Origin of the sequence: Mesorhizobium sp. M0854 (assembly GCF_040319815.1) — a bacterium.
GTDB lineage: Bacteria > Pseudomonadota > Alphaproteobacteria > Rhizobiales > Rhizobiaceae > Mesorhizobium.
Genome location: NZ_JAMYOL010000021.1, coordinates 1 through 57,483 on the forward strand (window position 1 = coordinate 1; position 57,483 = coordinate 57,483).

A 57,483-nucleotide genomic window follows, 5' to 3' on the forward strand; every position below is an offset into this window, starting at 1 on the left:
ACCACCGTGCCATGGCCGCTCGCCCCTCAGAGCAAGCCCCGTTCTCTCTCCAAAACTTTTTGCAGAACCTTCAGCACACTATCCCTACCCTGCACCTTGGCATTGTATGACAGACCCTTCCGCACAATAGGTTGGCGGGCTGCGTCGGCGCATTCTCCTGAGCATTGGTCACCACAGGCCACACGGGAGAAAGCAAATGCGAAACATAACTCGAGTCCTGGCCCTCACCGCAGCGCTTGCCGCGTCGGGCGGCGGGATGGCGCAGGCCGCGAATTCTCAGCCCAAGCCGACGATCGTACTGGTGCACGGCGCCTTCGCGGAATCGTCGAGCTGGGATGCAGTCATCACCAAGCTCAGCAAAGACGGTTATGTGGCGATAGCCGCAGCTAATCCGCTCCGCGGCGTTGCCAGCGATGCGAAAGCAGTCTCAGCCATCGTCCGGTCGGTTTCGGGGCCGGTCGTGCTGGTGGGGCATTCCTATGGCGGGCCCGTCATCACCGAGGCCGCCAACGGCAATCCCAATGTGAAGGCGTTGGTCTACGTGGCGGGTTTCGCGCCGGATACCGGCGAATCGAGCCTTACGTTGTCCAGCATGTTTCCCGGCAGCACCTTGGGGAGCGCGCTTGCTCCAGTCGCGTTGCCGGACGGCGGACAAGACCTCTTCATCGAGCCGGCCAAGTTCCGCGCGCAGTTCGCCGCCGACGTTCCGCAAGAGCAGACTTTGCTGATGGCTGCCACTCAACGCCCTGTTGCGCAGGCGGCTCTGGCTGAAGCCTCGGGCGTCGCCTCATGGAAGACGCTGCCGTCCTACATGATCTACGGCTCGGATGACCGCAACATCCCGGCAGCCGTCATGAGCTTCATGGCCAAGCGTGCGCACGCGGCAAAGACCGTCGTCATCGAGGGTGCGTCCCATGCGCTCATGGTTTCGCATCCCGACGAGGTCACGTCACTCATCGAGGATGCTGCTGCATCGGTCAGTCAGTAGCAGGCCGGAAACGCCCAGCATCCGATCGAGCAACGAAAATAGACACGCAACACCAGGAGACCAGACATGAAGATCGTCGTCATCGGCGGAACCGGGCTGATCGGTTCAAAGACCGTGGAGAGACTGCGAAACAAAGGCCACGACGTACTTGCGGCGTCGCCGAATTCGGGCGTCAACACCGTTACGGGAGAGGGTCTGGCGGCCGCGCTTGCCGGTGCGCAGGTCGTCGTCGACCTCGCGAACTCGCCGTCGTTCGAGGAAAAGGCTGCCCTGGAGTTCTTCTCGGCATCCGGGCGTAATCTTTTTGCCGCCGAAACGGCCGCCGGCGTCCGTCATCACGTGGCGCTGTCGGTCGTCGGTACCGACCGGCTGCAGGGCATGGGCTATTTCCGCGGCAAGTTGCTTCAGGAAAAGCTGATCAGGGAGTCCGGAATTCCCTACACCATCGTTCACGCCACTCAATTCTTCGAATTCACCGCCGCCATCGCAAACACGGGCGCCGTCGGGGATACCATTCATATGTCGCCGGCCTACTTCCAACCCATGGCGGCTGATAATGTTGCCGATGCGATGGCGGACGTCGCGCTTGCCGCGCCGTTGAACGGCATGATCGAAATTGCCGGCCCGGAGCGTGTTCGCATGAGCGAACTTGTCGAGCGCTTCCTGAAGGCCACCAACGACCCGCGTAAAGTCGTCCCGGATTCCGGCGCGCTCTACTACGGCCAAGTGGCAATCGACGATCGAACGCTGGTGCCCGGCGAGAACGCGCGCATCGGCGCCGTGCGTTTCGATGATTGGCTCAGCCGATACACACCACCGAAGTAAGTAGTCATCGGATAGGCCCGCCATTCGCACAACAAGGAGACCAGACATGATCAAAACACTTCTCTGCGCCGCGCTCGCCGCCGCTTCCGTCACCGCAGCAATGGCCAATGACGCCGCCAGCGTGAAGCTTGTCTACGACCAGGCTCTGCCAAACGTGCCCGGCAAGAGCATGAAAGCCGTGCTCGTCGAGTACGCGCCTGGGGGTACGTCGCCGGCTCATACCCATCCCAAATCCGCGTTCATCTATGCCACGGTCCTGGAGGGGGCGATCCGAAGCCAGGTCAATGACGGGCCGGTGAAGACTTATCGCGCCGGCGAGAGTTTCTCGGAATTCCCTGGCGACCGTCATGCCGTCAGCGAAAACGCCAGCAAGACGGAAGGCGCTCGTCTGCTTGCTATTTTCGTCGTCGACACCAGCGAGACGGAACTGACGACGAACGCGAAATGAAATCGTAGCCCCCAGGACCATCGGGGCGTACGCGAAGGGACGGTCAGTGACATGAATTCGATCGCCATCCGCACACTTGCGGGGATTTTGGTCCCCGATACTCCGCTTGTTGGCCGAGCGATCGAACATGCCCGCGCTCGATGTGAACCCTACCTGTTCAACCACGTGGTCCGATCCTGGCTTTTCGCGGCCCGGATCGGACAGATTCAGAATATCCAGCACGACGCGGAGGTTGTTGCGGTTGCAACCCTGTTGCATGACGTCACGCTCAATGAGGACTTCGCCGGGCCGCGCCGTTTCGAAGTGGAAGGCGCCGATCTCGCCCGCGCCTTCGTTCGGGAGGGCGGCTTCGACGAGCGGCGCGCCCAATTGATCTGGGACAGCGTCGCCCTCAACTCGACGCCGTCGATCGGCCTCTACAAGGAGGCTGAGGTGGCGCTGTGCACAGCCGGCATCTGCCTCGATGTCGTCGGCTTGCAATACAGCCTCGTTTCGTCAGCCGAGATTGCAAAGATCGTTGGCGAATTTCCGCGCCTCGGGATGAAGCGGCGGATGACGCGATGCTTTTGCCATATCGCCGAGATCAGGCCCGGAACCACCTACGACAACTTTGCCCGGGACTTCGGCGAGCGCTTTGTTTCAGGCTACAAGGCGACTTCGGCAGTTGATCTTGTGATGAACGCTCCCTTTGAAGAGTGACCGCAGTTTCGATCCGGGTTCTATCGACACCGGTCGGTTCAGCCTTGCCCTTCAAGTGACCCAAACGCTGTGCGTCTGTCGGATGCATGCGGCAAAGCGAATTGCCGAGGGCAGCGGTCAGGTGCCAATTTCCACCTCCTATACTTCGGTTTAGGCGCCCCAACCCAATCGAGTGGCAATACATATCATCGGCACGATAGCAACAGTTCGTCTCACCGGTCATCCTTACGGTGCAATGGATTGCAAACACCTCAAGGAGATAAGTAATGAATATTGCAGCGCCACCGGTCGCTCCGAAAGGAAAAGCCGTCGCCCAACGCGCGAGTTATGCGGAGCAGTCGCCGGAACTTCTGAAGAAATTTATTGAATTTCTTGGTGCGACGCGAGAGGGGTCGATCGAAGAGCCAATCCGCGACCTTGTTGCAGTCCGAGCCGCGCAGCTGAACGGGTGCACCTTCTGCCTCGATATGCACGTCAAACAGGCGAAGATCCATGGCGAGCGCGAACTGCGCCTTTACCACCTGGCAGCCTGGCGGGATTCGACCTTGTTCGTTCCTCGCGAGCGCGCAGCCTTGGCATGGACGGAAGTCTTGACCAAGCTGCCCGAGCAGGGTGTCCCCGACGAGATCTACGATCGGGTCAGGTCGCAGCTTTCCGAGAAGGAAATCTCCGATCTGACCTTCGTTGTCATGGCGGTCAACTCTTGGAACCGTCTGAACATCGGCTTCAAACCCGTCCCGGGCTCGGGCGATGCGAAGTTTGGCCTGAGCAAAGCAGCACTGAGCTAATCTTTGGAATGGGTCAGAATGGCGCCTGTTTGCGCGCCATTCTGACCGGCCGGACGAAGGCGCCGAGCTCGGCGACCAACACTGGAACCGATCCCAGCCCCGCGGCCGCGGCCGCGAGGCGCTCTCAGGAGGGCGTCATGCGAATTGACAGTCTGCATCCAGTAATATCGGCCCGTCTCATGGTGGTCGATGTCGACGCTCCACTCCGCAGTGCGGCACTCTCACTTTCCAGGCCCGCAATAGGCCTGGTCGTGGTGTGCCACGGCAGTGGGGAGGCGGCAGGCGTGCTGAGCAAGTCCGACCTTGTCCGCCATCTGGCGAATTCAGGGCCAACAGAAGCGCCGATTGCGGCTTTGATGAGCAGGTCCATCGTGTCCTGTGGTCCCGATGATGATCTTCATTCAGTCTGGCAGACCATGGCCGCGCGAGGCCTTCAGAATGTGCCGGTGCTCGGGGCCGACTCGAAACCGCTAGGCGTCCTCGATATCCGTGATGCGATGAAGGCGCTCTTCAAACAAGAGGAACTGCAGGAACGGCTGCTTGCCAACTACATCAGCGGGATCGGCTATCAATAGAGCATCGTCTCGCGATTGAATATACGGAAGTATGTATCGGCGTCTTCTTAGATATAATGGAAAATAAAAGCCATAAATTATAGCGTGTTGAAGCCAATAGGTGCCGACTTAGCCAGCGGGGAACGAAATGTTTCGTCCGGACATAAAAGAAGATGTCTTCGACGGCCCGCCCGATGGCCCTGGAGGTGGTATGTCCGTGCAAATGTCGACGGCCGGCATCGTCCATGACCTGGGCAATCTCATTCAGGTCGCCTCGTCGGCGTTGAACCACCTGGCCCGCGATCCGAGCATCCAAGCGGCTCCGGCGCTCGGGCCTGTAATAGCCGGCGCCAAAACGGCTTTGGAGCGGGCTGGTGGCCTTGTCCGGCAAACCATCAGCCTGGCCCGAGAGAGCCACGCGGAAATCGAATACACAAACGTAGGTGCTTGCCTGGCTGAGATCGAAACCCTCGTACGGAGCGCCTTGGATGCCAATTTCGGTCTTGAGCTTCGGGTTGGGTCCGACCTGCCTTTGGTGAGATGCGATCGCTTTGGATTGCAAAATGCGGTTCTGAATCTTCTGTTCAACGCGCGCGATGCAATGCCTGACGGCGGTTTCATCTCGATCGATGCCGGCTTGGCCTCTGAGAACTCTGCCGCCGGTCAGGTAGACATCCGCGTCGCGGACAACGGTATCGGGATGACCAGCGAGACGATGGTCTGCGCCTTCGATCCGTTCTTCACCACCAAAAGCGAAGGCCTCGGCGGCGTCGGTTTGCCGATGGTGAAGCACTTTGCCGAGCAATCAGGCGGAAGCATCGATATTCAGAGCACACTTGGGGCAGGCACGACCGTCACTCTGCGGTTGCCTGCGATGCGATAGCGGCCCGCCAATCTGCCTCCGGTGACACGTGACATACAATCGAGAGATAAAGATGGATGCACAAGTCGTTGAAAACGTCCAACAGCACCGTTTCGAGCTGCCGATCGCCGGTGATATGTTTGCGGCGGCCTATTATCGGCTCGAGGGCGGGAAGGTTGCGCTGATACACACCGAAGTCCCGTCGGAATTTTCCGGACAAGGGATCGCGTCGCAATTGGCCCAAGGAACCTTCGAACTGCTCCGCAAGACCGGCCGTAAAGCGATCTTGAAATGTCCCTTCATGAGCCGCTTTTTCGCCAAGCACCCGGACTATGCAGATGTCGTCGGCGGCTAGTCATGGGCACGAATGTTGAGGGTTTCCCAAGGATCCATCCAAATGCCTGACGAGTATGATTTGCAGAGATTCGTCAGCGCACAGGATCCGGTCTACGACGACGCGCTGGCCATTCTACGTCGAGGGATGATGTGCACTCCCTACATGGAGTTCATCTTCCCAAGGTTGGCCACAAGGCGAAGTGGTACAGCGCCTGAGCCATATGCAATCACATCGCTCGACGAAGCCAGCGCCTATCTCTCGTTTCCGATCCTCGGAGGCCGTTATCGGGAATGCGTTGGCACCCTGCAACGGCTCTCCGGCCTAAGCGCTCGCGCTGTCTTCGGTGACGTTGATGCGAAGAAGTTGCACGCGTCCCTCACGCTGTTTTCCGAAGCAAGCAACGACGAGTTCCTGCTCGAGACAATCTTCGACGTCTGGTTCGACGGTTTGCTCGATGAGGAAACGATGAACGATCTCTACTTGATATCGTAGTGGTCTGCCTGCGCCACCCGGCGTAAAGCTGTCGCGGCGCTGAGGTCACCATCCGCTGCCTTATCCCTCACACGCTGCCATCTGGCAGAGGCATGAGCTCGTGCTCTCCCGGCACGCCGGGGAAGCGGCGTTCGCGCCAATCCGCCTTTGCCTGCTCGATCCGTTCGGCTGAAGAGGAGACGAAGTTCCAAAAGATATGACGTGGCTCGGCCAGGGGCTCACCTCCTATCAGCATCAGTCTCGCCGCATGGAAGGCAGGCGCCTGGAGCACAATCTCAGCGCCGGGCGCCAGAGCTACTAATTCGGCCTCATGAAACGTACCGAACTGGCCGACAATTCCAACCTCACCGGCGACGATGTAGATCGCACGCTCACGGTGTTCGGGTTTCACCTGGTAGCGCGCACCGCTCGTGAGCACAATTTCGGCATAGACCACGTCGGAGAACGTCCTTACCGGCGAGACCAACCCGTCGGACGCGCCGGCGATCAACGTAAACTCGACGCCGTCGGCACAGATCCTCGGTATTTCGGGAGCGCCAAAATGTGCGACGTCGGCGGCAATTTCTTCATAGCGGGAGGGGAGGGCGATCCAAGCCTGAGCGCCGAAGAGATTGCTTGCCGACGCCCGGACTTCCGGTGGCGTGCGCTCGGAATGGACGATGCCCGACCCGGCCGTCATCCAGTTGACCTCGCCAGGACGGATGGTCTGCACTTTTCCCAAATTGTCGCGATGGACGATCTCGCCATCGATCAGGTAGGTCACGGCCGCAACGCCGATATGCGGATGCGGTCCCATATCGAAACCGTGACCTGCGTCGAATATAGCGGGGCCGAAATGGTCGAACAGGATGAAGGGCCCGATCATCAGGCGATCCGAGGACGGCAATACGCGCCTTATCTTCAGTCCGTCCGCAAAATCACGGATAGCTGGCTGGATGAGTGTATCGATGCCTGTGATACCGCTTTGGCGGATGGTCATGGATCTCTGTCCTTCTGCATGCCTTGTCAGCCAGGTGCTCGAACGCGCTTGAACGAAGCGGCTCGAAAGAGTGTCTGAATGGCTTTGAGGAGCGCGAATTTGGAGCTCGCGTGGTGCTGTCCGGCGATGCCGCTTTCATTAAAAGCCGACACCCTCATCGACAGGATCGCGGCAAGATCTTCGGCCATTTCGGGCCTGTCGTGCAGCAGCGGCGCAAAGCTTTCCTGGTCTATGTCGTAAACCGTGACAGGGGTCATTGCCCGCAAACTCGACATCTCGCCAATACCGGCGAGCAAGCCGGTCTCGCCGAAGAAATCGCCAGGTGCAAGCCGGGAGATCTCCTGCAGTTGATCATCGTCCTCGCCAATTTGCCGGACGATGACGCCCGTCCGAACGATCATGAGCGACGGCAGCATCTCTCCCTGTCGTGCGATGATTTCGCCCTTATGGTAGGTGCGAACCGAGGCCGCTTTGGCGAGCGAACCCTGCTCGGTATCCGTTAGCGCCGAGAATACCGGTATGGAATTGATGAGTTCGATCGGGGTGAAGCCTTGGGAGGCCGCCGTCTCGTGGCCCGGCCGGTTGGTCATGGCAATCGAGCCTGAAAATGGCTCCGCCAGCAGCATGCCGGTCGACTTTGAATGGCGATAAACGAGATCGAAGATTTCGTTCCGAGCGGCACTTCGCTGGTCGATACTTGCGACGCGAAAAAACAACTCGATCTCGATAGCTGTGGCATCCAGGCTTCTGATGGTGACCGAAGGCGAAGGGTCCTGGAGGATCGAATTGCAGCTCAGCAAGACAGTGCGCATGAGGTCTACGATGATCGCCGGCGTCTTCGTTGGCGCCATCTTGACGGTTACGGCAAGTCCATGGCTCTCGTCCGGACCGCTTAGATTTGTTACCCCGATCTTGGCGAGAAGGCTGTTTGGCAGCGCCACGACATTGTGTGTCGGGGTCAGAAGTTGGGTCGACCGCCAATTGGTCTCGATAACGCGGCCTTCGGTTCCGTCGCCCAGAATGATCCAGTTTCCAAGCACGTAAGGGCGGCCGAGGTTAAGCGCGATCGCCGAAAATACGTCACCAAGCGTATTCTGGAGCGCCAGTCCCAGGATGACGGCAAACACGCCCGACGTGGCAATGAGCGTTCCGACCGGCACTGCAAAGACAAACGCCAGGATCGACAGGAACATTCCAGCGTAGACGACACCGACCACGACGTCCTGCAGGAGACGTGCCTCGCGCGGCTTTCGCTCGAAGACGAGATAGATACGGACAAATCCGATCAGCGCCCAGGCAAGGTGAACCCACCAGAGCAGCTTGACCGAGCCGATGAGGATCGCTCCTCCGGTTGTCTCGTTGTCCCCTGCGGCCTCGTACGGCACGACGCGCAGGTGGAGAACCATGGCCGACATCGCGACGAAAAAGGCGAGTTGGACGACCAGCTTCGCATTGGCGAAGCGTCTGGGGATGAGAGACCAAACGACGATCCCGGCGAGGCCGAGCAACACGATGTAGACCAGAGGAGAGTTCCACCAGTTCATGAACGATCACCGCTATGCCCGGTTCAACGTTTGGTCTCCGGCCCGGCGATCGGGCCTCTGGCGCTGGCCTTGTCTTTTTCGAGAACTGCTTCGGTGATCGAATTCGGCAGCCGTCGCGGCTTTTCGATCAGCCCGAGCACCGGCATGGCGATAATGAAGAACGCAAAATAGTAAAGCGTCGCCAGTTGGGACATGACGACGTATGCGCCTTCCGCCGGCCGGGAGCCGAGCCAGCCGAGAAAGAGGGCATTGGCAACGAACAGCCAGAAGAGCACCCTGTACCAGGGCCGATAGACCGCCGAGCGCACCTTCGAGGTGTCGAGCCACGGCACCAGGAACAGCACGGCGATCGAGCCGAACATCGCGAGCACGCCGCCGAGCTTGGAATCGATCGGCCCGATATTGAAGGTGATGGCCCGCAGGATCGCATAAAACGGCAGGAAGTACCATTCCGGCACGATGTGGGCCGGCGTCTTCAGCGGATTGGCGATGCTGTTGTTGTCGGGATGGCCGAGGTAGTTCGGCAGGTAGAAGACGAAATAGGCGAAGAAGAACAGGAACACGAGGATGCCGAAGGCATCTTTGACGGTGGCATAGGGCGTGAAGTCCACGACATCGGTTTTCGATTTGACCTCGATGCCGGTCGGATTGTTCTGGCCGACGACGTGAAGCGCCCAGATATGCAAGGTCACCACGCCCACAAGCACAAATGGCAGCAGGTAATGCAGCGCAAAGAAGCGGTTCAGCGTCGGATTATCGACCGCGAAGCCGCCGAGCAAAAGCTGCTGGAGCCAGTCGCCGATCAGTGGGATGGCGGTGAAAAAGCTGGTGATGACAGTAGCGCCCCAGAACGACATCTGTCCCCAAGGCAGCACGTAGCCCATGAAGGCCGTCGCCATCATCAGCAGGAGGTTGGTGCAACCGAGCACCCACAGCAGCTCACGCGGCGCCTTGTACGAACCATAGTAGAGCCCGCGGCAGATGTGGAGGTAGACGGCAATGAAGAAGAACGACGCGCCGTTGGAATGGAGATAGCGCAGCAGCCAGCCCGAATTCACGTCGCGCATGATCTGCTCGACCGAGTTGAAGGCCAGCCCCGTATCAGGGGCGTAATGCATCGCCAGCACGATGCCGGTCAGGATCTGTGAAACCAGCATGATCGTGAGAATGCCGCCGAACGTATAGGCATAGTTCAGGTTGCGCGGGACGGGATAGACGATGAAGCTGTCATAGACCAGCCGCGGCAGCGGCAGGCGGGCGTCGAACCAACGTTCGATTCTGGTTTTGGGCGTATAGGTCGAGTGTTTGCCGCCGCTCATCGAAATGCCCCCTGCCTCAGCCGATACGGATCTTGGTGTCGGAAACGAATTGGAACACCGGTACCGCCATGTTCTCGGGTGCCGGCCCCTTCCGGACGCGGCCGGCAGTGTCGTATTGCGAACCATGGCAGGGGCATAACCAGCCGTCGAAATCGCCTTCCTGACCATGCGGGATGCAGCCAAGATGGGTGCAGACCTGGATCATCACCACCCAGGCTTCCTTGCCCGGCATAGTTCGATTGGCGTCGGTTGCCGGCGCATCGGCCGGCAGGTTGGCGTTGCGGGCAATTGGATCCTTGAGCTCGGCGAGACTGACTGCCTGGCCGTCCTTCCTCTCTTTTTCGGTGCGGTTGCGCACGACAACCGGCTTGCCGTGCCAGTCGACGATCAGCGACGTTCCCGGCGTCAGCGAGGAGACGTCGACCTCGATCGCGGCGGGCGCCTCGACGCGCAATGTGTGCTCGGCTGTGGAGGTTTCGGAAAGGTCGGCCATGATGGCGACTCCTATTGTCGGAAGCTGCGTCATCGCGTTGGTGGCAATCGAGCAAAAGTCAGACCACGGCTTTCGCGTTTCCAGTCTGCTCGTGCCGCGCGGAATATGCCGGCCGTGGCCGGGTGTGAGCCATCGTGCCAACGGCACGTGCGTCCAATACTTTCGTTTAGGATTTCCTGAGCGAAGGACTGGCCGGGCCGGCGATGATGCCATCATGGAAGGTTCTGGATTCCTCCAGATAACCGTTGGCCGCTGAGCTGGCATACGTCCCGGCATTGCGCACGGCGATCCCGAACTTCAGTCCGACCATACCTCGGCATAGGCACGTCTAGCTGTCGGTGTCGTAGTCGTCGTCTCCGCCAAGTGCGAGTTTCTGGAGCGGTTGTCTCGCGTGGCGCGGGGCAGGTTTTCCGCTCGGCGACGACCAGTTGCGGGATTCAATCGGGTTCAGAAAAGGGAAAAGCGGTGAAACTCTACTACAGCCCTCTCGCCTGCAGCCTGGCGGACCACATCGCTCTGGAAGAGGCCGGTGTTTCCTTCGAGCGCGAAAGTGTGAACCTCAAGACCAAACGGACAGGCTCCGGGGATGATTTCACTACCGTCACGCGCAAGGGCTATGTTCCAGCCCTCGTGCTGGATAGCGGCGAAACGCTGACGGAAAATATCGCCGTCCTCGACTGGATTGCGTCGCAATACCCGCCACTGGCTGTGGCGGGGCCGTTGGGCCGTACCCGCCTTCTCGAAGCGCTGACCTACGTCTCAACTGAAATACACCGAAGCTTCAAGCCGATGTGGCACCAAAGCAGCGATGCCGAAAAGGCCAGGGCGAGCGCGACGATTACGAGCCAACTCGAGTTCTTCGCTGACGGGCTCGAGACCGACTATCTGTTCGGCGACAAACCCAGCGTCGCGGATTTTTATCTTTTCGTGATGCTGCTTTGGGCGGCCCGCTTCCAAGTCCCTGTTCCCGCGCCTTTGCAAGCCCTTCGCGTCCGAATGGCTGCCCGACCGGCCGTGCGCATCGCAATGGATCGTGAGGGCCTCGTCTGAAGCTGAGGGCGACTTCGAGCATAAGACCAGATGCAACATGTCCTCTCGCCCAAACAGAAGATCAGGAGTCATTCTCATGCTGCCGTTCCTGCGGATGCTACATCTACATCCAGCCGCTTCCAAGCGCGGGGACGGCCTAGGTCTCGAATTTCTGAGGAGGGAAATCGAGGAAACGCTTGACCTGACCGGCATTCAATCAGAGTTCGCCGCACTGCCTCCTGGCCGAGTGTTACAGTGGTTGGTCCGCCGCCCGCAGTCACCATCGAAATAGGCAACATTTCCTGTCGGCCGATGAGGCGGGCGGTCCGGTCGTTCCTGCTTGTTGGTCATTACAGAGGCTTCATCATGAATGCGAGTAAGGCTCCCGACACGGTCGATCATCGCCGCCGGCGCATTGTTGGTGCTGCAGCAATGACGTTCGCCGCCACCGAACTCGGCTTGAGCGAGCCGGCGGCCACTTGGACGGTCGAGGCGAGGGCATCTGCTACGCAAGCCACGCAGAAATCATTCGGCTCGCTCGGGCAGGTCAATGCCGGAAATCTGAGCGTCGGATATGCGGAGCTGGGGCCCGCCGAAGGTGCCCCAGTGATCCTGCTTCATGGCTGGCCTTATGACATTCACACCTACGCCGATGTCGCTCCCCTGCTTGCCGCAAAGGGGTACCGCGTGATTGTGCCCTACCTGCGCGGCTACGGCACTACGCGCTTCCTGTCGGACGAGACGATGCGCAACGGCCAGCAGTCGGCGCTCGCCGCGGATACGATCGCCCTGATGGATGCGCTGGGGATCGAAAAGGCCACGATCGCCGGCTGCGACTGGGGCGCTCGAACGGCCAATGTCGTTGCCGCGCTCTGGCCTGAGCGTTGCAAGGCGATCGTCTCGGTGAGCGGCTATCTCATCGGAAATCAGCAGGTCGGCATGGTGCCGCTGGCACCGGAGGCGGAGCTTCAATGGTGGTATCAGTATTACTTCGCCACGGATCGCGGCCGCGCCGGCTACGAGAAATACACGCGCGATTTCGCCAAACTCATCTGGCAACTCGCTTCGCCGCAGTGGAATTTCGACGATGACATCTTCCAGCGCAGCGCCGCAGCACTGGACAACCCGGATCACGTCAGCATCGTCATTCACAATTACCGCTGGAGGCTCGGCCTGGCACAGGGCGAGCCGGAATATGACGTTCTGGAAAACCGGCTGGCCGAAGCTCCCGTGATCACAGTGCCGACCATTACCCTTGAGGGCGATGCCAATGGCGCACCCCATCCCGCGGGCAGTTCCTACGCCAAGAAATTCTCGGGCAGATACACGCACCGGATCATCACCGGCGGTATCGGCCACAACTTGCCTCAAGAAGCCCCGCAAGCCTTTGCCCAGGCTGTCATCGACGTCGGCGAATACTGATCAAAATCCATGACGTGCCCCCGACCGTAAGGAATAAAACGGGAAGAGTCCTGGTTCTCGGCACAGCCTCCGGTCCGCTTAGGCGAGAACAGCTCTCCCGCCGACCCAGACCGACGCGATGTTGGCCCTGGAAGCGGAGTAGACGATCTTCTGAAGGATGCCGTCGCCGTCGTCGAGTTCGTCCCACAGGTGAATTGTGCCTCTGGGCGCGGCGGTGTCGACCAGGATCGCATCGAAATGGTAGCCAGGCGAGAATCGCCCCACAGGCAAGCCGAGTGCCGTGCCACCGCCTGCCGTCGCCAGGTGGAAGGACTCGCGAAAGTCGACGCGTGCTGTTCCGGCCGTGCCGCGCGTCTCGGCCGCTAGCGCCGGGTCGGTGCCGGTTTCCAGCATGCGCGACGACATGACCGTCGCGCGCATCGCATCGAACATCGAGGCGCTCGGTCCCCCGGAAATGTCGGTGCCGAGCCCGACCTTGACACCCTTCTCGAGGGCCGCCCTCAACGGGAACACGGCGCCTGCGAAGTAGGCGTTGGAGACGGCGCAGTGCGCCACGGCCGCCTTGCGCACGCGGATCGTCTCCATGTCGGCAAGCGTAATGAAATTGGCGTGCGCGAGCACGCTGCCGGCGCGCAGCAGGCCAAAGCGATCAAGGCTAGACGTGTCGCTGATCCCGTGGCGCTGCAGCACGTAGCCATGCGCCCAGTCGCTCTCCGAGCAATGCGTCTGCACATGGCAGCCGCATTCCTGCGCAAGCGTGCCGAGCCCTTCGAGGGCGGCGTCGGTACAGGAGGGGATGAAGCGCGGCGTAATGACCGGCTTTACCCGTCCCGTGGCATTGGCTGGATGCCGATGCACGTAGTCGATCAGAGCGCGCGTGCCATCAATGGCCGCGTCCGCCGAGGTATCGCGATAATAGGCCGGGCACTCGTCGGGATTGTCCATCGCCACTTTACCGACCAGCGCACGTTGCCCACGTTCGAGGCAAATGTCGACGAGCAGCCTTGTCGCGTCCTGGTGGATGGTTGCGAAATAGAGCGCTGTGGTCGTGCCGTTAGCGATCAGGTCGTCGACCAGCAGGCCGTAGCTGCGCCGCGCGAAGGCGAGATCGGCGTAGCGCGCCTCCAGGGGAAACGTGTGTTTGTGGAGCCAGGCCTCGAGCGGCACGTCCAGCGCCCGGCCGAGCTGCGGATATTGCGGCGCGTGCACGTGAAGATCGACGAAGCCGGGCAGCAGATAGCTCTGCGCCGGCAAGGTCGCCAGCGAACCGGTCCGGCGCGCGGCCTCCAGCGCCTCGTCATAGCCGGCATCATGCGGATGCAGCACCGAGGCGATGATGCCTGATTGATCGATTGCGATCAGGGCATGGAGCAACTCTTCCACGAGCCCGCGCGCCGGCGCGTGAAAGCCGCTGGCCAGAAGCGTCTTGCCGCTCAGGTCGCTCACCTGTCCTCCGCCGAAGAACAGCTACGCACTGCCGTCGCGAAGCGCCAGAGCGTGATTGCCCGTCCGTCGATGCCGATGACAATATCGGAAGGGCTGCCGCTCATGCGGCTTGCGCCGTCGTGCCGTAGGTGATGCCCTTCTCCTTCAGCCAGCGGCGATAGGCGATCGACGAGCCGTCGGCCCGCGTCGGGATTTCCGCGCGCGGCTCGAGCGGCAAAAGAAGTGGCCGTTGGTTCTCCAGGATGATGCGGTCCTGCAGGAAGATGAGCTGCTGGAACTGCACAAGTTCGGTCGTGGTCGATACGTCGTCGATCAGGAACATGACGGGGTGCGCGCGGCAGCGGTCCGGATCGAGGGGCTGCACGAACAGACAGATCACGTCCCACCGGGTAGCCGAGTTGGGGCAGGTCTTGTAGAGCATCACCGCGAAAGGATTGGCGACCCGGTACATGTATTGGGTCATGATGCCGCCGGTCGCCGAGAGTGCTGCCTGCGGCTGGAAGAATTCGCAGTTGGTCGCCCACACCTCATCCACGTCGCGGCGGATTTCGGTTGTGTAATGCCGCACTTCCGTGTGCGGCTCGGCGCCCAATATGTCGGTATGGACGAAGGGGAAATGCGCCATGTCGAGGAAATTCTCGACGATGCGCAGGCCGGACGCCTTTACCGCGATCGCTCCGCAAACGACAGGCCGGCGGTCGTCCTCATAGGCCTCCGGGATCGACAGCACATCGCCGGCCGGCATGCCGAGCGTGATCCATAGATAGCCGTAACGTTCCCTGGCCGGGACTTGGCTGCCGTCGCCGGCACGCGACACATTGACCGCGCCTGCCGTATCGCGGGCTACCAACAGATCGATGCCCAGAAGCCGGTTCGGCATCGTGCCGACCGGAATCTCGTTCAGCGCGTCAATGCAATACCATTGGTCGAGGGCCGCCTGCTCCGCAGCTCGCTTAATGGTCATTGTTGCGTCCTTCCTGTGCTATCTCACTGCCGATAGATGCGGTCCATCACAGCCCGGTGGTCGGCCATCGCCGCCTCGACATCGAAAGAGGCGAAGTCGCCTCTCGCGATAATCTGCCGGCCGTTGATGTAGGAATAGTCGACCTTGAAGGGTCCGCAAAGCACCAGCGCGGCGAGCGGGTCGCGCTCGGTGCCGGAAAGGCCGAGTTGGCTGCGTTTGACCGCGATGAAGTCGGCGCACATGCCAGGCGCGAGATGGCCGATGTCATTGCGGCCGAGCAGGGCAGCGCCACCGCGCGTCGCCATTTCGAGGGCCTCGCGCGCGGACAGCGCCGTCGGCGTGCCGCCGAAACCGCCGCGGCCGCCGGGCTTTTCGGAGAGGTAGTGGTGCGGCGCGACACGCTGAAGCATCAGCGCCAGCCGCGCTTCCATGAACAGGTTCGACGTGTCGTTCGAGGCCGAGCCGTCGACGCCAAGGCCGACCTTCACGCCCTTGTCGAGCATCTCGCGGATCTTCGCGATGCCCTGGCCGCAGCGCATGTTAGCCGACGGGCAATGGGCGACCCCGGTGCCGGTTTCGGCGAAGCGGTCGATCTCGTCGCTGGTCATGAAAATCGAGTGGGCGAACCAGACGTCGTCACCGAGCCAGCCGACGGATTCGGCGAACTCGACCGGCCGTTTGCCATAGATTTCGAGGCAGTACTTCTCCTCGAAAAGCTCTTCGGCAAGGTGCGAATGCAGGTTCACGCCCTTGTGGCTGCGCGCCAGCGATGCCGCATCGCGCATCAACTCCGGAGTCACCGAGAACGGCGAGCAAGGAGCCAGGATGATTCGGCTCATCGAATGCCGCGACGCATCGTGATAGCCGCCGATCAGCCGTTCGGCATCCTTCAGGATATCCTCTTCCTTTTCGACGCAGCGATCCGGCGGCAAGCCGCCCTGGCTTTCGCCGCGCGACATGGCTCCACGCGCAGCGTGGAAACGCAGACCGATATCGCGGGCCGCACCGATCGTCGCGTCGAGCGTGCAGTTGTTGGGCAAGATGTAGAGGTGATCGGAGCTGGTCGTGCAGCCCGAATGGATAAGCTCGGCCATCGCTACGCGCGCCGAGACACCTATCGCATCGTCGTCGAGCTCGGCCCAGATCGGATAGAGCGTCTTCAGCCAGACAAGCAGTTCGTCGTTCTGAGCCATCACACGGGTGAGGTTCTGGTACATATGATGATGCGTGTTCACCATGCCCGGCATGACGACATGGCCCGATAGGTCGAGCACCTCGTCGGCACTGGAGGCACTGAGTTCCGCGGTGGTGCCGACCGCTTCGATGACGTTGTCGTCGATCATCAAGGCGCCGTCGGAAATCTCGCGGCGCGTATCATCGAAGGTGGCGAGCAGATCGATGTTCTTGACAAGCAGGCGGGGCATGACGGTCTCAGCGCATGTCGCGGAAATAGGGTTCGCCGAGAGCAGCCGGCGCGGCCATTACCCGGCGCATGCGCTGCCAGGCAAGCACCGGCACGATGATCAGGGCGATCGTGCCGAGATAGGGCAGCATCGACAGGATCGGCGCCGCGATCGGCCAGTTGCGTGCTTGGCCGACGAAGCCGAGCGAGGTGATGAGACCGAACAGCAGAGCGGCCAGCACGGCGTTGAGGGGCCGGTAGCCTGCGAAGATGACGAGAGAGACGGCAATCCAGCCGCGGCCGGCCACGACGCCTTCCGACCAGGAGGGAACGAAGGCAAGCGTGAGGTAAGCGCCGGCGCCGGCCGCCAGCGCCGAGCCCGCGGCGACATACCAGAAGCGGATGCTTAGCACCGAAATGCCGGCGGCGTCGGCTGCCGCGGGGTTTTCGCCCACCGCGCGCATGTTCAGCCCGTGGCGCGTGCGGAACATGATGTAGTGCAGCACAACCGGCAGGACGATGTAGATCAGGTAGACAAGGATGTTCTGCGTGAAGATCGCGCGACCGAGCAGCGGGATGTCGCTAAGATAGGGAATAGCGATCGGCGCGAAGGTCGCCGGCGCCGGCATGCCGGAATAGGCGCGACCGATCGTTGCGGCCATGCCGGTGCCCATCAGCGTCAGCGCCAGGCCGCACAACACCTGGTTCGCTTTAATGACGACGGTGCCAAGAGCGAAGACGCAGCCAATGAGGAAACCGACGGCAAGCGCAAGGACGAAGCCGAGCATAGGGTGCGGCGTGGCGACGACGACCGCGATGCCAGTGATTGCACCGAGCGCCATAAGCCCTTCGACGCCAAGATTGACGACGCCGGCGCGCTCGGAGAGCGTCTCGCCCAGCGCCGCCAGCGCCAGCACGCCGCCGGCGAGAATGGAGGTCTGGATCAGTCCGGCGATCATGTCCATGGGTGTTTCCTCAGCTCGCGACCGGTTCGGTCCGCGTGATGCGGTAGTGAGCGAGTTCGTTGCCGATCGCCGTGAAGAACAGGATCAGTCCGGTGATGGCGAGCACGGCCGAGACGGTGATGCCTTGCGTCTGCAGGATGATGCCCGAACTCAGGATGACGCCCATCAAAGCCGCGCCTGCGAGCACGCCAAGTGAGGAACCGCGCGCCAGCACCGCGACCATGATGCCGAGATAGCCGAAATTGTTGGAAATGCCGCCCTGCAGGCGATGCACCGTGCCAGCTACTTCCAGCATACCGGCGATGCCGGCGATCGCTCCCGACATCAGCAGGACGACGATCAGGCGGCGGCGGAACGGCATGCCCGCATAAAGCGCCGCGCTCGGGTTCGACCCAGCGACCCGCACCTCGTAACCCCAGCGCGTGTAGTTGAGCAGTCCTGCGATGACAAAGGTGAGCAGGATCGCCAGCGGGAAACCGTAGTGCACGATACCCCAGAATTCAGGCACGTCATGCGGCAGACGTGCAGTGGTCGCGAGCGCATGGCCGCTCGGCTCGAGCCATGGTCCGGTGGCGACGTAGTAGACCATCAGCGTCGCCACGAAATTCAGAAGCAGGGTGGTGATGAGTTCGCTGACATCGGCGTAGGCGCGCGCCAGCGTCGGCACCAGTATCCAGAGCAGCCCGCCGAGCGCGCCAGCGATGAACATAACAGGCAGGATCAGCCAGGTCGGGCCGGGAATGAACAGCGCGACTGCCGTGGCGCTGAAGGCGCCGGCATAGAATTGGCCCTCCGCGCCGATGTTCCAGGCGCCGATTCTCAGCGCTACCCAGACCGACAGGCCGGTCAGGATCAGGGGAGTGACCAGAAGTCCGACATCTTCCAGCCCGAAGCTCGAGCCAAAAGTCGAGTTGAGCACCTCCCAGGCGAGTTCGACGGGAGCATTGCCGCGAGCGGCCAGAACCAGGCCGGCGACCCCCAGTGCCAGCACGATCGCCAGGGCACGTGCCGCAAAGGCAACGGAGGGCTGCGCGGATGGAACGCGCTGGAGCTTGATCGCCAAGGTCAGTGCTTCCCGGCAGCGGCCTGGGCGCCAGCACTGGACCGCATCTGCCCGCCCATCATCAGGCCGATTTCCTCGATGTCGGTGGAGGCAGTCTCCACCGCGCCCATGATCCTGCCATGGAACATTACGGCGATGCGATCCGACAGGTTGAACAGCTCTTCCAGCTCCTCGGAAATGAAGAGCACACCGACGCCGGCATCGCGCAATTCGACGAGATAGTGCATCATCGTGTTGATCGCGCCGACATCGAGGCCACGGCTCGGATAGGCGGCGATCAGAACCTTGCTTGCGATGCGCATCTCGCGGCGTGCGACGAGGCGCTGCTGGTTGCCGCCGGAAAGGTTGCGCATGGGCATGCCGAAATCGGGCACCGCAACGGATGCCGCTTCGGCGATCGTGCGCGCAAGAGCAGCCGCAAGGCGCGGTCGGAACGCGAAGCCCTTTGAAACAGGCGCCGACGCATATTCGCGGATTATGGCGTTGTCGGTGATTGAAAGCGCCGGCGCCAGGCCGCTGTGCAGCCGGTCTTCGGGAATGTGGCCGACGCCGAACTTCGCGTAATCGACCGCGCCGGCGGTCGTGACGTCCTTTCCGCCGAGCAGTATCTGGCCCGAGTGGATCGGCCGGATCCCGGTGACGACCTGGGTCAGCTCCTTCTGGCCGTTGCCGGCCACACCGGCGATGCCGAGAATCTCGCCGGCATGGATGTCGAGCGAAACCTCGTCGAGAAGGATGCCGCCCACGTCGTCACGCGCGACGACGGATTTGAGGCTGAGCACCGGCTCGGCGGAGATGCCGGCCGCGCCTGGCTGCCTGGCACGGAGATTGCTGAGCACGATCTCACGGCCAACCATCAGGCGCGCCAGCATCTTCTCGCTGCAGTCCGCGGTATTTTCGGTGGCCACCTTGCGGCCGCCGCGCAGCACGGTGATGCGGTCTGATATTTCCAGGACCTCGTCGAGCTTGTGGCTGATGAAGATCACCGCATTGCCCCGGGACACGAACTGCTTGAGCGCCTTGAAGAGCTCGCGCGCTTCCGCCGGAGTAAGCACTGCAGTCGGCTCGTCGAGGATCAGAACACGGGCATTGCGCGCGAGCACGCGTAGGATTTCCACGCGCTGCTGCTCGCCGGTCGAAAGATCGGGGACGCGCGCGGATGGCCGTACCGCGAGGTTCAGCTTCTCGGCCAGTGCGGCAGTCCGCGCCTCGAGCACCGACGAGCCAATGCGCTTGGGCGTTTCGGACCAGCCGAGATGAATATTCTCGGCGACCGTGAAGGCGGTCACCAGCTTGAAATGCTGGTGGACCATGCCAATACCGGCGGAGATCGCATCGACTGGGGACGCGAAACGTTTGGCATAGCCGTCGACGACGATCTCACCGGCATCCGGCTGATAGATGCCGGTGAGGATGTTCATCAAGGTCGATTTGCCGGCGCCATTCTCGCCGAGCAAGGCGTGGATCTCCCCCGGCATCACGTCCAGGTCGACGTCCTGGTTGGCAACGACGCCGGGGAAATATTTGCTGATGCCCTTGAGCAGCACGAGCGGCGGCGCGCCGGAGCCAGGCTCGTAACGTCCCGGGGAGGTGGACGGCACCTCCATGCCGCCGTAGCGGTGCTCGCTCGAAGCATGATGAACTGGAACAAAATCATTCATCCCGCTTAGCTCTTTGCCTTCTGCCGCATAGTCTATCCGAAAACTCTGCAATCCTTCGGTATTACGCTTGGAGGCCGCTGACGCCTTCGATCGACCAATCCCAGTTGTAGAGTTCCTCTTCGGTCATGCGATGGCCGGCAGCCACCTTGACGTTGCCCTTGGTGTCCTTGATCTCGCCCTCGAACGGGCTCCAGCCGCCGAGAATCTTGTCGCGCACTGCATCGGCCTGCTTTGCGACCTCGGTGGGCACCGTCTCGCCCCAGGCATCGCGGTCGATACCGCCGCCCATCGGCAGGATGGTCTGCGAGGGCGTCCACTTGCCTTCGAGGCGCAGGCGCACCTGGTCGACATAGAATTTCTTGAAGTCGATGGCGATCGAGGAGACGTAGGCCTTCGGCCCGTAACGGCGGATGTCGGTATTCCACATCACGGCCTTCGCGCCGCGCTGCTCGGCCACCTGCAGATAGCCTGCTTCGTCCATGATGCCGAACAGAAGGTCGGCGCCGTTGTCGATGAGCGCGGTGCCGGCCTGGGTGGCAGCCTGCGGATCGAACCACGAGTTGATGACGATGGTCTGCATCGTGGCGTTGGGATTGACCGAACGGGCGCCCATCAGGAAGGCATTGGTGCCGGAAAAGACCGACGGAACAGGGAAGGAGGCGACGTAGCCGAGCTTGCCGCTCTTGCTCATCAGGCCCGCGGCGACACCGGTGACGTAGGTCGGGTACCAGTGGGCGAGATAGTAGGTCGAGAGATTTTCGAGCGGGTTGCGGCCATCGCATTCATAGAAGGCGACGTCCGGCGAACGCTTGGCCACGTCATAGAGGAAGTCGCCATAGTTGGAGGTGGCAAACACCATGTTGGCACCTTCCGAGACGAACTGGCGGAAGGTGCGGGTCGCGTCGGCCGAATAGGGGATGCTTTCGACGAACAGCATCTTCAGCTTCGGGAACGCTTCCTGCACGGCCTTCATGCCCTGGTCGTGGCTCCAGGTCCAGCCTTCATCGGTCACCGGACCGGTGTGGCCGAAGGCGATGACAGCGTTTTCCTCGGCGACGGCGGCGAGCGGCGTCTGTGCATGGGCGGGCGTGATAAGGCCGGATTTCGGCAGGAGCAGCGAGGCGCCGGCCGCGGCGCCCATGTTGAGGAAGCCTCGGCGGGAGAGATTGCGCAGGTCGATCATGCTTCGGTCCTTTGTTCCGTGTCGTGTTCAGTTCGGGAGAGACAGTTCGGTTTCCATGAGGCGGTCGATTTCTGCCGACCAGTCGGCCGACCATGCCTGCTTGATGTCGTCATCGAGCCATGCTGCGGACAGGCCAGCCAGCGCGATCCGCTTCAGTGCCGACGGCCCGAGCGCAAAATTTTCGGCGATCAGCGCGTATTCGCGGTCGAGCGTCGTGGCGAACATGGGCGGATCGTCGGAGTGGATCGTCACGGTAAGCCCGGCCTCGATCATGCGGCGGATCGCGTGGTCGGGCGCGGCGAGGTCACGCCAGACGGTGGTGGCCAGCGTCGTGCTCGGACAGCAGGTGAAGACGATGCCCATCTCCTTGCACTGCTCCATCAGCGCCGGATCGTCGACGACATGGTAGCCGTGGTCGACCCGTCTCAGGCCGAGGACGTCGACGGTATCGCGGACATAGTCCGCCGGGCCATCCTCGCCCGCATGGTTGGTGACATTGAGCCCGGCAGCCCGCGCTCGCTCGACGATGCGCGCAAACATCGGCGGCGGGTTCGGGCGTTCGTCGTAATCGAAGCCGATGCCGATCACCTCAGCCGGGCGCTCGGCCAGAACCATGTCCAGGAAGCGCTCGCCACCTGCCGCGCCGAGCGGCTTCGCATGCGCCGGTACCAGCTTTGCCATAAGCCCATAGCGCTCCTTTGCGCGGTGAAAGCCGTCGAGGATGCCTTCGAGCATAGTCGAATAGGCCACGCCATGAGCCAGATGCGCATGCGGGCTGAAGAACAGTTCGACGTAGCGCGCACCGGCTTTAGCGCAGCGCTCCAGTGCCTCGAAGGTGATGCGAGAGAAATCGTCCGCAGTCCTGATCGAGGCGCAAACCAGATCGTAAATCTTCAGGAAATCCAGCAGGTTGCCGTAGCTGTAGAGCTCCGATGTCAGTCTGCCGTCCGGCAGCGGCACCGCGTTCAGCGCCGCCAGCTCGGCGAATGTCTCCGCGGATACGGCGCCCTCGAGGTGCAAGTGCAACTCGACCTTCGGCATGAGCTGAATGAAACTTGACAACGACATCGACGCTCACTCGCCCGGATCGGCAACCCCAAAGCCGTACCTGGTTTTTTTGGGCGACGGACGGCTGCCGAGTTGTTCGATAATCGCGGCTTTTTCCAACTGTCCGATCACCTGATACGCAACAGATGTCAGGGAAACGGGGCTTGCACAAGCCAAAAAATGATGCCTAACTAGACACATTCTAAAACTGCTTAAAAAATGTGCAGGCCGGGAGAAATATAGGCATGAAGCACCTACGGGAAGCGCAGAACCCTGCGCCTCCGCCTCAAACAACGCGCCTGCGCTTCATCGGCCGACTGGTGTCGTCGAGCTTTGGCGAGTTCGCCGACAGGCGTGCCGCTCGGCTCAATCTCGATCTGCTGGTGCACGAAGCCGCGGACGATTTTTTTGTCGTCCAGGTTTCGGGCCAGCCCGATCTCATCGATGCCTTCGAGATGGCATGTAGCTTGGGGCCAATCGACTGTCTGGTGATGGACTGCGAACGGGCCGAAATTTGGGAATATTCCAGAGGGAAAGACGCAGAATGACGATACGGGCTGGATGGCACCCAGTGGCGCTGTCGGGATCGATCGAGCCGGGCAGTTCGGCCGGAATCCGCCTTGGCGGAAACGAGCTGGTGGTGTGGCGCGACAACAGTGGCGCAGCGCATGTGTGGGAGGATCGCTGCCCGCATCGCGGTATGAAGCTGAGCTTCGGTTTTGTCCGCGGCGATCATATTGCCTGTCTTTATCACGGCTGGCAGTACGATGCGGCCGGCCAGTGCCGATACATTCCGGCCCACCCCGATCTCAGGGTGCCGGCGTCCATTACCGTGTCTGCCCACAGATCGGCCGAGGCGGCTGGGATAGTCTGGACGGCACTGGATCCGGCAGCAGCATTGCCCGAACTGCCTGCCTTGCCAGAGGAGGTGGTGCCGGTCCGCAGCCTGTATCTCGACAGTCCCGCCGCAATGGTGATCGATGTCGTGAGGGCCATGCCGCCCAGGCCCTTCTCCCGCGGATCCGGGCTCGCTGATCTGAAGGCGCTGAGCGGGATGCTGTTCAGCCTGACGGTCGGCGAAGACACGTTGCTTCTTGGCCTGCAGGAACTGACCGACAAACGATCGGCCCTGCACGTCGTGATTGACGGACCGGCAGCCAAGTATGCCGGCAAGGGGCAGAAGCATTTCCTCGCTTGGACGAGCGAGCTGCGTCATCATCTCGAGACCGGGCGTACCGGCGCGACCTCGACGACGCGGGCTGCATGATGGCGAGGATCACGCTCTACAACTACGAGCTGGACGAAAACTGCTACAAGGTGCGGCTGGCGCTTTCCATGCTCGGCCTGGAATGGCAGACCGTTGCAGTCGATGCATTTCCGGGGGCGGAGCAGAAGACGCCGCCATTCCTGGCCATGAACCCGGCGGGCAGCCTGCCCATTCTCCGCGACGACGAGGTGACGATGTTCGGCGCCGAGTCCATCGTTGTCCATCTGGCGCGCAGCCACGATTCAATGGGTGCATGGCTGCCGGCGGATGGTTCGGATTTCGCCAAGGTGATGCAGTGGCTTTTCTTCGCGGCCGGCGATCTCGGCGTTGCCGGCGCCGCGCGCCGCCATGCCATGTTCGGCGCCGGCGGCGACGAGGCTGCGCTGCGGGCCGGTGCCGCGCAGGCACTCCGCGCCATGGACGACCATATGACCGCGCGGGGTTTCGAGAAGAAAGAATGGTTCGCTGCGGACCGCCCGACCATCGCCGACATCGCGCTTTTTCCGGCGTTTGCGCTGAGCCGCGATTTCGGCGTCGACCATGACGAGTATCCGGCGCTGCGCCGCTGGGTGCGTCGCTTCCGCGCGGTTCCCGGCTTCACGACCATGCCGGGCATCCCCGATTACCATTGACGCCCAACATTCGACGAGAACGAGGCAAGCAACAGAATGACCTCTCTCACGCGCTTTTCCGTCCAGCCGCTCTCGTCCATGACCCGGCGGCTGGCCGGCGTCGCTTCCGGGCGAGCCGATCCCGATCTGGTCATTGCCGGCGCACGCGTGTTGTCGACCTATTCGGAGCGCGTGCTTCCAGGCCGCGAGATCTGGTTGTCGGGAGGGCGGATCGCCGCTGTGAAGCCGGCCGGCACTTATAAGGGCGGCAGCGCCAGGATATATGACGCCAGGGGCGGCATCGTCGCCCCCGGCCTGGTCGATCCGCACGTCCACATCGAATCCTCGATGGTGACGGCCTGCGCCTATGCCGAGGCGGCGCTGCTCAACGGCACCACGACCCTCTTCTGCGACAGCCACGAGATCGGCAACGTCATGGACGTTGCTGGCATCGAGGCGATGCTGGAAGACGCGCGCCTGGCGCCGTTGTCCATTTTCCTGACGGTTCCGAGCACCGTCCCGGCAACTTCGCCGTTGCTGGAAACGGCCGGTGGCGACCTGACAGCCGAAAAGATCGGCGCATTGTTCGACAAATGGCCGGAAGCCGTGGCGCTAGGCGAGAAGATGGATTTCGTGCCAGTGGCTATGGGCGATGAACGCAGCCATGCCATCCTCGCTGCGGCGCTGAGACGCGGCCGCCCGGTGTCGGGACACGTCTATGGACGCGAATTCGTGTCGGCCTATGCGGCCTCCGGCGTCACCGATACCCATGAGGCGATCGACCGCGAGATCGCCGACGACATGCTCGAGGCCGGCATCTGGCTGTTCCTGCGTGGCGGCCCGCCGACGACACCGTGGCACAGCCTGCCCGCAGCGATCAAGACGATTACGGAACTCGGAGCCTCGCATAAGCGCATCGCGGTCTGCACCGACGACCGCGATGCTGACGACCTGATGCTCTTCGGCCTGGACTGGGTGACGCGCGAGGCGATGAAGGCCGGCATGACGCCGGAGCAGGCCTGGTCGATGGGCTCGCTGCATGGCGCGACGCGCTTTGCAATGGAAGGCGAAATCGGAGGCCTCGGTGGTGGCCGCCGTGCCGACCTGGTGCTGCTCGACGACGGCTTCGATCCGGTCAGCACGTGGTATGGCGGCGAACTCGTCGTCGATGACGGCAGGATCACGCCGCTGCTCGACCAGGCCCTCTCGACCCGCTACCGCTATCCGGACACGGCCTACCACACAGTGAAGCTGCCGAAGCAGATCAAGCTGACGCCGGACCTGCCAACCGCCAAGGTGGTGGCGCATACCATCCGCACCGAACTGCCGGGGATCACGCTCGGCCACCAGAAGATCACGCTCGATCCGTCCAACGACTGGCAGAACCATTTCGACCGCCACGGCCTGTGCTTCGTCACTGTGGTCGAGCGCCATGGCAAGTCGGACGGCAACGTCGCCCACGGGCTGCTCAGCAATTTCACGCTGCGACGCGGCGCCGTCGCATCGTCTGTCGGTCACGACAGCCACAACATCATCATCGCCGGCCTCAACGAGGCCGACATGCAGGTGGCGCTGCGGGCGATCGAGGAAACGCAAGGCGGCGTCTGTGTCGTCGTCGACGGCAAAGTGACTGCCATGGTTGAACTGCCGATCGCCGGCCTTTTGTCCGACAAGCGCGTCACTGAGGTCGCGGAGGAGGTGAAGATCCTCAAACGGGAATGGGAGGCGGCCGGCTGCTGCATTCCCTATATGGGCTTCAACCTCATCCCGCTCTCGGTCATCCCCGAAATCCGTATCACCGACAAAGGTCTCGTGCTGGTGCCGGAAATGGAGATCGTCCCCGCCTTTGAGGCCGCCTGAGTGGATCCCTTCCGACTTGGGCTGGTCTCACCGCGCATCCATTATTTCCAAATGGTCGCGCGGCTGGGCTCGGTTCGCCAGACCGCGCAGGCGCTCAACGTGGCGCCATCCTCCATCAGTCGCGTCATCAAGGGCCTGGAGGACGAACTGGGCACGCCGCTCTTCGAGCGTGTGCGCCAGCGACTGAAACTGACCAGCGCAGGCGAGCTTCTGCTCTACCACGCGCGTCAGAGCATCACCGAGTTGGCGCGCGCCTCGTCCGAGATCAATGATCTCAGTGGCCTCAACCGCGGCTCGTTGTCCGTGGCGATCGTGGAGAGCGCGGCGCGCGGGCTGGTGCCGAACGCGCTGAAGGAATTCTGGAAGCGCCACCCGCAGATATTGGTCGATGTGCATGTCGCCGGGTCGCAGCGCGCCTGCGATGCGGTTGCCGACGGCGAATGCGATCTGGCGCTTGCTTTCGACGTGCGCGTGCCGCGCAACGTGCGCAAGATCGCGAGCACGCCTCTGCCGCTGGGCGTCGTCGCTCATCCGGACAGCCGCCTTGCCGGCCGCAAGGAAGTGAAGCTGTTCGATCTTGCCGGCGAACAGGTCATCGTCTCGGACAACAGCCTTGCTTTAGGCATTTCGATCGACGATGCGATCGGGCGCTCCATGATCGACATCACGCGACGGTCACGGACCAACTCGATCGGACTGATGACCGAGATGGTGCGCCTCAACCTCGGCGTGGTGCTTCGCACCAAGCTCGGCATCGAACCGGAAGTGGCTGACGGATCGCTCGTTTTCGTGCCGTTGCGCGATTCGCGCATGAACCCGCACCGGCTGATGCTGCTCGCCCGGCTGGAACGCGAAATGTCGGATGCGGCCTCCGCATTCGCCGCGCTGCTGGCCCGCATGGTCGAGGCGTTGCATGATTAGTTGTTGCATTTTGCGCATCGATAAAGAGAGTAATTTGTCCCTATCTCGAACAACTGAGCTTTGCGAGACTTCCCGGCCGAAGGGGATGTCATGAAGCAGAGTGCGGTCGACGCGGTCATTCGGGGGCTTAAGCGGGCGGGAGTGAGCATCGTCTGCTACCTGCCCGATTCGCTGTTCAAGGAGCTCTACCCGGCCCTTGATGCCGATCCGGATATTCGCACGATCCGCGTCACCAACGAGGGTGAGGGCGCGGCGATATGTGGCGGGGTCTTCCTGTCGGGCAAGCGCGCGGCGCTGGTCATGGAAAATTCCGGCTTGCGCGCCTCGGTCGAGCCGCTGGCCCGCATGGGCCTTGGAGCCGGCATCCCGGTCGTGATGCTGATGAGCTATCGCGGCGAGCTCGGCGAGAACAACTGGTGGGCAGTCCCGCATGGCATCACCATGGAGCCGGTGCTGAACGCGCTGCGCGTGCCGTACCGGATCGTCACGGAGGAGGCGAAGATCGAGCGCGCCATCCTTGACGCCTATTCCTGGTCCTATGCGTCCTATTACCATTCGGCTGTGGCGCTCGGCGGCGAGGTGGTGCGGTGAGACGCTTCGACTGCATGAAGGCGCTCGCCGCGCGGCTGAAGGATGAGCTGGTGATCCTTTCGCTCGGCGGCAGCGTCGACGAGTGGTACAACGCCGCGCCGCATATGCGCGAGGCGAGCCTGTTCCAGCAGCAACTCGGCTGCGTCACGCCGCAGGCCTTCGGGCTCGCCGCCGGCCTGCCGCACCGCCGCGTCATTTCGCTCGATACGGATGGCGGCCTGCTCTTCAACCTGGGCATTCTGGCCACGCTCGGAAACGAGCAGCCGAAGAACCTCTTCGTCGTGGTCTGGGACAATGAGTGCTACCAGTCGATCGGCGGCCCGCCGACCCATACGGCGCTGGGCCGCGTCGACCTTGCCGCGATCGCGCGCGGCGCCGGCGTCGAGAACGCCTATACGGCGCGCACGGTGGAGGAGTTCGACGCACATTGTGCAAGGGGGCTCGCCATGGAGGCACCCTATGTGGTGGTCGCCAAGGTCTCGGGAACGGTCCAGCCGGACATCAAGCGCAAACACAGCGACGGCCGCGAGGACAAGTATATCTTCGTCCGCCATGTCGAGGCGAGCGAAGGCATCGTCATCATCGGCCCGAGCGAGCACAACTGACGAGATCATGGGCACCCTCGGACCTGTCGTCCCCCGACGCGCACTGAAACGCAGCTACGATTACGTGGTGGTCGGCTCGGGTTCCGGTGGCTGTGCGGTGACGCGGCGACTGGTCGATGCCGGCGCCGACGTCCTCCTGATCGAGGCCGGCCCGACGGGTCTTGGGTTCGAAGAGATCGAGGACCCCGGCAAGTGGGTGCCGCTTGGCCGCAGCACCTATGACTGGGGCTATGATTATGCTCCGACACTGAGGGTGAATGGGCGTACCATCGGCATCCCGCGCGGGCGCCTGCTTGGCGGCTCAAGCGCCATCAACGCGATGATGTGGTATCGCGGCCATCCGCAAGATTACGATGCCTGGGAGGCTGGCGGCGCCAAGGGCTGGAGCTTCGCCGACGTGCTGCCCTATTTCCGGCGCTGCGAGGACTGGCGCGACGGTGCAAGCGAGTTTCGCGGGGCGGGCGGTCCGCTCCACATCGAGCGGCCGGCGGCACTGCACCCGGTCGCGCATGCGCTGATCGATGGCGCGGCCGAGATCGGCATCCCCGTAATCGACGATCCGAACGGCCCCAGCAACGAGGGGGCGGCGGCCGCGAATTTCAACATCTGCGACGGCAAGCGCTGGAGTTCGGCGACGGGCTATCTCGTGCCGATCCTGGATCACCCGATGCTGACGGTGCTGACCGGATCCGCGGCCATCGGCCTGACGGTCGAAGGCAGCCGATGCGTCGCGGTCAAGCACCTCGTCGGCGGCGAAATCTGCGAAACGCGCGCGCAAGAGAGCATCGTGCTCGCGGCCGGGGCCATCGACACGCCACGCCTGCTGATGCTGTCGGGCATCGGCGATCCGATCGAACTGCAGCGCCTTGGCATTGCGCTCGTTCGCGCCCTGCCGGGTGTCGGCAGGAATCTTCAGGACCATCCGCTGGCGCAGGCCTGCGTCTTCCGCGCGAAACGACCGATCGGACCGATAGTGGGCAATGGCGGTGGCTCGATGGTCAACTGGAAGTCGCGGCCGGACCTGCCGCAGCCCGACCTGCATGCCTTCCCCGTCCAGGGCAACAGCGCCGAACCGGCGATCCGCGCGCGCTACGATCTATCCGGCGATGTCTTTTCCTTCGGTGCGGGCCTGATGCGCTCGAAGAGCATCGGGCACTTGAAGTTGCTCGACGGCAAGCCCGGCGGGCCGCTCGAAATCCAACCGAACTTTCTGGCGGAACCGGAAGACATCGACGCCATGGTCACTGCGGTCGAGATGGTGATGGAGATGGCGGCTGCAAAGGCGAACGCCGGTGTCTTCCGCAACTTTGCCGCACCTGACCGCCGACTGACCCGCACCGAGACAATCGCCTTCATCCGCGAGGCGTGCACGACGTTCTTCCACACCTGCGGAACAGCCAAGATGGGCGAGGGCGCGATGGCCGTCGTCGACAGCCGTCTCGCCGTGCACGGGCTGGACGGCCTGCATGTTGCCGATGCCTCGGTGATCCCAACGATCCCGACCTGCAACACCCACGCGCCCGCCACGATGATCGGCGAGCGCGCCGCCGATTTCCTGCTCGCGGCGGCTGCTTGAGGATGTCATGACCGATGGACCGCACACGGAGTACCCGCGATGACCCAGGGCCTCATCCTCGCTGCCGACACGCTGCTCACCATGGATGAAGATAACCACGTGTTGCCTGATGGCGCCGTGCTGATCGAGGATGGTCGTATCGCTGCGGTCAGCGCACTCGCAGCATTGCGCGCTGCGTATCCGGCCGCGGCGGTGAAGAAGCTCGACAATGCGGTGCTTTTGCCCGGGCTGGTCAATGCGCATGCGCATTCCGGTTTTCTGCGCGGCACAGCGGAGCACCTGCCGGTTTGGGACTGGCTGACGCTCCATATCAATCCGATGCATCGCGTGCTGCAGCCGCACGAGGCCGAGGCGGCATCGTGGCTCTGCTACGCGGAATCCGTGGTCGGCGGCACGACCACCGTCGTCGACATGTGGCGGTTCATGGAAGGCAGCGCCAGGGCGGCCGAGGCGATCGGCAACCGCCTGGTCGCCGTGCCTTACGTCGGCGAGCATCCCGACTACAACTACTTCGACACGCTCGACATGAACGAGGCGATGATCGAGGGCTGGCACCGCAAGGCGGGCGGCCGTATCAATGTGTGGGTCGGGCTGGAGCATCTGTTTTATGCCGACGAAACCGGCCAGCGCCGGGCGATCGAACTCGCAAGGAAACACGACACCGGCTTCCACACGCATTGCAGCGAGGCCGAGATCGAGATCGCGGAATTTAAGCGGCGCTACGGCAAACGCCCGATGTTCGCGCTGGACGACCTTGGCTTCTTCGAAACGCCGCGCGCCATGATCGCCCACGCCGTCTGGCTCGATCGAGAAGAGATCGAGCTTATTTCCAAGCGCCGCGTTTCCGTGGCCCACAATCCTGTTTCCAACATGAAGCTGGCAAGCGGCATCGCGTTGGTGGCCGAGATGCTGAAGGCCGGCGTGCCCGTCGGGATCGGCACCGACGGCGAGAAGGAGAACAACAATTTCGATATGTTCGAAGAGATGAAGGTGACTTCGCTGCTGGGCAAGCTGAAGGACTTCGACGCCGCCGCCATGGATAGCTGGCAGGTGCTGCGGATGGCCACCATTCTCGGCGCCAGGGCGATCGGCCTCGACCACGAGATCGGCTCGATTGAAGTCGGCAAGCGCGCCGACATCATCGCGGTCCGCACCGATACGCCGCGCATGACGCCGGTCTTCCGCGACGGACCTTATTTCAACTTCCATCACAATCTTGTCCATGCCGTGCGCGGCAGCGACGTGTCTTTGACGATGGTCGATGGCGAGATCCTGGCCGAGGACGGCGCGCTGCGCACCGGCGACCTGCGCGAGATCATCGCCGAAATCCATCGCGTCGCGCCTGGCCTGTTCGCCCGGCGCGCCGCTTTCCTTGCCCAGAATTCCGGCGGCAGCCTGCAATGGACTCAATAGGACGGGCCTCGGTATGAAGACGACGGACAGGGCGGCACTGGACGATTGGTACGCGGTGGAGACGGTCGCCGACCTGGATGGCGCGCCGAGCCATACGCGGCTGCTCGGCCAGGACATCGAACTGGTCCGTGACATCACGGGCGAAATCACGGTTCGGGAGGTCCTGGACGACGGCAACCGCGGCCCCGCGCTGCCCGTCCGGCAGCGCTACGGCTGCGTCTGGACGACGCTGGGCCTGCCCGGGAAGGAAATCTTCGAGATCGCCGAGGCATCGGAACCCGACCGCCGCTACGTGCCCTGCGGCTGGGTGACGATGCGGGCGTCGGGTTTGCGTGTCGTAGAGAACTTCCTCGACATGGCGCATTTCCCCTTCGTGCATACCGACATTCTCGGCTCGGAGCCGCACACGGAAGTACCGGCCTATCTGAGCGAGATACGTCGCGAAGTAGACGAGGTCTGGGCGACCAACTGCACGTTTTTCCAGCCGCGCATTGCCGCCACGGAAAGCTCCGGCGCGTTCGTGCATCTGACCTATCGCGTGCCGAGCCCATTCGTGGTGATGCTCTATCGCGTGTGCCCCGTGGCGCCGGACCGGCTCGACGCAATCGCGCTGTTCATCCAGCCCATCGAGGAAGACCGCTGCCGCGCCCAGCCGGTCATGTATCTCGTCGACTCGGCTTCGACGCAGACGGCGTTGCTCAACTTCGAACAGGTCATCTTCCTGCAAGACCGGATCATCGTGGAGAACCAGCGGCCGCTGCGCCTTCCACTCGAGCCGCGGATGGAAATCCCGACCCGCGCCGACAGCGCCTCCATCGCCTACCGCCGCTGGCTGAAGGAAAAAGGCATCCGTTTCGGCACGACCGCGAGAGCCACATGACCGAGTCGGGTCTCCAGGTGCTTCGCCCGACCTCCGTTGCCGAGGCGCTGTCATTGGCAGGCGAGGGCGCGTCGCAACTGGTCGCCGGGGGCACGGCGCTGCAGCTCGGCTGGGCGAAGGGCCTGCCAAAGCCGCGGCGCCTCATCGACATCGGCCGTATCGCCTGCCTGAAGGGCATCCAACTGGCCGGCGACGGGTTTCGGATCGGCGCACTGACGACCCTGGGTGCCTTGGAGCGTGACCGGGCGATAGGCGAGACTTTGCCTCTGCTCGCAGCCGCAGTCCGCGCCACGGCGGGACCCGCCGTCCGCAATCTCGCAACGCTGGGCGGCAACGTCGCGGGGGGCACGGGTTGCCTTCTGCCGGCCCTGCTCGCGATCGATGCGAAGCTGGAGATCGTCTCACCGGCTGGGCGCGCCGTCGTGCCGCTCGCGCAATGGTTGGCCGACGCACCGTCAGCGGGCCTCATTGAGACGGTCATCGTTCCACCGCAGCCAACTGCCGCTCGCTGGACCCATCGCAAAGTCGGCCTGCGCGCCGCCTTCACCCCAAGCGTGGCCGGTGTCGCCGGGTTGATCGAAACGGCGGACGATCGTGTCACGATCGCGCGGCTCGCGGCCAGCGGCGGCGGGGAAGCAGCCCGTCTCGGTCACGCCGAAGCGCTGCTCATCGGCCGGCGCCTGCAGGAGATCGATTGGGCCGAGCTGCACGCCGCAATTCTCGAAGAGGCGCCGGCGATCGATGATGCATGGCGGTCCGACCGCTATCGGCGCAGTGTCGTGGCGAATGCGCTGGTCTTCGGGCTTGGCGGAAAGTTGTCCCAAGGAGCACATTCGCCGCGCCGGCGGACCGTGCCGTCCGGAAATCCACCTGCCGAAATTCTCGTGTCGCGATCGGAGATCGGCGCACGCTGGCACCAGCGGCCGGACGTTGCGCCGAAAATCGCAGGCAGGCTCGAATACCTGACCGACCGTCGCGAGCCCGCCATGCTGGTCGGGCGCATTCGGCGTGCCGGCATTCCCCATGCAAGGATCGTTTCCATCGATACGAGCGCGGCCGAGGCGCTGCCAGGAGTCGCGGCGGTTGTCACGCACCGCGACATCGCCGGCAGCAATGCCTTCGGCATTGTCGTGCAGGATCAGCCTGCACTGTGCTTCGACAAGGTCCGCTATTTCGGCGACGCTGTTGCTGCCGTTGCCGCAGTTGACACGAAGACGGCCGAACGCGCGCTTGCTCTCGTCAGCGTCGAATACGAGCCGCTGCCAATTGTGAGCGATCCCCAACAGGCACTCGCCGCTGGGGCCGAGCCGGTCCACGCCTCAGGCAATCTGCAGTGCAGCTTCGAGTTCACGCGTGGCGATGCCGCCGCGACTTTTGCCAAGGCAGCTCATATCGTCGAGGCTGTCTACGAAACGCCGAGCCAGATGCACGGCTTTATGGAGACGGAGGGCGGCTACGCTTTCGTCGGCACGGATGGTACCCTGAACGTCTTTGCCGGTGGGCAGCATGGCCGCCGCGACCGCATGCAGCTCTCGCGCATCCTCGGTATGCCGCAAGAGCGGATACGGGTGGTCACCAGCCCGACTGGCGGCGCTTTCGGCGGCAAGGACGAGCTGACCGTGCAGCCGGCCCTGGCCCTGCTGGCGCTGAAGACCGGACGCGCCGTGCGGCTGCATCTCGACCGGGCGGAATCCGTCATCGCGGGTACCAAGCGCAATGCCATGCACATCCATATGCGCACCGCCTGCGACGCCGAGGGTCGTCTGCTCGCCCAACAGGTGGATGTGATCGCGGATGCCGGCGCCTACGCGTCGCTCGGTCCGGGCGTGCTTGAGACGGCGCTCGAACACGCCTGCGGGCCATATGTCGTTCCCAACGTCCTCAGCTCGGGCAGGCTCGCCTACACCAATAACGGCGTCTGCGGCGCGTTTCGTGGCTTCGGTGCCAACCAGATGGCCTTCGCGGTAGAGTGCCAGCTGGACCGGCTGGCCGAAGCCGCCGGCATCGACATTATCGAGATACGGCGCCGCAATTTGCGCGAGCCTGGCACGCGAGGCCATCTCGGCCAGCAGGTCGCGCCGTCCGAACGTCTGGCCGAGATGCTGCAAGCCGCCGCTGCTGACCCAATCTGGGCCAAGCCGCGTGGTCCGTCGTTCGACGGCTCTGAGACGATCGGTGTCGGGATGGCGATGAACTATCAAGGCAACGGACTAGGCACGCTGCCGCCGGACCCGGCCGGAGGCGCGTTGCGCCTGGCTCCGGATGGCATGATCGAAGCGCTCTATGGCCTGGACGAGATGGGACAAGGCCTGCTCACCTCGGTGAAGGCCGCGGTCGCCGGAGCGCTCGGCTGCGGCCGCGACGATGTCCGGCCGGTCACCGGTGATACGGCGGCGACGCCCGAATCCGGCTCCTCCACCGCCTCGCGCGGCACTCACGTGGTTTGGCGGGTCGCAGCAGTCGCCGCACCACCTTTTACGCGCGACCTGCTGGCAGCAGCGGGCCAGCTGCTTTGCCGCGAAGCCAGGACGCTGGCGCTGGCACCCGGCGGTATCGTCGAGCGACATTCCAACAGCGGCTCACTGCTCATGAGTTTCGCCGAGCTTGCCGAGGCGTTGCCTTCCGACCGGCTGCCAGCTGCTGCCGTCAGCTTCGAGTTTCCGAAATCGGACTATCTGGAAGGCAATGCACGCCTGATCTTCGCCTTCGGCGCGACACTGGCGCGCGTTGCCGTGAGCCGCATCACTGGGCAGGTACGCGTGCTCGACCTCCATCAGCACACCGCGGCCGGACCGATGCTCGATGCTGCCGCCTATCTTGGCCAGATCGAAGGCGGCGGCGTCCAGGGGCTGGGCTTCACCCTCGCTGAGGACGCGGCTATGCGGGATGGCCGGTATCTTGCCGGCAACCTCGATTTCTACATGCTGCCAGGCATTGCCGACACGCCGGAAAGCTTCGCGACGTTCGCGTTGGAGGATCTGGACGAGGACGACCCGTTCGGCCCGCGCGGAGTTGGTGAGCTTGGCATTGGCGCCGTGACGCCAGCCGTCGTCAACGCGATTGCGGACGCCACAGGGGCTTGGCCCGAGCGCCTCCCGGTCGATCCTGAATGGGTACTCGACGCCCTGCAGAGGAGTGCGGCGTGAGTGCCGAGATCGCGATTACCTTTAACCTAAACGGCTGCCGCCAGGCGCTGGCCGTGCCCGCCGAGTTGCGCCTGATCGACCTGCTGCGCGATCATTTCGGCATGACTGCCGCCAAGATGGCTTGCGGCATCGGCCGCTGCGGCGCTTGTTCCGTGCTGATGGACGATCGCGCGGTCAATGGCTGTCTGCTCATGTCGTGGCAACTCGACGGGGCCACCATCATCACGCCGGAGGGTTTCGACGACCTTCCCGAAGCCATTGTCCTGCGCCAGGCTCTGGCGGCCGAAAACGCCTTCCAGTGCGGCTACTGCGCACCCGGCATCACTGTTGCGCTGACCGCTCTGCTGCTGGAGAATCCGGCTCCAGACGAGTCTCAGATCCGCACTGCGCTCGAAGGCAATATCTGCCGCTGTACCGGCTATCATTCCATCATCCGCGGTGCCCTCGCGGCGGTCGAGGCGTTCGCTTGCGGGGTACGGACATGACGGTCATCATTCGAAACGGTGCAGCCAGGCACGCAGGCGTCGAGGCGTTCCTGGCCAAACCCAGAATGCGGCACCTGATCGGCGGCGGCTGGTGCGACGCCAGCGATGGCGCAACCTTGCCCGCGACCGATCCTGCGAATGGCGACACGCTCGCGCTGCTGGCGCAAGGCACAGCCGATGACGCCGGGCGCGCCGTTGCTGCGGCGCGTGCTGCTTTCGAAGGCGAGAGCTGGCGCGACATGACACCGTCGGCACGCGGCAAGCTGCTATGGCGCATCGCCGACCTGATTGAACGCCATGCCGATGAGCTTGCAGAACTCGAGACGCTTGACCAAGGAAAGTCGCTGAAGACCTCGCGCTTCGCCGAGATTCCCGCCTCGGCCGAGCAGTTCCGCTATTTTGCCGGTTTTGCCACGAAAATCCTCGGCACGACCATCCCCACCTCCATCAGCTACCAACCGGTGGGCAGCAAGATTTTCGCCTACACGGTGCGAGAGCCGATCGGTGTCGTGGCTGCCATAACGCCATGGAATTCGCCGCTGCTTATGGCCTCGATGAAGCTCGCCCCGGCGCTTGCCGCCGGCTGTACGATCGTGCTCAAGCCAGCTGAGGAAACGTCGCTCACCGCGCTCAGGCTCGGCGAACTGATGATCGAAGCCGGCTTGCCGGACGGCGTCGTCAATATCGTGACCGGTCTCGGTGAAACCGTGGGCGCAGCATTGGCTGCAGATCCCGATGTCGATAAGGTCGCCTTCACCGGCTCGACGGAAGTCGGAAAGATGATCGTCTCCGCAGCGCGCGGCAATCTGAAGAAGCTGACGCTCGAGCTGGGCGGCAAGTCGCCGGCCATCATCATGCCCGATGCGGACATGGGGCTCGCAATCCCCGGAGTGGCTCGGGGGATCTTCGCCAATGCCGGCCAGGTCTGCGTCGCCAGCTCGCGTGTCTATGCGCATCGCTCGATCTACGACCGTCTGGCGGAGGGGCTGGCGGAAGAAGCGCGAAAGCTGCGTCTCGGACACGGGCTTGACCCGGATACCGACCTTGGTCCGCTGGTCAACGGAACCCAGGCTGCGCGCGTCGCCTTCTACGTCGGCGATGGTGCTTCCAGCGGCGCCGAGATCATCGCCGGCGGCCGGCGCTTCGACAACTTCTTCGAGCCGACCGTGGTTACCGGCGTGCGCCCGGACATGCGCATGATGCGCGAGGAAATCTTCGGCCCAGTCGTTGCCGTGACACCGTTCGACGATGTCGCGGAGGCGATAAGCCTTGCGAACGACTCGCCCTACGGCCTCGCCGCAAGCGTCTGGACCCGCGACCTATCCACTGCGCATCGCCTTGCCGCAAGTATCCGGTCGGGCACCGTCTGGATCAATTGCCATTCCTACTTCTCGCCGGAACTGCCGAAGGGCGGCCACAAGCAATCCGGTTGGGGCTATGAGAACGGCGCACCGGGTCTGGAGAACTATCTCGAGACGAAAACGGTCTGCGCGGTGATTTAGCCGCGCCTTTCCGCGATGTTCGCGGATCGGAGGCTGACAGCCCTCCATCGGCGGACAAGGATTGATCGAAAATTGCTCGGATCCTCCTGAGGACCAGTTCCTTGGCGGCGCTGGTCCACATCGACGTTGCGCTTGACTCGTCCATATTATCCGTAATAAATCATACATATTGCCATCGAAAAAAGGCGGCAGGTCTGGGAGGACCGATGAAAATCACGGCCATCAAGGCGCGCGTCTGCAATGCGGAAATGCGCAACTGGGTCTTCGTCCGGGTCGAAACCGACGAGCCCGGGCTGTTTGGCTGGGGTGAGGCAACGCTGGAATGGAAGACCCGAGCCGTCGTTGGGGCGCTTCAGGACCTTGAGGCCCTGCTCATCGGGCAGGATCCGCGCAACGTGGAGCAGTGCTACCAGATACTTACGCGCCACGGATTTTGGCGTCTTGGCGTCGAGGGAATGTCTGCCGTCAGCGGCATCGAGATCGCGCTCTGGGACATCCTGGGCAAGTCATTGGGCGTCCCCGTCTGGCGCCTTCTGGGCGGACAGGTTCGCGACTATCTGCGCACCTACACGCATCTCGGCCTCGGAGACATGAAGGCGGTCTATGAGACCGGATCCGCGGACGCGATCGTGGAACGCGGACGCATCGTGACGCAGGCAGGCTACGACGCTGTCAAGGTCGTCTGCATTCCCTACACCCACTACCTATCGCCTGCGAAAGCCGTTGATTCTGTCGCCAACATGGCTGGCTCACTTCGCGAGGCCATAGGTCCGGACATCGACATCATGGTCGATTTCCATGGACGCCCGGCATCCGTTAACGCTGCGATGGATTACCTCAGAGCAATCGAGCCGGCCCGCATCATGTTCGCGGAAGAACCCGTGCCGCCCGAAGATGTTGCCGGACTGGCGCATATCACGGCGCGATCGGCCGTGCCGATCGCTTCCGGCGAGCGGCTGATCGGACGTCGCGAATTCACGCACTCGATCGCAGCCCGTGCCTTCAACATTGCCCAGCCTGATATTTGCCACACTGGCGGTCTGCTGGAGACAAAGAAAATCGCGGCCATGGCGGAAACGGCAGGCATCGGCCTTGCGCCGCACAACCCGCTCGGTCCGATCGCTGGCGTCGCTGCTCTTCACTTCGGCATATCGACGCCAAACGTCGTCATTCAGGAGGAGATGTCCGGTGCCGTCGCCTGGTACGACGACGTCGTTACCTGGCCAATTCGGCGTAAACCAGGCCGCTGGGACCTGCCCGATCTGCCGGGCCTTGGCGTCACCGTCAATGAGGACGTCATCGCGCGTCACCCCTTCAAGCAGGAAGTGCTGCATGCCCGCAATGCCGTCATGCCGGACGGCACCGTGGTTGACTGGTGAATGCAATGGCAGGCCGGCTGCAAGGAAAGATCGCAATCGTCACGGGCGCCGGCCAAGGCATAGGTGCCGCCATCGCCCGCGCCTTTGCAACACATAGGGCAAAGACCGTCATTGCCGAACTGAATGCGGCAAGCGGCCAAGCGGTCGCCGACGAATTGCGTGCCCAGGGCGCGGACGCCCTGTTCATCGAGACGGACGTCACCGACGCATCCGCGGTCGCGGACATGGTCGCCCGCACGATCACGGCCCATGGCAGCGTCGACGTTCTGGTCAACAATGCCGGTGCCAACGTCTTCTACGAACCATTGCTGATGCCGGATGAGGAATGGGAGCGCTGCCTCAAGCTCGACCTCCAGGCCGCGTGGTTCTGCGCCAAGGCGGTTTTGCCGACGATGCTGGCGAAGGGCTCGGGGTCCATCGTCAACATGGCGAGCTGTCACGCCTTCCAGATCATTCCCCATACGTTTCCGTATCCCGTCGCCAAGCATGCACTTTTGGGCCTGACCCGTTCGCTGGCCATCGAATATGCCGCACGCGGTATCCGGGTGAACGCGATAGCACCCGGCTATATCGAGACGCCGATCGCGGAAGCCTACTGGAACACATTCCCGAACCCCGCCGAGGAGAAGCGGCGAGCCTACGACCTCCATCCGCCCAAGCGAATTGGCCGGCCGGACGAGGTTGCAATGACGGCGGTTTTCCTCGCTTCGGACGAAGCGCCGTTCATAAATGCCGAGACGATCACCATCGATGGTGGGCGCTCGGTTCTCTACCACGACTAGCAACCACCATTGAGCTCAGGGAGGATCTTCATGAAAACCACAACAAAGGCATTGGCGACATTTGCGGTACTGGCTGCCGGACTGATGGGTGGCGCAGCAAGCGCAGACGACATCAAGATCGGCTACATCAACAAGATGGGAGATCATCCATGGTTTGTCGCCGAAGTCGGCGGCGCCAAGAAAGCGGCTGAGGCGGCCGGGGCCGCGTTCGTGTCGCAGGACGTTCAGTTCGACGCCAATTTGACGATCACGACCTTCGATACGATGGTCGGCGATGGCGTGAAAGGCATCGCCATCGTTGTCCCCGACAAGGCGCTGGGACCGGTCATCGCGGAGAAAGCAAAGGCCGCAAAAATTCCCTTGGTGGCGGTGGACGACGATATCTACTACCAGGATGGCACCCAGGTCCCCTATGTCGGCATGAATGCTTACAATATCGGTGCGCGGGTGGGCGAAGAGCTTGCCAAGCTCTACAAGGCTGAAGGCTGGGCGGGCAAAGAGGTGCGCATCGCCTCGATCGAGGACCGCAAGGCCGATACCTGCATGCAGCGCAACAAGGGCGCGGAAGAAGCGTTCCTGAAGGCGGTGCCCGATTTCAAGCCGGGCAACATCGTTCGCGTCCCCTACGACAACACGATGGTCAACGCCATCGACGTGATGACCACCACACTGACGGCCAATCCCAGCGTCACGAACTGGATATTCTATTCATGCAACGATGACGGCGTGCTGGGTGGTGCGCGAGCACTGGAGAATGCCGGCTATTCCGCAGACCAGGGCATGGGGATCGGCATCGACGGGAGCCGCGCCTGCGATGCCTTCGGATCCGGAAAGCCCTCGGCGTTCCGTGGTACGATGTGGCTCAATTCGGAAAATCATGGCGCGCTGGCGGTGAAGATTCTCTTGGCCTCCATCAAGGACGGAACCAAGCTTCCCGTTCAATCCTTCACTGACCCGGAATACATCACCGCCGACAATTTTGCGTCGGACTACAAAGCCAAGCTCTGCCACTGAACCAGATATGCGTCATGCGCCGCAGTGCGCATGACGCTCTTTGGGCCGGCAGTTCGTCGACGGGCACACGGGATCGATCCTCGGGAGTGAGCTTTTGATGCAATCGGATTTCTTCTCGCTCGACAGGATATCGAAGCGCTTCGGCGTCGTGCAGGCGCTCGACAATGTCTCGATTGCCTTTCGGCCAGGAGAGGTGCTTGCCCTGGTTGGCGAGAATGGCGCCGGCAAGTCGACAATGATGCGAATTCTCGAGGGCGTGTTCGCACCGGACACCGGCACCGTGCTGCATGGCTCCACGCCGATCGTTTTCAGCGAACCGCGCGACAGCCACAGAGCCGGAATACGCGTCATCCATCAGGAGCCGGAGATCGTTCCGAACCTGACCGTGGCCGAGAACATTTTCGTCGGCGAACTGCCGCGGCTGGCAGGCGTCCTGCTCGACTGGCACAGGCTCGAGGACCAGACCGATAAGGTGCTTGCGACCTTCGGCATGCAGCAGGATATGCTGCCGCGTCAACTCTGCAGCACACTCGGTCCGGCACAGCGCCAGATGATCGAAATCATGCGCGCCATACGTGCCGGCGGCCGGCTGATCGCATTCGATGAGCCGACCTCGTCACTGACCGACGACGAAGCGCGCCGTCTGTTTTCAGTAATTCGCCGGCTGCGCGGCGAGGGCACTTCGATCGTCTACATCTCTCACAGGCTGAACGAGGTCATCGACCTTGCGGATCGCATTGTCGTGTTGCGGGACGGCCGGCTGGTCGATGATTCCCCCGCTGCCGGTGCCAGCGAGCAGACCATAGCCAAGCTCATGGTCGGCCGCGACATAGCCGATCTGTTTACGCGCGAGACGTGGCAATCGGGGCAACCGTTGCTGGAGGTGACGGGCCTGACCACCGACCACGTCACCGATGTGAGCCTCAAGGTCCGCCGCGGCGAGGTGCTCGGCATTGCCGGCCTTATGGGTGCGGGCCGATCCGAACTGGCAAAGGCGATTGTCGGCTATGATAGGCGCCTCGACGGAACCATAACGATGAATGGTGTGCCCGTTGGCCCCAACAGTCCGCATGCAGCGATCGTGGCGGGCATCGGCTTTGCCCCAGAAGACCGCAAGCACGAGGCGCTGCTGTTGTTCCGAAGCATTCTTGATAACGCCTCGCTTTGCGTGCCCGACAGAACGTCGACCTTCGGCTTCTTCAACCGGCGCAAGGCACTGGAGATCGTCTCACCGCTTGCAGCAAAGATGTCGATCAAGGCGCCTAACCTCGACGAACAGGTTTCGAAATTATCGGGTGGCAACCAACAGAAGGTCGTTCTCGCGCGCTGGCTTGCGCGGCAGCCGATGCTTCTCATCCTCGACGAGCCGACCCGCGGCATCGACATCGGCGCCAAGGCGGAAATCTATCGCCTGATCGACGAACTCGCCGCCAGCGGCATCGGCATAATCCTGATTTCCTCCGAAATGCCGGAACTGATCGGGCTGGCCGACAGGGTGCTTGTTATGGCTGGAGGCCGGATCACGGCCGAACTTTCCCGCCCTGCCATCGACGAGGCCACGATCCTGAGACATGCCATGCCTCAATCTGCAGCATCGCTTGGAGGACAAATTCAGTGAACAGCCTTGAGCTCAGGACAGCAACAACGCAAACCGGCAGAAGGCGCGCTTCCTTGCGCATCGCAGAGCGCATCGGCATTCACAACATAAGCCTTCTTGTTGCTCTCGCCATTCTCGTGCTCATTTTCGGCACCCTGAGAGGCGACGTGTTCTTCTCCAGCCGAAACCTGCTGAACATCGGTCTAGGCATTACCATCCTGGGCGTTCTGGCGATGAGCCAGACCGTGGTTATTGTCGCCGGAGGGCTCGATATTGCCGTCGGCGCAATTGTCGGTCTGACCACAGTATCGACGGCAATGGCCATCCAGGCCACCGGATCACCCGCCGCGGGCATTCTTGCCGGCCTGGTCCTGGGCGGTCTTGCCGGCCTCGTGAACGGCATCATCATCACCTATGGGCGGGTCAACGCTGTCATCGCGACTCTCGGTACGATGGCGATCTTCCGCGGCATCGCGTTCATCATGTCCGACGGGCAATCGATCGCGATTTTCAGCGAGACTTTCCGCTTCATCGGGATCGGACGAATCCTCGGCCTGCCTCTGCTGATCTGGATTCTCTTGCTGACCGCGATCGTGTTCCATCTCTTCCTTGCCCGCTCGATCGTTGGCCGCAACATCTATGCCCTGGGCGGCAATCCCGTTGTCGCACGCTTCTCCGGCATCGACATCAACCGCTACCGCGTCGGCATCTACATCATGAGTGGAGTGGCGGCCGGATTGGCCGGGATTCTGTTGGCTGCCCGTACCGGCTCCGGGCAGCCCGTATCCGGATCCCAAGGCCTGGAACTCGAGGCCATCACAGCGGCCGTTCTTGGTGGCTGCGCCTTGCAGGGCGGCAAGGGCACGATCGTCGGCGCACTGCTGGGCGTCGCCATCATTGGCGTCCTCAACAACGGAATGATACTGACGTCCGTGCCAACCTTCTATCAGTTGCTTGCCAAGGGCTCGCTGCTGATACTTGCTGTGGTAATTGCCGAGTACCACTTGAACAGGACATGACGATGGACGCGGCGATCGCTTCGACTGGCCAAGGCAAGCAGGACATTCCTGCCGCAGATGGCACCACGTCATCGCTCAAGGATCGCATCGCACGCGATCTCGGACAGCGCATCCTCGCCGGCTCCTACGCCCAGCACTCCGTCCTGCCGACGGAAGCCGAGCTTTGCGTTATCTACGGGGCGAGCCGCACCGCGCTTCGCGATGCTCTTCTGACGCTTTCGGCGAAAGGATTGATCGAGGCGCGCAAGCGGGCCGGGACGCGTGTGCGCGTGTCGAGCGAATGGAACAGGCTGGATGCACAGGTTCTGGAATGGATGCGCGATATCGAGCCCGATCTCGATTTCGTCCGAGGATTGATCGAGGCGCGGCTGGTCATTGAACCCGCTGCCGCCCAACTTGCGGCCAAGATGGCGACGTCAGGCGATCTCGCGGTCATCGAAGCGGCCTATGAAGCCATGCGCATTGCTCCGCAGGATGATCTCGCTGCGTGTCTCGATGCCGACGTCAGGTTTCATACGGCCATCCTGCGTGCCAGCCGCAACCCGGTGTTCGCCAATCTCGGCAATATGCTTGCGGCCGCCCTCAGCTTCTCCTTCCGCTTGACCACATCGGCCACCGCTAATTACCAGCAGACGCTGAGCGCGCATGGCGACGTGCTGGAGGCAATCAGGATGCGGAGGGCCGACGATGCACACGATCAGATGAAGGCGCTCATCGGGATCGCGTCGAACGACCTTCTTGCAGTGGCTCGCAAAGGCCGCCATCAACAGCCGATCGCCGCTGCCAAGGCCAGTACCGTCTGAAGCGGATGGTCGGGACGATCAAGATCAGAAGCGGAGACCTGTCTGCTGAAATCGTCCCATCGCTTGGGGCAGGTCTTGCGAGACTGGACCATGGACGCGTGCCGCTCTTCAGGCCTTGGCCGAACGGCGGGAGCAGCAACCCGTTCGACCTTGCCTGCAACCTGCTTTTGCCATGGTCAAATCGCATCTCGGGCGGCGGGTTCACATTCGACTGCAAATTCCACGAACTGCCTGCCAATGTTGCACGCGAGCCCTTTCCCATTCACGGCAATGGATTTTCGAGCGAGTGGGACGTCGACAGCGTAACGCAGGACAACGCAAAGCTGTCGCTCATCAGCAACGGCCCCGGCCCATACCGATATCGCGCCGAGGTGAGCTACGCGCTGGCCGGACAGGGGCTCGAGCTGAAACTTCGCATCGTCAATCGGGCCTCGATCAGATTGCCGTTCGGGCTTGGCATCCATCCATGGTTCCCGAGAACAGCGTTGACCACGCTTCACGCCGCGGCATCACAGGTTTGCCTCGAACGGCCCAACCATCTCCCTGAACGATTTGTGGATGTCAAAACCCGTCCCGACTGGGATTTCGGCGCCCCGGCCGCCTTGCCGAGCGGATGGATAAACAATCTGTTTGCCGGTTGGAACGGCGTCGCTACCATATCGTGGCCGGAGCACAGTTGCAGCCTGCGGATTGAAGCTTCATCGCCCTTGAATTTCTACCTGGTCTATTCGCCATCGGACGAGAGCGACTTCTTCTGTTTTGAACCGGTCAGTCATGTTGTCGATGCTCATAATCGGGGTTCGATCGACAAATGGAATGGACTGTCGGTGCTTGGGCCCGGCGAGAGCCTGGCAGCCCGTTGCAGCTTTGCCGTCAGTTAGGCGGATCTCTGCGGCGCCCTCGAATTGGCGGATGTCGGCCTGCATGTCCGGTGACAACGAAGCCGTCTTTTCGTCCAAACGGAGCTTGGGAAGAGGGAACTCCGGCGACCGGGAACCCGCGAGCCAGTTCGACGTTTGCCGGATGTCGCTGCGCAGCTCGTCTGCTTGACGGCCCACCAAATGTGCCTGGCAGGATTGGATCAATGACGGATGTTGAACCAAAAGAATTCGTGCTCGCGGGCATCGTCATGAAGCGACTGGTCTCCGGCGAACAGACGGGAGGCTTGTTGAGTCTGTTCGAAAACAGAAGCGACGGGCACACCAAAACGCCAATCCATGTTCATGCGAATGACGACGAGACGGTCTACGTCATCGAAGGGCACTTGACCGCAATTGTGGACGGTGTGGTCCGAACGCTCTCGCCCGGCGAGAGCATGTTTTTGAAGCGGGGCATCCCGCACCAGCTTATGAATCCCGGCAACCAGCTCGTTCGCTATATCCTGATAGACACGCCAAGTGTGTTCGAGCAGTTTCTCGCCGAAGGTGGCCATGAACGCAGCAAGGGAGAGGTGGTCGGGCCGCCGACGCCTGCCGATATCGAGCGGCTCAAAGTAGCCGCGCCGAAGTTTGGGATTACGCTCCTGCAGGACTGGCCGGCAAGAGAGTAGATGGCTTCGTGATGGCGGCTTGGATCGCCGCTAAAGCCGGCCCTTGCCCGAAGAACCGGTATTGGCTAGCCGTCGGCAATCCAATCCGAGAGGCTTCGCGAAAAACTTCGCGGCACGATGAGTTCGCACGCGGTCTCGCCGGTGCGCAGGAAGAGCACGGGCACGTGATGGAAGGATGTTTGCACGGCGCGGCCCGGAGCGGCGGTCGGCGCGTGCCAGTTGACGGCAATGCAGCCGGACAGAAGCCTTGCGATACCAGGGCCGGCCATTTTCAAACGAACACGACCTTCCCCAAGGGGCACGGAACAGCCGAGATCGGGGTCGACGACAAGGGCTGGCGCTTCTGTGCCTTCGTCGAGAGCCAGCCAAAGGCGGCGAGGTGCAACGCGGATGGTCAAAAGGCCCTTGTGGCGAACCGTCTCTCCCACCGAAGCGGGAAGTTTCGTGTTGAGCGACGCCGAGACGCTCTTTTCGAATTGTCTCAGTGTCGCGTCCCAGCCCTCGATCTGGATAAGCGGACAATCCGCCACGGACAGACTGAAATCCCGAGAAGAGGTCAAGCTAGCCATGCAGCCGTTCTCCCTGCGGATCGATGAATACCGGCGAGACAACGCGGGCGCGAACCGTTTCGGCCTTCATCGGATAGACCGCCACGACCTCGCTTCCTTCTGCCGCGACATCACCGGCAAGCAGGGCCAATCCGACATAGCGGTCGAGTTCTGGGCTAAAGGTGATCGAGGTCACCCGGCCGCGGCCATGGCCCTCGATCTTGTCGTCGGGCAGGAACAGGATCGCCCCGCCGCGGAGGCGCTTGCCGTCTTCGGCGCATTCCAGTCCGACCAGCCGCTGGCGCTCAGGCACCTGATAGGCCTGGCGGCGGCGCAGTACATCGCCGACGAAGCCGCTGCGCTTGCCGGCCATGCGGCCGAGGCCGAGATCGTCGAGCGTCGTGCGCCCATCGATCTCCGGTCCGGCGACATGGCCCTTTTCGACCCGCAGCGCGCCGAGCGCCTCGACACCGTAAGGCTTCAGGTCGAAGGGTCTGCCGGCTTCGAGCAAGCGGCTCCAGAGCTGTTCACCGGCAGTGGCGCCGACATAGACTTCGTAAGCGCGCTCGCCGGAATAACCGAGGCGCAGGATGCGGAGCCCACGGTCCTGCCACTCGCTTTCGAGTAGCCCCATATGCGGAAGCGCCGCGTCGGAAACGTCGAGACCAGGAAAAGCAACACCGAGGATTGCGCGGCTGTTGGGCCCGGCAACCGACATCGCCGCCCATTCATCGCTGACCGAGGTAACGGCCACGCGCAAATCCGGCCAGGCCGTGTCGAGCAGGAATTCGAGACGCGACAGCACATCGGCGGCCTTGGCGGTCGAAGTGGTCATGAAGAACCGGTTTTCCGCTAGCCGCGTCGTGGTGCCGTCGTCGAAGACGATGCCGTCGTCGCGCAGCATGACGCCGTAGCGGGCGCGGCCTATCGCCAGTTTGGCAAAGCCGTTGGCATAGACGCGGTCGAGGAAGATTGCCGCATCCGGGCCCTGGACATCGATCTTGCCGAGCGTGGAGATGTCCATCAGCCCCGCGGCCTGACGCACGGTACGCATTTCGGCAACATAGGCCTCGTTCACGTCGCGGCCCGACTGCCGGTAGAAATAGGGCCGCATCCAGAGCCCGACCTCGAGCATCTCGGCGCCGTTCGCCATGTGCCAGTCGTGCATCGGCGTGCGGCGGATCGGCTTGAAATGATGGCCGACGGCGCGTCCGGCAAGCGCGCCGATCGCCACCGGCGTATAGGGCGGGCGGAAGGTCGTGGTGCCGGTCTCGGGAATCGTTGCGCCGCGCAGCGCTGCCATGGCGGCAAGTGCGGGAAAATTGCTGGTCTTGCCCTGATCGGTGCCCATGCCGAGCGTGGTGTAGCGCTTCAGATGCTCGACCGATTCATAGCCTTCACGATGGGCGAGCTCGATATCCCCGGTCGTCACGTCCATCTGGAAATCGACGAAGGCTTTTCCACGTCCGACCGAAGGGGCTTCGCGAAGTAGCGTCGTAGCGGTCTCGCCGAGATCGAGTTTCGATGGAGCGGGCACCGGCGCCGACTTGCCGCAGGAGGCTGCCGCTTCGATGCCGGCGCGATGGCCGTGCTCGACGGCAGCGGCGGTCGCATAAGCTCCTATCATTGCGCCGGCGCCGAACTGGCTGGCTGAAAAGACGCCCGGCACGAAGCCGTCAATGTCGTCGCGATAGACAGGTTTGACACCGAGGTGGGAGGTGAGATGCACGGTTGGCGACCAGCCGCCGGAGATGCAGACCAGGTCACAGGCGGCCGAGGATTGTCCCTCCGGTCCATTGAGCGTTACGCGCCTGACGGTATGGCCGCCGTGCAGGTCGACGATGCGCGTTGCGGCCCGCACCACCACGCCGAGCCGTGCGGCTTCCGCGGCAAGTGCTAAGGGCGGGACGGCGCGCAGATCGGCAACCGTCACCTCCGCGGCGGCTGCGGCGTAATCGAAGGCGGTGCGCCAGGCACCGTCATTGCTGGTGGCGACAATGATTTTCTTGCCCGGCAGGACGGCGAAACGGTTGAGGTAGGTCCGCGCGGCCGAGGCGAGCATGACGCCGGGCCGGTCGTTGTTCGAGAACACCATTGGTCGCTCGATGGCGCCGGTGGCGAAAACGATGGCGCGGGCGCGCAGCATGGTGACCGTTTGGCGTGTCTCGCCATTCGGCTGCGGATCGGTTGGATCGCGCTGTTCGACCAGTCCAAGCACATTGCCGTCATAGCTGCCGAAAGCGGTCGTCCGCTTCATCAGCGCGACGGTTTCGAAGCCCTCCAACTCGGCCTCGGCCTGCCTCAGCCATGCGGCCGCTGCGCTGTCGGACGGTTCCGCCAGAAGCTGGCCGCCAAGCAGGAAATCCTGCTCGATCAGCGCGACCCGCGCGCCGGCCGCGGCGGCCGCCCGCGCCGCCGACAATCCCGCCGGGCCGCCGCCGACGATGGCGACATCGGCGAAGGCATGATGAACCTCGTAGCGGTCGGGATCGGGGCCGGTGCCGGCTCTGCCCAGGCCGGCCGCCTTGCGGATGAAATGTTCGTAGAACATCCAGGCGCGGCGCGTCGGGCCCATGAAGGTCTTGTAGTAGAAGCCGGCGGACAGAAACGGTGCCAACAGCCCATTGACGCTTTGTACGTCGAAGGCAAGCGACGGCCAGCGGTTCTGACTCTCCACGACCATGCCGTCGGCGAGTTCCAGCGTCGTCGCCGGCAGGTTCGGCTCGCGCCTGCCGGCGCTCCCGAGCGTAACCAGCGCATTCGGCTCTTCGGGCCCGGCGGAAAAAATGCCGCGCGGGCGATGATATTTGAAGCTGCGCCCGACCAGGGTGACGCCATTGGCGAGCAGCGCGGAGGCGAGCGTGTCGCCGCGATACCCAATCAGCTTGCGGCCATCGAAGGTGAAATCTACCGGCACCTCGCGACTGATGCGGCCACCCGCTGGCAGGCGTTTGCGGTTCGAACTCATGCCGGTTGTTTCCTGACAGTCGATTTCCTGGCGAAGTCGACGGATGCGATCGCGTGGTTGCGGGTGTCGCGTTCGACCACCAGCCATTGCCGGCAGCCGGTCACGTGCTGCCAGAATTCACGGTGCGGGCCGGCCGGGTTTGTCCTGATATAGACGTAGCGGTACCAGGCCTCCGGATCGGCATCGTCATGGGTTGGACGCGTGACCGAGGCATCGCCGCCATAGCGGAACTCGTCATGGTCGCGCGGGCCGCAGCAGGGGCATTCGATGCGCAGCATTTTGTCCCGCCTCCTATTGCAGCCAGGCGGAAGGGCCGACACCGGCCTCATCGAGCGTGTGGCCGGTGCGGAAACGATCGAGTCCGTAGGCCGCGATCAGGGGATGCGGCTTGCCGGTGGCGATCGTGTGGGCGAAGCACCAGCCGGAAGCCGGCGTCGCCTTGAAGCCGCCATAGCACCAGCCGCCATTGAGATAGAGGCCGTCGATCGGCGTCGGGCAGATGATCGGGCTGGCATCGGGAGTCATGTCCATGACGCCGCCCCAGTGGCGCAGCAGACGGACGCGCGAAATGCACGGCATCAAAGCAATCGCCGCCTCCGCCACCTCGCGCACGACGCCGAGATTGCCGCGCTGGGCGTATGAATTGTAGCCGTCGAGATTGCCGCCGAAGACCAGTCCGCCCTTGTCGGACTGGCTGACGTAGAAATGGTCGGCGCCGTAAGCGACGACGTGATCTACCAGCGGCTTCAGCGGTTCGGTGACAAAGGCTTGCAGGACGTGGCTTTCGATCGGCAGGTCAAGGCCGGCCTTGGCACCGAGCACGGATGTATGACCGGCAACAGCGAGGCCGACCTTGCCGGCGCCGATCCGGCCTTTCGTCGTTTCGACGCCGACGATACTGTCGCGGTCGCGGAGGAAGCCTGTCACTTCGCAGTTCTGGATTATGTCGACGCCATGGCTGTCGGCGGCGCGCGCATAGCCCCAGGCGACGGCGTCGTGGCGCGCCGTGCCCGCCCGGCCCTGGAAGATGGCACCATGGATCGGAAAGCGGGCGGTGTCGGAAAAATCGAGATAGGGCACGAGACGGCGCACCTCGTCGCGGTCGAGGATATCGGCATCAATGCCATTCAGCCGCATGACATTGGCGCGGTGGCTGAAGCCGTCGAGCTGATCGGCCGAATGCGCCGTGACGAGCTGGCCGCGCTGCGAGAACATGACGTTGAAGTTCAGCGCCCGCGACATGCCCTCCCAGAGCTTCATCGAGAATTCGTAGAACTGGGTGTTGCCGTCGAGCAGGTAGTTGGAGCGGATGACGGTGGTGTTGCGGCCGACATTGCCGCCGCCGACATAGCCCTTTTCGAGTACGGCGACGTTACGGATGCCGTGGTTCTCGGCGAGGTAAAAGGCGGTGGCGAGGCCGTGTCCGCCGCCGCCGATGACGATCACATCATAGGACGGTTTTGGCTCCGCCGCACGCCAGGCGCGCTGCCAATTCTTCTGGCCGGCGAGCGCGTTGCGGAAAATCGAGAGTGCCGAATAGCGCGCCATGCGTGCGGGCCTATCGAACGATCGGGCCGGCCGGCGTGCGGGTGAGCACTTCGGCGCCCGCGTCGGTCAAAAGCACCGTGTTGGAGACGAAGTCATTGCCGCGACCCGTTCCCATCAGCCATGACAGGATGTGGAAGCTCATCCCCGTTTCGATCTCGAGGTCGGAATCGTGTCGCAAGCCGGTCACCGAATTGCCGCCGGTCCATGACGGCGGCTGGCCGGCGCCGACAAGGTAGCCGCAGTGATGGCGGCGATAGTGGGAAAGGCCGGCCTCGTCGGCGACGGCCTGCCAGGCGGCGTAAACATCGCGCGCCTTGGCGCCCGGCCGCAGCGCCTCGACGACCGCGTTGAAGGCCTTGGCGGTCACCTCCGCCATTGCGGCGTCTTCATCGCTGATGTGGCCGATGCGAACGAGCCGGCCGAGCGGGGCATGGTAGCGCGAGATGCACCCCGACAGTTCGACAAAGACCGGCTCGCCCTTGCGGTAGATTCCGTCGCCCCAGGTCGTGTGCTCTTCACCCAGGCGCGCGGCCGGGCGGATGAACGGTCCGAAGCCCGGCGCATGACCGCCGGCGCGGATCATTGCCGCAACACATTGGGCGGCGACCTCCTGTTCGGAAGCGCCATCGGAGATCGCGGCGATCGCGGCACCGGCGGCGGCGTCCGTCACCTTTGCGGCACGCCGCATCAGCGCCTGTTCTTCGGTGCTCTTCACCCGCCGCATCTTGTCGATCAGACCGGAGACATCGCTCCAAGTTGCATCGGCTTGCGTCTGGAGCGCCACGGCAAGTCCATGGCTAAGGCCGGCCGTCCAGTATTCGAGACCGATCCGCTTGCCGGACAGGCCGAGCTCCGCAAGCACCCGCGCGGTAAGGTCGGCCGCCGTTTCGCTGTCAGAGTGGCCACGGAATTCCGCTGCCTTCACCTGCTTCTCGATCGTCACCTTCTCCATCGAGCGGGTGACCAGAACAGGTTTTCCCCGGAGCGGAACGACCAGCAGGTGAGGGGCAAAATACCCCCAGTGATCAAGCCCGGTGAGATAGAAGACGTTCTCCGGCGAGGCGAAGACCGCCGCGTCGAGCTCGCGCTCGGCCAGTGCAATACGGACCTTGGCAAGGCGGCCGGCGATTTCGGCTTCGGAAAACGGATTGCGGTCCATCGGGTGTCCTCGTGCTTGTTGCCGGCTTGCTGGCGCGCATGGTCTTTTTCGGCAGCCGGTTTCCTGGCCGCCATGTCAGTCGATGACGATGAGTTCGCGCGCCACGTCGCAGAGGCGTTCGCCGCCGCGTTCCGTGACGACGAACGATTCCGAGATGGCGATGCCGAAATCGTCGAGCCAGACGCCGGCCATGAAATGGAAGCACATCCCGGACTGCATCTCGGTAGTGTCGCCGGGACGAAGGCTTGCGGTGCGTTCACCCCAATCGGGCGGGTAGGCGAGCCCGACCGGATAGCCGACGCGGCTTTCCTTCTTCAGCCCGTTCCGTCGCAGGACTGCCTGCCAGGCGGCTTCCACCTGTTCGGCGGTGTAGCCGGGGCGCGCCTTGTCGAGGCCGGCGTCGACACCCTCGACGATTGCCTTGGCCATGTCGAGGATGGCTAGCGGCGGCTTGCCGAAATGTACGGTCCGCGTCAGCGCCGCGTGATAGCGGCGCCGCACGCCGGCGATCTCCAGAATGGCGGGGCCGCTGTCCGGCAGCGGCGCGTCGGACCACGTCAGATGCGGCGTGCTCGTGCCCTCGCCGACGGGCATCAGCGGACAGATCGCGGAATAGTCGCCGCCCGCTCCGGGCACCCCCATGATCTGCGCGTGATAGATTTCCGCAATGACATGGTTCTGAGGCACACCGGGCCGCATTTTCCCGATGGCGCGGTTCATGGCATGCGTGCAGATCGCACCCGCCTCGCGGATCAGCACCAGCTCCGCTTCGGATTTGACCAGCCGCGCCCAGTTAACGAGATCATGGTTGTTGGCGAAATGCGCGTCGGGCAGCCCCTCGACAAGATGGGCGTGGCAGCGCGCAGTGTAATAATGCGCGTCCATCTCGACGCCGATACGGGCCTTTCCCCAGCCGCGCGACCGGATCAGTTGGGCGAGTTCGTCATAAGGGTGTTCGACCGGCTGCTGCACCAGCCGTTCCGAGAACGGCACGATGTTTGTCTCGGGCAGGCCGGTGGTCAGGCGTGCGCTCTTGGCATCCTGCGCCCTGCCGAACCAGATCGGCCGGTCCTCCTCCAGATGGACGAGCACGCACTGCGGAACGTAGAACGACCATCCGTCATAGCCGGTCAGCCAGCACATGTTGGCTGGATCCTGACAGACGATGAGATCGAAGCCGGCTTGTTGCATGCGTGTCTTCACGCCGGCGAGGCGCTGCCCATACTCCGCTTGCGTGAATGTCCCGAAGCCCTTCGCGGTCGCCACCGAAATCTGCCTTCCAGGTACGCCGCTTGCCCTTTGATAAGATATGGGCAAGCAGGCCCAAATTGTGCACAACTCGACGTCAATTTGTTGGCTAACTACGAATTATCGCCGAATTTCCATGGTTTCTATATCTCTGCTTGCGAAATGTCTAGGGCAGTTGTATACGTCTGATCAAGCAGGCGTCGACCTCGAAGAAGGCCGCGCCCTGGGAACCATCCACAGTTGTCCAATGGGAGAAAAGCATGTTCAATTCATCGATATCGCGCCGCATGGTCGTGAAAGCGGCTGCCTGCATCGCGCTCGCGGCGACGTCATTGACCTCGCTGTCCGCTCACGCGGAAACCACCCTCGAACGGGCCAAGAAGGACGGCTACATCCGCGTCGGTTTCGCCAACGAGGCGCCGTTCGGTTACGCCACGCCAGACGGCAAGCTGACCGGCGAGGCGCCGGAAGTCGCCAAGGCGGTGCTCGCCAAGATGGGCATACCGCAGGTCGACGGTGTTTTGACCGAATTCGGCTCGCTCATTCCAGGTCTCAAGGCCGGCCGCTTCGATATCATCGCCGCCGGCATGTTCATCACCCCGAAGCGCTGCGCCGAGATCAACTACTCCGAGCCGTCCTACGGCATCGGCGAGGCTATGCTGGTGGCAAAAGGCAATCCGAAAGGCATCAAGGATTTTTCCAGCATCAAGGACAATCCGGATCTCAAGCTTGCCGTGATGGCCGGCGCCGTCGAAGGCGGCTTCGCCAAGGAAGCGGGCGTTGCCGATGGGCAGATCGTCTCCTTGCCCGACCAGTCCAGCTTGGTCGCCGCCGTCCAGTCGGGCCGCGCCGATGCTGCCGCGCTTACCGCCCTTTCGATCGCCGACATGGCCAAGAAGGCCGACGGTGTCGAATCGACCAAGCCCTTCGGCGAGGTCGCCGGCAAGTCGGTGAAAGGCCATGGCGGCTTCGGCTTCCGCAAGGAAGACACCGACCTGCAGCAGGCTTTCAACGCCGAGCTGAAGAAGTTCATCGGTTCGCCGGAGCATATCGCGCTGGTCGAGCCACTCGGCTTCGGCAAGGATTATCTGCCCAACAAGACCACCGCAGAGCTCTGCGCTGGCAAATAGGTTCCCAACTGCTGGCGGCGCGAAAGCGCCGCCCTTTTTTCCCGGGGGAATCGCATGGGAATCCGTACGCTCATTGCCATGCTGGTCATCGCGCTAGTCGTGATCGGCGCGTTGGCAACACAGGAAAGCTATAGAGTGTTCATGCCGGGGCTGCTGCAAGGCGCGGTCCTGACGGTCGAGATCGCCGTCCTCGGCAGCCTGCTGGCAATTATCATGGGCGTGCTTGCGGCACTTGCAAGGATGTATGGCCCGACGCCGCTCAGATGGCTGGCCACGGTTTACGTCGAGATCTTCCGCGGAACGTCGGCACTGGTGCAATTGTTCTGGCTGTTTTTCGTGCTCCCGCAATTCGGCGTCACGATCAACGCATTCGTTGTGGCGGTGCTGGCGCTCGGCCTGAATGTCGGCGCTTACGGATCGGAGTGCGTGCGCGGCGCGATCCAGTCCGTCGCCCGCGGCCAGTGGGAAGCGTGTACTGCATTGAACATGAGCCGCCCGCAGATGCTGCGCCGGATCATCCTGCCGCAGGCCTTTGTCGCGATGATCCCGCCCTGGGGCAATCTGTTCATCGAGCTTCTGAAATCGACGGCGCTGGTCTCGCTGATCACGCTTTCGGATCTCGCCTTCAAGGCGCAGCAAATGAACCAGAACACGTTCAAGACCATTCCGATCTTCACCCTCGTTCTTTTGATGTACCTGGCAATGTCGCTGGTTGTGACCATCGGCATGCGGCTTCTTGAAAGGCGAGCGTCGCTCGGACTGGCGCGGGGGAAGGCGGCATGATCTGGGACTGGGGATTTGCCCTGGAAATCCTGCCGGTGCTTGCCCGCGCCGCCGTCATTTCCATCGAAGCGACGCTGATCGGCTTTGCGCTTGCCGCCTCGCTCGGCCTGGTGCTGGCCGTTGTCCGCATCGCCGTGCCATGGACCAGCTGGACGATTTCGGTGCTGGTCGAGCTGATCCGCTCGACCCCGCTGCTCATCCAGATATTCTTTCTCTATTTCGTCTTTCCGAAATTCGGTGTCGTGCTCGACGCTTTCACCGCCGGGGTGCTGGCCATCGGCATCCACTACGCCGCCTATTGCTCCGAGGTCTATCGCGCCGGTTTCGACAACATCCATCGCGGCCAGTGGGAAGCTTCGATCGCGCTCAATCTCTCGTCCTGGACGACGTTCCGCGACATCATCATTCCGCAGGCGATCCCGCCGATCGTTCCGGCGCTCGGCAATTATCTGGTGGCCTTGTTCAAGGAAACGCCGTTGCTTTCCGCAATCGCCGTGATGGAACTGATGCAGACCGCCAAGATCATCGGCTCCGAAACATTCCGCTACACCGAGCCGATCACGCTGGTCGGCCTGTTTTTCCTTGCCATGAGCCTGGTTTCGGCGGCGCTCATCCGCTCCCTCGAAGGGCTGCTCAACCGGAGGACCACGCGATGACTGAACAACCGATGGTCCGCTTCGACAATGTATCGAAACGCTACGGCACGTTAACCGTTCTCGACGGGCTCAATCTCGAAATAGCGCGCGGCGAAAAAGTCTCCGTCATCGGTCCGTCGGGTTCGGGCAAGACGACGGTGCTGCGCATGCTGATGACGCTGGAGACGATCAATGACGGCGTCATCTGGGTCGAAGGCGAGCCGCTGACCCATATGGAGAGGAACGGCAGGCTTGTTCCCGCCGATCTCGCCCACATCCGCAAGATCCGCGCCAAGATCGGCATGGTGTTCCAGTCGTTCAACCTGTTTCCGCATATGACGGCGATGCAGAACTGCATCGAGGCGCCGATAACGGTGCTCGGCATGAAGCGGGCGGACGCCGAGGCACGAGCGGCCGAGCTGCTGGAGCTGGTCGGTCTGGCCCAGAAGAAGGACCACTATCCGTCACAGCTTTCCGGCGGCCAGCAGCAGCGCGTCGCCATCGCCAGGGCGCTGGCAATGCGGCCCAAGATCATGCTGTTCGACGAGGTGACGTCGGCGCTCGACCCGGAGCTTGTCGGCGAAGTGCTGCAGGTGATAAGGCAAATCGGGCGCGAGCATGATCTCACCATGCTGATGGTCACCCATCAGATGGGCTTCGCCAAGGAGTTTTCCGACCGCGTTTGTTTCTTCTATCAAGGCAAGATCTGCGAGCAGGGACCGCCAAGCGAACTGTTTGGTGCTCCCAAGAACGAGCGGACACGGCAATTCCTGCACGCTGTCCTGGAGGCTGGGTGACGATCGAGACAGAGGCCAAGCCGCCCACGACGGTGACCGCCGCGCCGCCGCGCCCGCTCTCCGCGCGGGAGCGGTTCGAGCGCATCTACCGGATATTGCGCGACCGCATCTGCCTGCTCGATTATGCGCCGGGAAGCCACCTGTCCGAGGAAGAACTTGCCCAGGAATTCCAGATCAGCCGCACGCCGGTCCGGCGCGTCCTGGCGCGCCTTGAATCCGAGGGTCTGGTTCAATCCGTCCACGGCGTCGGCACGATCGTCACCGACGTCGACATCGAGGAATTGCAGCAGGTCTATCATCTGCGCCTGGAACTGGCGCTCCTCGTCGGCAAGCTTTCGCCGATTCCGCGCACGGCGGACGATCTTGACCGGATACGGGCGCTCATCGCGCGCTGCGATGCCGATATACTCAATCCCGACCAGCGCGCTTTCCTGCGCCTCAACATGGATTTTTTCTACGAGCTCACGGCGATGACCGGCAACCAGCCACTGCGCGAGATCAGCGAGCGCCTGTATTTTCAGGTCGCGCGCGTCGTCCTGAAGCTGATGCCGCAATTGGGCCTCGTCGAGGAATTCACCGCATTCCGCCGCGAAATGGAAGAGGTCCTTGCCGCCGCCGAGATCGGCGACTGGGAGTCCATCGGCCATATAAGGCGGGCGCATATCTCAATGAGCTTCCGCCGCATGATGCGCCATGCAGGCGAGGCGAATCTGGATAGAGCTACATAATCAGCCCCCGTAAGATTATGCTGGTGGACTGCCGTCGAACTGGCTTCGTTTGCCAGGGAAAGCAGGCCGCCCGCCCCGATCCCGATAGAATTTTGCCAGCACCGGGAATGACCGGAACGGCCCGATCCTACAGGGCCATACCTGCCCTCAGAGAGCGTCCTCATTCGGTATGTTGGCGGGGTTCCAGACGACCTCCCACAGGTGTCCGTTCGGATCGCGGAAGTATCCGGCATATCCGCCAAAGAACGTGTCCCGGGCAGGCTTGATGATCTCGGCTCCGGCGCGAGCTGCCTCATCCATTACTTGATCGACTTCTTCGCGGCGCACAACGTTGTGTCCGACTGTGAACGAGGTCGAGTTGATCGGCGCCTTGGGCAGGCCAGTGTCGTAGGCGAGGTCGTCCTGCGCCCAGATCGCGAGCTTCAACCC

General features: G+C 62.8%; 56 protein-coding genes (1 of these 56 only partly in view). 37 read left to right on the forward strand and 19 right to left on the reverse strand.

Features of this window, described 5'->3' with window-relative positions; translation table 11 throughout:
- The first annotated feature begins 196 nt into the window (after window positions 1-196).
- The 9 genes from NKH99_RS24375 (at window position 197) to NKH99_RS24415 (ending at window position 5,993) form a co-directional block, all read left to right on the forward strand.
- Window positions 197-988, forward strand: coding sequence for an alpha/beta fold hydrolase (locus NKH99_RS24375; protein ID WP_353015955.1), 792 nt, complete (start codon window positions 197-199; stop codon window positions 986-988).
- A gap of 66 nt (window positions 989-1,054) precedes the next feature.
- Complete coding sequence (locus NKH99_RS24380; protein WP_352768650.1) at window positions 1,055-1,813, forward strand: SDR family oxidoreductase; 759 nt, start codon at window positions 1,055-1,057, stop codon at window positions 1,811-1,813.
- 46 nt (window positions 1,814-1,859) lie between these two features.
- On the forward strand, window positions 1,860-2,261 hold the full coding sequence (locus NKH99_RS24385) for a cupin domain-containing protein (RefSeq protein WP_353015957.1): 402 nt from the start codon (window positions 1,860-1,862) through the stop codon (window positions 2,259-2,261).
- A 252-nt stretch (window positions 2,262-2,513) separates the two neighbouring features.
- On the forward strand, window positions 2,514-2,960 hold the full coding sequence (locus tag NKH99_RS24390) for a hypothetical protein (protein WP_353015960.1): 447 nt from the start codon (window positions 2,514-2,516) through the stop codon (window positions 2,958-2,960).
- A gap of 266 nt (window positions 2,961-3,226) precedes the next feature.
- Entirely contained in the window at window positions 3,227-3,748 is a 522-nt protein-coding gene (locus tag NKH99_RS24395) for a carboxymuconolactone decarboxylase family protein (RefSeq protein ID WP_352449835.1), read from the forward strand.
- Between the two features lie 137 nt (window positions 3,749-3,885).
- Window positions 3,886-4,323, forward strand: coding sequence for a CBS domain-containing protein (locus NKH99_RS24400; RefSeq protein ID WP_352470608.1), 438 nt, complete (start codon window positions 3,886-3,888; stop codon window positions 4,321-4,323).
- 127 nt (window positions 4,324-4,450) lie between these two features.
- A complete protein-coding gene (locus NKH99_RS24405) occupies window positions 4,451-5,185 on the forward strand; it encodes a sensor histidine kinase (protein ID WP_352540087.1) in 735 nt (244 codons plus the stop codon).
- Between the two features lie 52 nt (window positions 5,186-5,237).
- Window positions 5,238-5,519, forward strand: a complete 282-nt coding sequence (locus tag NKH99_RS24410; protein WP_352449832.1) for a GNAT family N-acetyltransferase — start codon at window positions 5,238-5,240, stop codon at window positions 5,517-5,519.
- A gap of 42 nt (window positions 5,520-5,561) precedes the next feature.
- A complete protein-coding gene (locus NKH99_RS24415; protein WP_352502535.1) occupies window positions 5,562-5,993 on the forward strand; it encodes a DUF1810 domain-containing protein in 432 nt (143 codons plus the stop codon).
- Between the two features lie 67 nt (window positions 5,994-6,060).
- Here NKH99_RS24415 and NKH99_RS24420 read toward each other — a convergent pair whose 3' ends face one another.
- From NKH99_RS24420 to petA, 4 genes are read right to left on the reverse strand one after another with little or no spacing between them, the layout of a single operon-like run.
- Window positions 6,061-6,972 (reverse strand): pirin family protein, encoded by a 912-nt coding sequence (locus NKH99_RS24420; protein WP_353015964.1) that lies wholly within the window; start codon window positions 6,970-6,972, stop codon window positions 6,061-6,063.
- 26 nt (window positions 6,973-6,998) lie between these two features.
- On the reverse strand, window positions 6,999-8,516 hold the full coding sequence (locus tag NKH99_RS24425) for a mechanosensitive ion channel family protein (protein WP_353015966.1): 1,518 nt from the start codon (window positions 8,514-8,516) through the stop codon (window positions 6,999-7,001).
- A gap of 23 nt (window positions 8,517-8,539) precedes the next feature.
- Entirely contained in the window at window positions 8,540-9,835 is a 1,296-nt protein-coding gene (locus tag NKH99_RS24430) for a cytochrome b (RefSeq protein ID WP_352470602.1), read from the reverse strand.
- Between the two features lie 16 nt (window positions 9,836-9,851).
- The gene (petA, locus tag NKH99_RS24435; RefSeq protein WP_502900106.1) at window positions 9,852-10,433 is read right to left on the reverse strand and encodes a ubiquinol-cytochrome c reductase iron-sulfur subunit; all 582 of its coding nucleotides are present in this window, start codon (window positions 10,431-10,433) and stop codon (window positions 9,852-9,854) included.
- A 360-nt stretch (window positions 10,434-10,793) separates the two neighbouring features.
- Here petA and NKH99_RS24440 point away from each other — a divergent pair, with 360 nt between their 5' ends.
- Entirely contained in the window at window positions 10,794-11,378 is a 585-nt protein-coding gene (locus NKH99_RS24440; RefSeq protein ID WP_352449827.1) for a glutathione binding-like protein, read from the forward strand.
- 345 nt (window positions 11,379-11,723) lie between these two features.
- Window positions 11,724-12,779, forward strand: a complete 1,056-nt coding sequence (locus NKH99_RS24445; protein WP_353015968.1) for an alpha/beta fold hydrolase — start codon at window positions 11,724-11,726, stop codon at window positions 12,777-12,779.
- A gap of 78 nt (window positions 12,780-12,857) precedes the next feature.
- Here NKH99_RS24445 and guaD read toward each other — a convergent pair whose 3' ends face one another.
- The 8 genes from guaD to add form a co-directional block, all read right to left on the reverse strand.
- Complete coding sequence (gene guaD, locus NKH99_RS24450) at window positions 12,858-14,225, reverse strand: guanine deaminase (RefSeq protein ID WP_353015969.1); 1,368 nt, start codon at window positions 14,223-14,225, stop codon at window positions 12,858-12,860.
- Between the two features lie 100 nt (window positions 14,226-14,325).
- Window positions 14,326-15,189, reverse strand: coding sequence for an aromatic ring-hydroxylating dioxygenase subunit alpha (locus tag NKH99_RS24455; RefSeq protein WP_352684642.1), 864 nt, complete (start codon window positions 15,187-15,189; stop codon window positions 14,326-14,328).
- A 23-nt stretch (window positions 15,190-15,212) separates the two neighbouring features.
- Window positions 15,213-16,613, reverse strand: coding sequence for an 8-oxoguanine deaminase (locus NKH99_RS24460; protein WP_352470598.1), 1,401 nt, complete (start codon window positions 16,611-16,613; stop codon window positions 15,213-15,215).
- 7 nt (window positions 16,614-16,620) lie between these two features.
- Window positions 16,621-17,556: an ABC transporter permease gene (locus tag NKH99_RS24465; protein ID WP_352470597.1), complete on the reverse strand. Its 936-nt coding sequence runs from the start codon at window positions 17,554-17,556 to the stop codon at window positions 16,621-16,623.
- A 10-nt stretch (window positions 17,557-17,566) separates the two neighbouring features.
- Entirely contained in the window at window positions 17,567-18,619 is a 1,053-nt protein-coding gene (locus NKH99_RS24470) for an ABC transporter permease (RefSeq protein WP_502900103.1), read from the reverse strand.
- 2 nt (window positions 18,620-18,621) lie between these two features.
- On the reverse strand, window positions 18,622-20,226 hold the full coding sequence (locus NKH99_RS24475; RefSeq protein WP_353016050.1) for an ABC transporter ATP-binding protein: 1,605 nt from the start codon (window positions 20,224-20,226) through the stop codon (window positions 18,622-18,624).
- Between the two features lie 115 nt (window positions 20,227-20,341).
- Window positions 20,342-21,463, reverse strand: coding sequence for a BMP family ABC transporter substrate-binding protein (locus NKH99_RS24480; RefSeq protein ID WP_353015972.1), 1,122 nt, complete (start codon window positions 21,461-21,463; stop codon window positions 20,342-20,344).
- 27 nt (window positions 21,464-21,490) lie between these two features.
- Window positions 21,491-22,525 (reverse strand): adenosine deaminase, encoded by a 1,035-nt coding sequence (gene add, locus NKH99_RS24485; RefSeq protein WP_353015974.1) that lies wholly within the window; start codon window positions 22,523-22,525, stop codon window positions 21,491-21,493.
- Between the two features lie 206 nt (window positions 22,526-22,731).
- On the opposite strand from add, the gene NKH99_RS24490 reads away from it, so the two are divergent.
- The 21 genes from NKH99_RS24490 to NKH99_RS24590 all read left to right on the forward strand — a co-directional run bounded on the left by NKH99_RS24490 (window position 22,732) and on the right by NKH99_RS24590 (window position 45,510).
- The gene (locus NKH99_RS24490) at window positions 22,732-23,058 is read left to right on the forward strand and encodes a hypothetical protein (protein WP_352684650.1); all 327 of its coding nucleotides are present in this window, start codon (window positions 22,732-22,734) and stop codon (window positions 23,056-23,058) included.
- A 23-nt stretch (window positions 23,059-23,081) separates the two neighbouring features.
- Window positions 23,082-23,777 (forward strand): Rieske 2Fe-2S domain-containing protein, encoded by a 696-nt coding sequence (locus tag NKH99_RS24495; RefSeq protein WP_353015977.1) that lies wholly within the window; start codon window positions 23,082-23,084, stop codon window positions 23,775-23,777.
- Window positions 23,774-24,409, forward strand: a complete 636-nt coding sequence (locus NKH99_RS24500; RefSeq protein ID WP_353015980.1) for a glutathione S-transferase family protein — start codon at window positions 23,774-23,776, stop codon at window positions 24,407-24,409. The genes NKH99_RS24495 and NKH99_RS24500 overlap by 4 nt, the downstream gene beginning before the upstream one ends.
- A 36-nt stretch (window positions 24,410-24,445) precedes the next feature.
- Entirely contained in the window at window positions 24,446-26,248 is a 1,803-nt protein-coding gene (locus NKH99_RS24505; RefSeq protein WP_353015982.1) for an adenine deaminase, read from the forward strand.
- Complete coding sequence (locus NKH99_RS24510; RefSeq protein WP_353015984.1) at window positions 26,249-27,169, forward strand: LysR family transcriptional regulator; 921 nt, start codon at window positions 26,249-26,251, stop codon at window positions 27,167-27,169.
- Window positions 27,170-27,259: 90 nt separating this feature from the next.
- A complete protein-coding gene (locus NKH99_RS24515; RefSeq protein WP_352612499.1) occupies window positions 27,260-27,760 on the forward strand; it encodes a thiamine pyrophosphate-binding protein in 501 nt (166 codons plus the stop codon).
- Window positions 27,757-28,365: a thiamine pyrophosphate-dependent enzyme gene (locus NKH99_RS24520; RefSeq protein ID WP_353015985.1), complete on the forward strand. Its 609-nt coding sequence runs from the start codon at window positions 27,757-27,759 to the stop codon at window positions 28,363-28,365. Before NKH99_RS24515 ends, NKH99_RS24520 begins: the two co-directional genes overlap by 4 nt.
- Window positions 28,366-28,372: 7 nt before the next feature.
- Window positions 28,373-29,941: a GMC family oxidoreductase gene (locus NKH99_RS24525; protein ID WP_353015987.1), complete on the forward strand. Its 1,569-nt coding sequence runs from the start codon at window positions 28,373-28,375 to the stop codon at window positions 29,939-29,941.
- Window positions 29,942-29,980: 39 nt separating this feature from the next.
- Complete coding sequence (locus NKH99_RS24530) at window positions 29,981-31,354, forward strand: amidohydrolase family protein (RefSeq protein WP_352816776.1); 1,374 nt, start codon at window positions 29,981-29,983, stop codon at window positions 31,352-31,354.
- A gap of 13 nt (window positions 31,355-31,367) precedes the next feature.
- Entirely contained in the window at window positions 31,368-32,234 is an 867-nt protein-coding gene (locus NKH99_RS24535; RefSeq protein WP_352612505.1) for an aromatic ring-hydroxylating dioxygenase subunit alpha, read from the forward strand.
- Complete coding sequence (locus NKH99_RS24540) at window positions 32,231-35,380, forward strand: molybdopterin cofactor-binding domain-containing protein (protein ID WP_353015989.1); 3,150 nt, start codon at window positions 32,231-32,233, stop codon at window positions 35,378-35,380. Before NKH99_RS24535 ends, NKH99_RS24540 begins: the two co-directional genes overlap by 4 nt.
- Window positions 35,377-35,865, forward strand: a complete 489-nt coding sequence (locus NKH99_RS24545; RefSeq protein ID WP_352612510.1) for a (2Fe-2S)-binding protein — start codon at window positions 35,377-35,379, stop codon at window positions 35,863-35,865. Before NKH99_RS24540 ends, NKH99_RS24545 begins: the two co-directional genes overlap by 4 nt.
- A complete protein-coding gene (locus NKH99_RS24550; RefSeq protein ID WP_353015991.1) occupies window positions 35,862-37,367 on the forward strand; it encodes an aldehyde dehydrogenase family protein in 1,506 nt (501 codons plus the stop codon). Before NKH99_RS24545 ends, NKH99_RS24550 begins: the two co-directional genes overlap by 4 nt.
- A gap of 206 nt (window positions 37,368-37,573) precedes the next feature.
- A complete protein-coding gene (gene dgoD, locus NKH99_RS24555; protein ID WP_353015993.1) occupies window positions 37,574-38,746 on the forward strand; it encodes a galactonate dehydratase in 1,173 nt (390 codons plus the stop codon).
- Between the two features lie 5 nt (window positions 38,747-38,751).
- Window positions 38,752-39,528 (forward strand): SDR family oxidoreductase, encoded by a 777-nt coding sequence (locus NKH99_RS24560; protein ID WP_353016052.1) that lies wholly within the window; start codon window positions 38,752-38,754, stop codon window positions 39,526-39,528.
- Window positions 39,529-39,558: 30 nt separating this feature from the next.
- Window positions 39,559-40,542, forward strand: a complete 984-nt coding sequence (locus NKH99_RS24565; protein ID WP_352502559.1) for a substrate-binding domain-containing protein — start codon at window positions 39,559-39,561, stop codon at window positions 40,540-40,542.
- A gap of 97 nt (window positions 40,543-40,639) precedes the next feature.
- Window positions 40,640-42,160 (forward strand): sugar ABC transporter ATP-binding protein, encoded by a 1,521-nt coding sequence (locus tag NKH99_RS24570; RefSeq protein ID WP_353015995.1) that lies wholly within the window; start codon window positions 40,640-40,642, stop codon window positions 42,158-42,160.
- The gene (locus NKH99_RS24575) at window positions 42,157-43,158 is read left to right on the forward strand and encodes an ABC transporter permease (protein WP_353015998.1); all 1,002 of its coding nucleotides are present in this window, start codon (window positions 42,157-42,159) and stop codon (window positions 43,156-43,158) included. Before NKH99_RS24570 ends, NKH99_RS24575 begins: the two co-directional genes overlap by 4 nt.
- A gap of 2 nt (window positions 43,159-43,160) precedes the next feature.
- On the forward strand, window positions 43,161-43,961 hold the full coding sequence (locus NKH99_RS24580; RefSeq protein WP_352684659.1) for a FadR/GntR family transcriptional regulator: 801 nt from the start codon (window positions 43,161-43,163) through the stop codon (window positions 43,959-43,961).
- A gap of 5 nt (window positions 43,962-43,966) precedes the next feature.
- Window positions 43,967-44,842 (forward strand): aldose 1-epimerase, encoded by an 876-nt coding sequence (locus NKH99_RS24585; RefSeq protein ID WP_352969249.1) that lies wholly within the window; start codon window positions 43,967-43,969, stop codon window positions 44,840-44,842.
- Window positions 44,843-45,045: 203 nt separating this feature from the next.
- Complete coding sequence (locus tag NKH99_RS24590) at window positions 45,046-45,510, forward strand: cupin domain-containing protein (RefSeq protein WP_352470574.1); 465 nt, start codon at window positions 45,046-45,048, stop codon at window positions 45,508-45,510.
- A 65-nt stretch (window positions 45,511-45,575) separates the two neighbouring features.
- On the opposite strand, the gene NKH99_RS24595 is transcribed toward NKH99_RS24590, so the two are convergent.
- The 6 genes from NKH99_RS24595 to NKH99_RS24620 form a co-directional block, all read right to left on the reverse strand.
- Window positions 45,576-46,079, reverse strand: coding sequence for a sarcosine oxidase subunit gamma (locus tag NKH99_RS24595; RefSeq protein WP_352470573.1), 504 nt, complete (start codon window positions 46,077-46,079; stop codon window positions 45,576-45,578).
- The gene (locus NKH99_RS24600; protein WP_353015999.1) at window positions 46,072-49,026 is read right to left on the reverse strand and encodes a sarcosine oxidase subunit alpha family protein; all 2,955 of its coding nucleotides are present in this window, start codon (window positions 49,024-49,026) and stop codon (window positions 46,072-46,074) included. Before NKH99_RS24600 ends, NKH99_RS24595 begins: the two co-directional genes overlap by 8 nt.
- The gene (locus tag NKH99_RS24605) at window positions 49,023-49,304 is read right to left on the reverse strand and encodes a sarcosine oxidase subunit delta (RefSeq protein ID WP_352470571.1); all 282 of its coding nucleotides are present in this window, start codon (window positions 49,302-49,304) and stop codon (window positions 49,023-49,025) included. Before NKH99_RS24605 ends, NKH99_RS24600 begins: the two co-directional genes overlap by 4 nt.
- A gap of 13 nt (window positions 49,305-49,317) precedes the next feature.
- The gene (locus NKH99_RS24610) at window positions 49,318-50,574 is read right to left on the reverse strand and encodes a sarcosine oxidase subunit beta family protein (RefSeq protein WP_352470570.1); all 1,257 of its coding nucleotides are present in this window, start codon (window positions 50,572-50,574) and stop codon (window positions 49,318-49,320) included.
- Between the two features lie 10 nt (window positions 50,575-50,584).
- Window positions 50,585-51,733: a M24 family metallopeptidase gene (locus tag NKH99_RS24615; protein ID WP_353016002.1), complete on the reverse strand. Its 1,149-nt coding sequence runs from the start codon at window positions 51,731-51,733 to the stop codon at window positions 50,585-50,587.
- Window positions 51,734-51,808: 75 nt separating this feature from the next.
- A complete protein-coding gene (locus tag NKH99_RS24620; RefSeq protein WP_353016004.1) occupies window positions 51,809-52,999 on the reverse strand; it encodes a M24 family metallopeptidase in 1,191 nt (396 codons plus the stop codon).
- 242 nt (window positions 53,000-53,241) lie between these two features.
- Between NKH99_RS24620 and ehuB the strand changes: the two genes are divergently transcribed.
- The 5 genes from ehuB to NKH99_RS24645 are packed head-to-tail and all read left to right on the forward strand — an operon-like array spanning window position 53,242 to window position 57,054.
- Window positions 53,242-54,111, forward strand: a complete 870-nt coding sequence (ehuB, locus tag NKH99_RS24625; protein ID WP_352470567.1) for an ectoine/hydroxyectoine ABC transporter substrate-binding protein EhuB — start codon at window positions 53,242-53,244, stop codon at window positions 54,109-54,111.
- A 54-nt stretch (window positions 54,112-54,165) separates the two neighbouring features.
- Window positions 54,166-54,894, forward strand: a complete 729-nt coding sequence (gene ehuC / locus NKH99_RS24630) for an ectoine/hydroxyectoine ABC transporter permease subunit EhuC (protein WP_352470566.1) — start codon at window positions 54,166-54,168, stop codon at window positions 54,892-54,894.
- A complete protein-coding gene (gene ehuD, locus NKH99_RS24635; RefSeq protein WP_023674259.1) occupies window positions 54,891-55,550 on the forward strand; it encodes an ectoine/hydroxyectoine ABC transporter permease subunit EhuD in 660 nt (219 codons plus the stop codon). The genes ehuC and ehuD overlap by 4 nt, the downstream gene beginning before the upstream one ends.
- The gene (ehuA, locus tag NKH99_RS24640; RefSeq protein ID WP_353016007.1) at window positions 55,547-56,326 is read left to right on the forward strand and encodes an ectoine/hydroxyectoine ABC transporter ATP-binding protein EhuA; all 780 of its coding nucleotides are present in this window, start codon (window positions 55,547-55,549) and stop codon (window positions 56,324-56,326) included. Before ehuD ends, ehuA begins: the two co-directional genes overlap by 4 nt.
- Window positions 56,323-57,054 carry a GntR family transcriptional regulator gene (locus NKH99_RS24645; protein ID WP_352470565.1) on the forward strand — a complete coding sequence of 244 codons (732 nt, stop codon included), beginning with the start codon at window positions 56,323-56,325 and terminating at the stop codon, window positions 57,052-57,054. Before ehuA ends, NKH99_RS24645 begins: the two co-directional genes overlap by 4 nt.
- 147 nt (window positions 57,055-57,201) lie before the next feature.
- Here the strand turns inward: NKH99_RS24645 and NKH99_RS24650 are convergent, their stop codons facing one another.
- Window positions 57,202-57,483, reverse strand: partial view of a VOC family protein gene (locus NKH99_RS24650; protein WP_353016009.1) — the 3' portion only. It continues 177 nt past the right edge of the window; the window shows 282 of its 459 coding nt (coding positions 178-459); the start codon falls outside the window, past its right edge — the gene reads right to left on this strand; the stop codon is at window positions 57,202-57,204.

Coding starts and splice junctions, on each gene's coding strand:
- NKH99_RS24400 (WP_352470608.1), top strand. CDS start 3,886: ATGCGAATTGACAGTCTGCATCCAGTAATATCGGCCCGTCTCATGGTG.
- NKH99_RS24505 (WP_353015982.1), top strand. CDS start 24,446: ATGACCTCTCTCACGCGCTTTTCCGTCCAGCCGCTCTCGTCCATGACC.
- ehuD (WP_023674259.1), top strand. CDS start 54,891: ATGATCTGGGACTGGGGATTTGCCCTGGAAATCCTGCCGGTGCTTGCC.
- NKH99_RS24595 (WP_352470573.1), bottom strand. CDS start 46,079: ATGGCTAGCTTGACCTCTTCTCGGGATTTCAGTCTGTCCGTGGCGGAT.
- NKH99_RS24425 (WP_353015966.1), bottom strand. CDS start 8,516: ATGAACTGGTGGAACTCTCCTCTGGTCTACATCGTGTTGCTCGGCCTC.
- NKH99_RS24570 (WP_353015995.1), top strand. CDS start 40,640: ATGCAATCGGATTTCTTCTCGCTCGACAGGATATCGAAGCGCTTCGGC.
- NKH99_RS24590 (WP_352470574.1), top strand. CDS start 45,046: ATGACGGATGTTGAACCAAAAGAATTCGTGCTCGCGGGCATCGTCATG.
- ehuA (WP_353016007.1), top strand. CDS start 55,547: ATGACTGAACAACCGATGGTCCGCTTCGACAATGTATCGAAACGCTAC.
- NKH99_RS24605 (WP_352470571.1), bottom strand. CDS start 49,304: ATGCTGCGCATCGAATGCCCCTGCTGCGGCCCGCGCGACCATGACGAG.
- NKH99_RS24480 (WP_353015972.1), bottom strand. CDS start 21,463: ATGATCGACCTGCGCAATCTCTCCCGCCGAGGCTTCCTCAACATGGGC.
- NKH99_RS24585 (WP_352969249.1), top strand. CDS start 43,967: ATGGTCGGGACGATCAAGATCAGAAGCGGAGACCTGTCTGCTGAAATC.
- NKH99_RS24445 (WP_353015968.1), top strand. CDS start 11,724: ATGAATGCGAGTAAGGCTCCCGACACGGTCGATCATCGCCGCCGGCGC.
- NKH99_RS24375 (WP_353015955.1), top strand. CDS start 197: ATGCGAAACATAACTCGAGTCCTGGCCCTCACCGCAGCGCTTGCCGCG.
- NKH99_RS24410 (WP_352449832.1), top strand. CDS start 5,238: ATGGATGCACAAGTCGTTGAAAACGTCCAACAGCACCGTTTCGAGCTG.
- NKH99_RS24600 (WP_353015999.1), bottom strand. CDS start 49,026: ATGAGTTCGAACCGCAAACGCCTGCCAGCGGGTGGCCGCATCAGTCGC.
- NKH99_RS24515 (WP_352612499.1), top strand. CDS start 27,260: ATGAAGCAGAGTGCGGTCGACGCGGTCATTCGGGGGCTTAAGCGGGCG.
- NKH99_RS24500 (WP_353015980.1), top strand. CDS start 23,774: ATGATGGCGAGGATCACGCTCTACAACTACGAGCTGGACGAAAACTGC.
- NKH99_RS24540 (WP_353015989.1), top strand. CDS start 32,231: ATGACCGAGTCGGGTCTCCAGGTGCTTCGCCCGACCTCCGTTGCCGAG.
- ehuB (WP_352470567.1), top strand. CDS start 53,242: ATGTTCAATTCATCGATATCGCGCCGCATGGTCGTGAAAGCGGCTGCC.
- NKH99_RS24525 (WP_353015987.1), top strand. CDS start 28,373: ATGGGCACCCTCGGACCTGTCGTCCCCCGACGCGCACTGAAACGCAGC.
- NKH99_RS24430 (WP_352470602.1), bottom strand. CDS start 9,835: ATGAGCGGCGGCAAACACTCGACCTATACGCCCAAAACCAGAATCGAA.
- NKH99_RS24405 (WP_352540087.1), top strand. CDS start 4,451: ATGTTTCGTCCGGACATAAAAGAAGATGTCTTCGACGGCCCGCCCGAT.
- NKH99_RS24395 (WP_352449835.1), top strand. CDS start 3,227: ATGAATATTGCAGCGCCACCGGTCGCTCCGAAAGGAAAAGCCGTCGCC.
- NKH99_RS24465 (WP_352470597.1), bottom strand. CDS start 17,556: ATGGACATGATCGCCGGACTGATCCAGACCTCCATTCTCGCCGGCGGC.
- NKH99_RS24420 (WP_353015964.1), bottom strand. CDS start 6,972: ATGACCATCCGCCAAAGCGGTATCACAGGCATCGATACACTCATCCAG.
- NKH99_RS24560 (WP_353016052.1), top strand. CDS start 38,752: ATGGCAGGCCGGCTGCAAGGAAAGATCGCAATCGTCACGGGCGCCGGC.
- dgoD (WP_353015993.1), top strand. CDS start 37,574: ATGAAAATCACGGCCATCAAGGCGCGCGTCTGCAATGCGGAAATGCGC.
- ehuC (WP_352470566.1), top strand. CDS start 54,166: ATGGGAATCCGTACGCTCATTGCCATGCTGGTCATCGCGCTAGTCGTG.
- NKH99_RS24380 (WP_352768650.1), top strand. CDS start 1,055: ATGAAGATCGTCGTCATCGGCGGAACCGGGCTGATCGGTTCAAAGACC.
- NKH99_RS24565 (WP_352502559.1), top strand. CDS start 39,559: ATGAAAACCACAACAAAGGCATTGGCGACATTTGCGGTACTGGCTGCC.
- NKH99_RS24530 (WP_352816776.1), top strand. CDS start 29,981: ATGACCCAGGGCCTCATCCTCGCTGCCGACACGCTGCTCACCATGGAT.
- NKH99_RS24580 (WP_352684659.1), top strand. CDS start 43,161: ATGGACGCGGCGATCGCTTCGACTGGCCAAGGCAAGCAGGACATTCCT.
- NKH99_RS24535 (WP_352612505.1), top strand. CDS start 31,368: ATGAAGACGACGGACAGGGCGGCACTGGACGATTGGTACGCGGTGGAG.
- NKH99_RS24475 (WP_353016050.1), bottom strand. CDS start 20,226: ATGGAGGTGCCGTCCACCTCCCCGGGACGTTACGAGCCTGGCTCCGGC.
- NKH99_RS24415 (WP_352502535.1), top strand. CDS start 5,562: ATGCCTGACGAGTATGATTTGCAGAGATTCGTCAGCGCACAGGATCCG.
- NKH99_RS24610 (WP_352470570.1), bottom strand. CDS start 50,574: ATGGCGCGCTATTCGGCACTCTCGATTTTCCGCAACGCGCTCGCCGGC.
- NKH99_RS24385 (WP_353015957.1), top strand. CDS start 1,860: ATGATCAAAACACTTCTCTGCGCCGCGCTCGCCGCCGCTTCCGTCACC.
- NKH99_RS24455 (WP_352684642.1), bottom strand. CDS start 15,189: ATGACCATTAAGCGAGCTGCGGAGCAGGCGGCCCTCGACCAATGGTAT.
- NKH99_RS24615 (WP_353016002.1), bottom strand. CDS start 51,733: ATGGACCGCAATCCGTTTTCCGAAGCCGAAATCGCCGGCCGCCTTGCC.
- NKH99_RS24460 (WP_352470598.1), bottom strand. CDS start 16,613: ATGCCCCGCCTGCTTGTCAAGAACATCGATCTGCTCGCCACCTTCGAT.
- NKH99_RS24550 (WP_353015991.1), top strand. CDS start 35,862: ATGACGGTCATCATTCGAAACGGTGCAGCCAGGCACGCAGGCGTCGAG.